We start from the raw sequence: 56,978 nt of genomic DNA, 5'->3' as shown, positions 1-56,978 counted from the left end.
GAAGACTCGGCTGAGCCGGGAGTTGCCGACCCAACGATTCCAAACTGGAGGGGACCAGAGGCCCGCGGGCCATCATTATGACTGAAGCAGCGAACGGAAGGTCCCGGACCAGCGCCGGCGAACAAACCCCCAGCGAATTTCCCCACACCCTTCCGGGCATCCGGACAGAGGTCATTGTTTTTGACAACTCAGAACAGATGGTTCAGTCACTCGGCAGCCACGACGAAGCCCTGCGTTTCATCGAGGACCAGTTTCCCGGCGTTGACTTCCACGTCCGCGGCAATGAGTTGTCCTTCAGCGGACCTTCGGATGACGTTCCGCGGATCCTCCGTTTGCTGAACGAAGTCAACGGTCTGGTGGCCAGGGGAACGGTGATCACGCCGGCAGTCCTCCAGCAGCTCGTTTCCCTGCTCCGGAGCCAGTCGCTGCAGAACCCTGTTGAGGTGTTGACCCATAACATCCTCTCAAGCAGGGGGAGGACCATCAGGCCCAAAACGCTGAACCAGAAAAACTACGTGGATGCCATCGATGCCAACACAGTGATTTTCGGGATCGGGCCGGCAGGGACAGGCAAGACGTACCTGGCCATGGCTAAGGCGGTTCAGGCGCTTCAGCAGAAGGAAGTCACCCGGATCATTCTGACCAGACCTGCCGTGGAGGCAGGCGAGCGGCTGGGTTTCCTTCCCGGGACTCTCAGCGACAAGATCGATCCGTACCTGCGCCCCCTTTACGACGCCCTGCACGACATGATCGACCCCGAGTCCATTCCCCGGCTCATGGCTGCGGGCACCATCGAAGTTGCACCCCTGGCCTACATGCGCGGGCGCACACTCAATGACGCCTTCATCATTCTTGACGAGGCGCAGAACACCACCCCTGAGCAAATGAAGATGTTCCTTACGCGCCTCGGCTTCGGCTCCAAAATGGTGGTGACCGGAGATGTCACCCAGGTGGACCTTCCGTTCGGCACCCGGTCAGGGCTGCGGATCGTCGAAGAGATCCTGCACGGCATCGATGACGTCAACTTTTCGGTGCTGGACGCCTCCGACGTCGTACGGCACCGGCTTGTCGGTGACATCGTGAACGCATACAGCATTTGGGACGAAGTCCAGCGGAACCGCGTCAAGCACACGGTGCCCCGCGAGAAGCGGGCGGAGCATTCATGAGCATAGAAATCAACAATGAGTCCGGAGTGAAGGTGGACGAGGAGCAGCTCGTGGCCCTTTCGCGCTACATATTTGAGCGTCTCTTCATTCATCCCCAAGCGGAGCTGTCGGTTCTGCTTGTGGACGAGGAAGCCATGGAAAAGCTGCACATCGAGCTCATGGACGAACCCGGCGCCACTGACGTCCTGTCGGTGCCCATGGATGAGCTGACTCCAGGAACGCCGGATAAGCCCACACCGCAGGGCATGCTCGGAGATATCGCCATCTGTCCGCAGGTGGCTGAAGTCCAGGCGCGCCATGCAGGTCATTCGACGCAGGATGAGATGTTGCTCCTCGCCACTCACGGGATCCTCCACCTGTTGGGGTATGACCACGAGGACCCTGAGGAGAAGGCTGAGATGTTTGGCCTGCAGCGAGAGCTTCTGACCGGGTTCACCGGCAAAGAGGCCCCGGTCGAGACGACTCAGTGACGCCCCTGATTCTTGTGGGCATGGCCGTGGTCTTTCTGGGCATGGCTGCCCTGCTCACGGCAGCAGAAGCCGCATTCAATTTCCTTCCCCGGCACGACGCCGAGCAGGCTCTGCTCAGGAGCCGTAATCCGGCACTGCAACGCATCCTCGCACAGCCCGTTTCGCATATCCGGGCATTGCGCTTCTGGCGCGTCTGGTTCGAGATGGCGGCCGCTGTGGCGGTTGCCGTCCTGCTCCACAGCGTCCTCGACAGCATCTGGCTGGCCGGGCTGGCCGCGACGGGCATCATGGCGGTTGTGGGTTTTGTCATCGTGGGCGTCTCCCCCCGCCAGCTCGGTCGGGTCCATTCCGGTGGAGTGGTGAGGTTCACTGCGCCGCTGATCCGTTCCCTCTGCTGGGTGCTTGGTCCCATTCCCGGCTGGCTGGTGAAGCTCGGAAGCGCCGTGGCACCAGGATCATCGAACGGTGACGAAGCCTTCTTCAGTGAAGAGGAATTCCGCGAGCTGGTGGACCGTGCGACCGAGTCGGATGTGATTGAGGACAACGAGGCGGAACTCATCCAGTCGGTATTCGATTTTGGCGACACCCTGGTCCGCGCCGTCATGGTTCCCCGGACCGACATCGTCAGCATCGACGCCGGCTCCAGCCTTCGGCGGGCAATGTCGCTGTTCCTGCGCTCGGGGTATTCCAGGATGCCGGTGATCCGGGACAACACGGATCAGATCCTGGGAATCATCTATTTGAAGGACGTCGCCGCTGCCCTGCACGAACTGGGACCAGACGATGAACCGCCTACCGTGGATGACCTCGCCCGGGAAGTCCGGTACGTTCCGGAGTCCAAACAGGTCAGCGATCTTCTCCGCGAGCTGCAGAAGGAATCCACCCATGTTGCCATTGTTATTGATGAGTACGGCGGCACCGCCGGTCTGGTGACCTTGGAGGACCTCATCGAAGAAATTGTGGGCGAAATCGTTGACGAATACGACACCGAGTCGGCCGAGGCCGTTGAGCTCGGGGACGGCAGCTACCGTGTCAGTGCCCGGATGAGCATTGATGATCTCGGTGAGCTGTTTGACATAGAACTCGACGACGACGAAGTGGACACCGTCGGTGGACTGCTGGGTAAGGCCCTGGGGAGGGTTCCGATCGTCGGAAGCGCCGTGACGGTGGATGGTGTCTCGCTCCGGGCTGACCGCCTTGAGGGCCGCCGCAACCGGGTAAGCCACATCATTGCGGCTCCGGTGCCAAAGGAAGAAACTGACCATAACGAGCTTCTCGACGAGGCCGAATCAACGCAACAGGGAGTGCCACGTGAGCAAGCAGAATAAGGCCGATGCCGGGGATGCCTACGGCGGCTTCCGGGCCGGTTTCTCGGTTCTGGTCGGAAGGCCCAACGCAGGCAAATCAACACTGACCAACGCCCTGGTGGGTAAAAAGGTTGCCATCACCTCGGCCAAGCCGCAGACAACACGGCACACCATCCGGGGCATTGTCCATCGTGAGGACGCGCAGCTGATCCTTGTGGACACACCTGGTCTTCACCGCCCCCGCACCCTGCTGGGCAAACGACTCAACGACCTTGTGGCCGATACCCTGGCCGAGGTAGACGCCATTGGTTTCTGCCTTCCGGCCAATGAAAAAATCGGTCCCGGCGACAAGTTCATCGCCGCCCAGCTTGCCGCCGTCGGAAAGAAGCCGATCATTGCGATCGTCACCAAGGCGGACCTGGTGGACCGGCAGGCCCTGACAGAGCAATTGTTGGCCGTCGCCGCGCTTGGGCGGACTGTCCTGGGGGAAGAGGGCTGGAAAGACATCGTGCCCGTATCGGCAACAGACGGCTTCCAGGTGGGTACGGTCGCTGACGTCCTCATCAGCCACATGCCGCCGTCGCCTCCCCTCTACCCTGATGGTGAACTGACGGATGAACCGGAAGCCGTCATGGTGGCCGAGCTGATTCGTGAGGCGGCCCTTGAAGGCGTGCGGGATGAACTTCCCCACTCGCTTGCTGTTGTGGTGGACGAAATCGTTCCACGGGAAGGCCGACCTGAAGACAGCCCTTTCCTTGACGTCCGCGTAAACCTGTACGTCGAGCGTCCGTCGCAGAAGGCCATCATCATCGGCAAGGGAGGTGCTCGGTTGCGGGAAGTCGGCACCAACGCCCGAAAGGGAATCGAAGCGTTGCTGGGCACCCGGATCTACTTGGATCTCCATGTCAAAGTCGCTAAGGACTGGCAACGGGATCCCAAGCAATTGGTCAAGCTCGGTTTCTGACTCGTCTCAGGAACGGACCGCTTAGCCGCGCGGCGCTTCGTGCACGCCCGGCTTTTTCCCAGTCTCAGCCCCTAAGATGGGGCGGATCATGTTTTTACAGGAAGGTACATTCAGTGGTGCAAGGCCGCGATGACAGCGCAGACAGGCCCAACGGGTCACGCTCCGACGCCGCCGCCAGGCACTCGGAACATGCCGGCCTCGGTGCCGCCCGCCACCTTGGTTCCACCCGCCACATGCCCGCATGGCTCAAGGTCACAACGGGTATCGTATCGGTTTTCCTTGTGGGCGGACTCGCGTTTGCCGCCTTCTGGGTGATCCGGCTCCAGGGCAACATTGAAAAGGCGCCGCTGAGTGCGGGTAACCAAAAAACCGAGGAACCGGTCAACGACGCGACCGACAGGATGCAGATCCTCATCCTTGGTTCAGACACCCGGGACGGAAAGAACGCCGAATACGGAACCGCAGAAGATTCGTCTGGCTACGGACAGTCCGACGTCATGATGATGATGGACATCTCCGCAGACAACAAACGCGTCAGCGTCATCAGCTTTCCCAGGGACCTGCTCGTTGACATTCCTGAGTGCACGGATCAGAAAACCGGAAACGTCTTCCCGGAGCGACAGAGCGCGATGATCAATGAGGCGATGGCCCAGGCCGGGATCGGGTGCGCCGTTGATACCGTGAACAAGCTGACCGGCCTGGAGATCGATCACTTCATGATGGCCGACTTCAACGCTGTGAAGGAACTTTCCAACGTGGTGGGCGGCGTGGACGTCTGCGTCAGCGACCCCGTCTTCGATCCCGACTCGCGCCTCCGCCTGCCGAAGGGGACTTCCCAAGTCCAAGGTGAGCAGGCCCTGGCGTTCCTCCGGACGCGCCACGCCTTCGAAACGGGCGGTGACCTTGGCCGGATCAAGGCCCAACAGGGCTTCCTGTCCTCTCTGACCCGCAAGATCAAGGACGACGGCACCCTCTCCGATCCCGGAAAGCTGCTGAAGATCGCGGACACCGTCACGCAGAACCTCACCGTGGACGACGGCCTGGCCTCAGTTCCTGCCCTCCTCACCATCGCCAACCGGCTCAAGACCATCGATGTCAGTAAGGTTGCGTTTGTGGCCACCCCAACTGAGCAAGCGGCTAGCGACATTAATCGACTGCAACTCGCTCAGCCGAACGCGTCCCAGCTTTTCGCAGGCCTGCGAAATGACATTGACCTCACTGATCCGACAGCGAGTCCGTCACCCACGCCAACCCCCACCGGTTCAGGGACGACGCCGCCTGTGGCAACCACTCCGCCCGCACCTGCCCCGCCGGCTTATGACAAGACCGCTCAGCCGGTATCCGTAGCAAACGGTACGGGCGTGCCCGCACGGGCACAGGAGATTGTCCAGGCGATTGTTGGTGGAGGGTTTACCCAGACAACCCAGTTTGTTGCCGAACCGACCGACACCACCATGGTTTACTACGGGGCCGAGTATGCGGACGTTGCCGCCGACATTGCAGCCCTGCTTGGTATCCCGTCCGCCCAGGTTGCTCCTTCACTAGGGGTTCCAGGCGTGCAGGTGTACTTGGGCGCAGACTTCACCACAGGTACCAAATTTGGCTCGGTCACGATTCCGCCTGACATCGTCAATCAGACCGCTGGGGACACCGTCTGCCAGCAGGTCAATCCTCCGTACATCGACGGCTAGCCTCAGACCACCTACCGCTGGGAACTCCGACGGCGGCGCGCCCCCGAGTGGCCCGCCGCCGTCGTTTTCAGCCGCCGTCGCAATCAGCGTGGTGGCTTACTACCAGATACTGACGCGCTCCGCGGGAGAAAGCCACATCCCGTCCTGCTCGGTGACCTCGAACGCGGTGTGGAAGGCATCGAGGTTCTTTGCGATGGCATTCGTGCGGAACTCATTGGGGGAGTGGGGGTCGGTCGCTAGTCGGCGGATTGCCTCTTCTGACCTGATGACCTGCCGCCAGCCTGCCGCCCAGGAAGCAAAAAAGCGCTGCTCTCCGGTGAAACCATCCAGGACTGGCGCTTCCTCGCCGTTCAAGCTGAGGAGGTAGGCCTTGTATGCGATGGTCAGCCCGCCAAGATCACCGATGTTCTCGCCAAGAGTCAGCTTGCCGTTGACTTTGTGCTCCGGCGCAGCCAGGGGGGACAAAGCATCGAACTGCGCGACGAGCTTGGCTGTCAGAATCTCGAACGCCTTTCGGTCATCCTCGCTCCACCAGTTGCGGAGGGCCCCACCGCCATCGAACTGCGACCCCTGGTCATCGAATCCGTGGCCGATCTCGTGGCCGATCACCGCGCCGATCCCACCATAGTTGACGGCGTCATCGGCGTCGGCAGTGAAGAACGGCGGCTGCAGGATGGCCGCAGGGAAGACGATTTCGTTCAGCATCGGGTGGTAGTAGGCGTTGACCGTCTGGGGCGTCATGAGCCACTTGTTCCGGTCCACCGGCTTTCCCACCTCGTCCAGATGCCGTTCGACGTCTGCGTTGTGCGCGCGTTCGACGTTTCCAAGGAGATCCGCGGGATCGATCTCCACTGCCGAGTAATCGATCCACTCGTCCGGGTATCCGATCTTCGGCCGGAACGCGTCCAGCTTCTTGAGCGCCTCCAGTTTGGTTTCCTCGCCCATCCACTGCAAGTCCGTAATGCTCTGCCGGTAGGCCTCGATCAGGTTGGAGACCAGTGTCTGCATCCTGGCTTTATGGGACTCAGGGAAGTGCCGGGATACGTAGATCTGGCCCACTGCTTCACCAAGTGAGGCCTCGACGACGGCGACTCCGCGCTTCCAGCGGTCCTTGTTCCGTGGAGTGCCGCTGATGGTTGTGCCATAGAAAGCGAAGTTGGCATCCACGAACTGCGCTGAGAGGTAAGGGGCGGCTGAACCAACCACGCGCATCGCGAGCCATTCCTGCCAGGCTTCCAGGGACTCAGAGTCAAGGAGGGAAGCCGCACCCACGAAGAAATCAGGAGTGCTCACCACAATCTCCGTGCGTTTCTCAGGTGCGATCGCAGCCGCATCGAACCACGTGCCGATCAGCGGAAAAAGCTGGTTGGCCTCTACTGCACTCTTAAGGTTGTACGTTTTCTGCGGATCACGGAGGGTGACGTTGTCCCAGTGGTGGGAGGCCAGGGCTGTTTCCAAAGCAACCACCCGTGAAGAGGCTCCCTCCGGGTCCGCGATCCCTGCCATGCCAAGCATGGTCTGGACGTGCTCCCGGTAGGCGTTGACTATCGGGGCGAATTTCTCCTCCCGGTAGTACGACTCGTCGGGAAGGCCAAGACCGCCCTGCCCCGTGTAGAGAAGGATCCGATCCGGGTTGCCGGCATCGGGGGCGGGGTAGATGTAGAACAGGCCACTGACGTCTGACCGGAAGAGCCGTCCTGCCAGTGCAATAAGCTCCGCGGGAGACGTTGTCGAGAAAATGGCTGCCAGGCGTTCCCTGATGGGATCCAGGCCCTTGGCCTCCACTGTTTCTTCATCCATGAAGCTCTTGTAGAGGTCTCCGACTTTCTGTTCTATCCCGGTCGCCTCCGCTCCCCGGTTGGCGGCTTCCTCAATGATTGCCCTGACGGCCAGTTCCGAACCGTCGCGAAGTGCGGTGAAGGTACCTTCAAGGGGTCTGTCGTCCGGAATCGTCGTGCTCTTAAGCCAGGCGCCGTTAATGTGCTGGTACAGGTCATCCTGTGGGCGGACGCTATGGTCGATGTTGGACAGGGCAATCCCCGAGTTTGGCACAGGTGCTCCTTCTAGAGAGGGCTGCAGCGGTGCGGTCACCGGTACAGCGTCTGCATGGTGGACGTTGCGGAGGGTGTTGCACCTTCATCTTACGCACCCGTGTTACTGTGAAATGGTGCGCGCAGAACTGCTCCTTCTTAGCTGCCGTGGCGAGGCCTCAGACGCAATCTAGCTCAAGGCCACCCTCGCTGCGGAGTTTGTGTTGCCCGGCCACCCTTTCATCAAGAACCAGAAAAGGCCACGATACTGATGCGAAACGCACAAAAGCCCTCAGGTATGCCCGTCCACCGCTACCTGCCGTTCCATGAGCAGATCACCGTCGATCTGCCGGACCGCACCTGGCCGGACAAGAGAATTAACAAGGCGCCGCGCTGGTGTGCCGTTGATCTCCGTGATGGCAACCAGGCACTGATCGACCCCATGAGCCCGGCCCGGAAAATGAAGATGTTCGACCTGCTGGTCCGCATGGGCTACAAGGAGATCGAAGTTGGTTTTCCTTCCGCTTCCCAGACGGACTTCGACTTTGTCCGCCAGCTCATCGAAGGCAACCACATCCCGGACGACGTCACCATCCAGGTACTCACACAGGCGCGCGAACACCTGATCGAGCGGACCTACGAATCACTGGTCGGCGCCAAGCAGGCCATCGTCCACCTGTACAACTCAACGTCGGTCCTGCAACGGCGCGTTGTCTTCAACCAGGACGAAGACGGGATTCTGGACATCGCCCTTCAAGGCGCCCGCCTGTGCAAGAAGTACGAGGAAACCCTCCTTGATACCGCTGTGACCTACGAATATTCCCCCGAATCCTTCACAGGCACGGAGCTGGAGTACGCGGTGCGCGTCTGTAATGCTGTCGCTGACGTCTTTGAAGCTTCGGCCGACCGTCAGGTGATCATCAACCTGCCTGCGACCGTGGAGATGGCCACCCCTAACGTGTACGCGGACTCGATTGAATGGATGAGCCGGCACCTGCACCCCCGGGAGGGAATCATCCTCTCGCTGCACCCGCACAACGACCGCGGCACTGGTGTTGCCGCTGCTGAGCTGGGCTATCTGGCCGGCGCGGACCGCATCGAAGGATGCCTGTTCGGCAACGGCGAGCGGACCGGCAACGTGGACCTCGTGACACTGGGCCTGAACATGTTCGTACAGGGCATCGACCCCATGATTGATTTCTCCGACATCGACGAGATCCGCAGGACCGTCGAGTACTGCAACCAGCTTCCCGTCGCCGAGCGTTCCCCGTACGGCGGCGACCTGGTCTTCACCGCATTCTCGGGCTCCCACCAGGACGCCATCAAAAAGGGATTCGAGGCATTGGAGAAGGAAGCTGCGGCAGCAGGCAAGGACGTCACCGACTTCACCTGGCAGGTCCCGTACCTGCCCGTGGATCCCAAGGATCTGGGCCGCAGCTACGAAGCCGTTATCCGGGTGAACTCCCAGTCCGGCAAGGGCGGCGTGGCGTACCTGCTGAAGAACGAGCACAGCCTGGATCTTCCGCGACGTGCCCAGATCGAATTCTCCGGAGTCATTCAGCGCCAGACGGATACCGTTGGCGGCGAAGTGAGCGGCGCGCAGCTCTGGAAGCTCTTCCAGGACGAGTACCTGCCCTCCACCGAATCCGGCAACCAGTGGGGACGCTATTCCCTCGGCTCCTTCAGCACCGAAGTTGACGAGTCCGGTGACATGACACTGCACGCCACCCTGAACATCGACGGTGTTCAGGTCCGCCGTACCGGCAGCGGCAATGGCCCCATCGCAGCCCTACTGAACATCCTGAGCGAAGACGGTGTGGATGTGCGTGTTCTGGACTACAGCGAGCACGCCTTGTCTGAAGGCGGAAACGCGATGGCAGCCGCCTATGTGGAGGCTGCAGTGGGGGAGCGGGTCCTGTGGGGCATTGGTATCGACTCGAACACCAGCATGTCTTCGCTGAAGGCTGTGATCTCTGCCGTAAACCGGGCCGTCCGCGACGCCCAAGCCTGAGAATCCGAGCCCAAGCTTGAGAACCCCGGGTGTGCCGCAGCAGTTATACTGCGGCACACCCTGACTCCCGGCCTGTTTAGGCCAGGACGGTGCGAAGATTAACTGTGGCCTACCAATCGTTTGCGGCGCGCTCCTACCGGGATGACGCTGTAGTTCTGCGCACCCATAAGCTCGGTGAAGCTGACCGCATCATCACGCTGCTCACCAAGCACCACGGGCAGGTCCGTGCAGTGGCCAAAGGCGTACGGCGCACCAGCAGCCGCTTTGGCGCGCGGCTGGAACCGTTTATGGTTGCGGATCTGCAGCTTATATCCGGACGTTCGCTCGATATCGTCACCCAGGCAGTCGCTAAGGGTGCCTACGGCGGCAACATTGCCGCAGACTACGGCCGTTACACCGTGGCGGCTGCCATGACCGAAACCGCGGAAAAGCTGACGGACGTCGACGGCGAAGCGGGAACCGCGCAGTACAACCTGCTGGTCGGTGCGCTGGCCTCCTTGAGCCGCGGTGACCATTCTCCCGAACTGATCCTGGACTCCTACCTGCTCCGGGCCCTGGCCACCGGCGGATGGGCGCCAAGCTTTACCCAATGTGCCCGCTGCGGCGCAGCAGGTCCGCATACAGCTTTCTCCGCTCCTTTGGGCGGGATGGTCTGCGGAAACTGCCGCCCCCCGGGTTCGCCTGCGCCTGCGGCCGAAACAGTGTTGCTGCTTGGTGCTTTGCTGACAGGTGACTGGGCGACGGCCGATGCATCGCTGAGCGTCCACCGCAGGGAATCAGCGGGTTTGGTGGCAAGCTACCTGCAATGGCATCTTGAACGTGTACTGAAATCCCTCAAACATGTGGAGCGAACGTAACTTGGCTTTGGGAAATAAAAGAAAAACGGTCCGCCAGCGAACCGCTCCGGTCATCAGCCCCTATCCCCATCCTTCCGGAGCGCTCCCACCGGCCATTCCTTCCGAGTTCATCCCACGCCACGTGGCAATTGTCATGGACGGTAACGGTCGTTGGGCCAACCAGCGGGGGTTGCCAAGAATCGAAGGGCACAAGGCCGGCGAACCCGCCTTGCTTGACGTGATGGCCGGCGCCATCGAGCTGGGTATAGAGCACGTGAGCGTGTATGCGTTTTCGACGGAAAACTGGCGGCGGTCTCCCGAGGAAATCCGGTTCCTGATGGGTTTTAACAAGGATGTGCTGCGTCGCCAGCGAAACCAGCTGGATGACTGGGGAGTGCGGGTACGCTGGTCCGGCCGCCGCCCGAAGCTTTGGGGTTCCGTGATCCGCGAACTTGAGGAAGCCGAGGAGTACACCCGTGGCAACAGCACCTGCACGTTGAACATGTGTGTTAATTACGGCGGGCGGGCGGAAATCGCAGACGCTGTCGCGGCTATTGCCGAGGATGTGGCGGCCGGTCACCTCAAGCCGTCGGCCATCAACGAGAAGACCATCCAGAAGTACCTGGACGAACCTGACCTGCCTGACGTCGATCTGTTCCTCCGAAGCTCGGGGGAGCAGCGGCTGTCCAACTTCATGCTCTGGCAGTCCGCCTACGCGGAGTTCGTCTTTATGGATACGCTCTGGCCTGACGTTGACCGCCGGACCCTGTGGGACGCCGTCGAAATTTACGCAAAGCGGGACCGCCGCTACGGTGGCGCAGTGGACGCCGCCGCGACGTAGGGCCGCAACTTGAGGCAGCCGCCGAACCACGCCCGCTCCTGTGGGTGCTATTGATCTTGATCCTGGACGTACCCGCGGATCCAACGGGAAAGACGGACATAGGCATCCTCACGAATCTTGGGCGGGGAGAGGAACACGTCATGGAGGCCACCCTCGATGCGTTCAAGGGTGACCGACCTTCCCAATGCCAACGCGCGGATGGCGATCGCGTTGACATCGAGCACGGCGTCCGTCCTGCGCATCTCCTCGGTCCAGAAGAGGCCGTTGGCGCTGGCCCCGGAGAGCAGGACCAGTATGGGTATTTCGATACCAAGGCCGCGGGCCACCTGCGCGTGTCCGGCCAGAACTGCACTCAACCAGCCTGCCCTGACAGGGAATGCCATGGGTGGCCTGTACTTGTCATCGAGGGCCCACTCGCCCTCAGCGGTGTTGCTGATGCTGCGCCAGTAGAAGCCACGTTCCGGCAGGCGGAGAACGGCTTCGGGCTTGAAACGGGCGATTGGTTCCACCATGGTCCAGGCGACGCGCCTGACGAGGGTGCTCCCGTGCATCTCGAGCCAGGGGCTGTTGAGGACCAGTTGCCTTGCCGCTCCCGGATGCCTGCTCACCCACAGTGCGGCGACCAGCCCGCCGGCTGAATGCCCCATCAGGGTCAACGACGGCGGAGGGGAATTCCGCGATCCCAGCGCGTTGATAATGCCGATGGCCTGGGCGATTTCGGGGTCGTAATCGGCAAGGTCAGCGACATATCCGCCGGGAATCCCCTCCTGCAGGCTTCGGCCGTGGTTGTGCATATCGAGGGCGAAGAATTCGAATCCCTTGCCATACCAGAAGGCAGCAAGTTCAACGTTGAAGAAGTAGTCGCTCCACCCATGCAGGAAGAGGACAGCCCGCCGTTGAAGGCGTAATTCAGCTTCAACACCCGCAGGGGAATAGCGGATGAGGGTGGCAGTCCGCTCTGTCCCGTCGTCACCCCGTGCCTGGAAGCTGTATGACTGGAAGTCCGCGCCGAGGATGTCTGGTCTCCATTCCATGGCACCAGCCTAGGCATCGAGCGGGAAGTCAGGGAGTGGAGAAGCCCGTCCAGTTTGGTCTGGACCCCTCGAAGCGGAAAACTAGAGGCATGCGCGTATACCCAACTTTCTTCCGGCTGGCCTTTTCTTGGATGGACGCCGAACGCGCCCACAAAATCGGCTTCCGTGCCATCAGGCTCGTCCATGCAACCGGTGCCGGCAAGGCACTGTACAAGTTCACGGCGCCGGCGCCCTCTTTGGAAACCAAGGCATTCGGCCTGACCTTTCCGTCGCCCTTTGGCCTGGCAGCCGGTTTCGACAAGGAAGGACTGGGCATTGAAGCGCTCAGCGAACTTGGGTTTGGGCATGTGGAGGTTGGCACCATCACCGGCCAGGCCCAGCCGGGTAATGAGAAACCCCGCCTCTTCCGTCTGGTCGAGGACCGCGCGGTGATAAACCGCATGGGGTTCAACAACGACGGCGCGTCCGCCGTAGCTCCACGGTTGCGGTCAGCGCGGGCGGCTTTACAGAGGAGGCATCCCGGTGTACGCCCCTTGATCGGTGTCAACATCGGCAAGAGCAAGGTGGTGGAACTCGAGGACGCCACCGAGGATTACCTCCTCAGCGCCCGCAACCTTGCGCCGGCAGCTGACTACCTCGTGGTGAACGTCAGCTCTCCGAACACTCCGGGCCTGCGGCTGCTCCAGAATGTGGAAACACTGCGGCCGCTGCTGAAGGCAGTGGGTGAGACGGCAGACCAGGCCGCAGGGCGGCACATCCCGCTGCTGGTGAAGATCGCCCCGGATCTCAGCGACGAGGATATCGACGACGTCGCCCGCCTCGCCCTTGACCTGAAACTGGATGGCATCATCGCCACCAACACCACCATCGGCCGTGAGGGGCTTGCAACCGCTCCTGAGCAGGTAGCTGAGTGCGGAGCCGGCGGTCTCTCAGGAGCCCCCCTTAAGGGCCGGTCATTGGATGTGTTGCGCCGTCTAAGCAGTGCAACGGAAGGAAAGCTCACGCTCATCGCCGTCGGGGGAGTGGAGACAGCCCAGGACGTCCGGGAGCGGCTGGACGCCGGGGCAACATTGGTCCAGGGCTACACGGCCTTCCTGTATGAAGGACCGTTCTGGGCAGCACACATCAACAGGCAGCTCGCTAAATTATGAACGGGTCCGCGAAAAGGGTGTATTGCCCCTGGTAGCGGCAACCTCCAGGACAAAGAAGGAAGCCCCGGTGGATTTTCCGCCGGGGCTTCGCTTTCCCTGTTCCAACCCTCAAACCGAGGGGATGGCCGTCAGGAGGGGTACTCGCCGCGGCTGACCAGCGGCTTTGGGAGGCGCAGCTTACGGAACTGCAGGGAGCGCATGGACCCGTACCAGACGGTTCCGCGCTCCGGTTCACCGAACTTTTCAGTGAGGCGCTTCCGCAGCTTCCTGGACAGGATGAAGACGTCGACGAAAACTGCAAGGAACATGACCCAGAACCCTACGAGGACGTAGACCATCAGTTCGCTGCTTGCAGGGATGAGCAATGACACGATGACGAACACGAGAGCTCCGAACATCAGGTACTCGCCAAGGCTGAAGCGTGCGTCCACGTAGTCCCGGGCGTAGCGCTTCTGCGGGCCCTTGTCGCGCAGCGGCAGGAACCTCTCATCGCCGGTATCCAGGGCGCGGCGCATTTTCAGTCGCTGTTCCTGTACGGCAGCGCGCTCGGCGGCCTTTGAGGCTTTGCGGTCTTCAGGCACCAACGGCCGCTTGCGTGCGGCTTCCTGTGCCTTGCGCTTGGGCGTCGGCGTGCCCTTGCCAACGGCTGCGTTCTGCCGGGCCTCAGCCTCGGCTGCCTGCTGATCAACTACGTCTTGCGCCAATGGCGCTTCTTTTCTACGTCCAAACACCACTACAGAATACCCTGAGGGCGATGTCACTGATGTTCTCCATCTGAACCGTCACTGCCGCCCGGCGGGTCACTGTCAGGGCCTGAATTTCCGCACCAGAGGAAGGGGCTGGCCGGTTTGTCGTCGTCTAGTACAGCGGTAGTGTGTGGCCATGACATCAACTCCCGCCCAGCTCTCACAGACCTCGAGTAAGCCCCTGGACGAAACCCGGATTGAAGACCTCAAACGTGCAGTGGACGATGCTTTTGAGGCAACTGTGGAGAAACTCAAGAACCTTGTCAGCATCCCTGGGATTGCCTGGCCGAGCTTCGATCCCGCAGAACTGGACCGCAGCGCCAAGCATGTTGCGGAACTGGTGAGCCAGGCGGGCCTCAGCGACGTCCAGATCCTCCGCTGCGACAAGGAGGACGGAACGCCTGGCGGACCGGCCGTCGTCGCACGCCGGAAAGCCGGTCAGGGCAGGCCAACGGTCCTCCTTTACGCACATCACGACGTCCAGCCCCCCGGGGATGCCGGCCTGTGGAAATCAGAGCCCTTCACCGCCGTCGAACGTGACGGCCGTCTCTTTGGACGCGGTGCCGCCGATGACAAAGCAGGAATCATGGCGCACATAGCGGCTTATTCCGCCGTCTCAGAAGTTCTGGCGGATCAGTTCGGACTGGGAGTCACGTTCTTCTTTGAAGGTGAGGAGGAAGCCGGTTCCCCCACTTTCAGGGCCTTCCTCGAAAAGCATCGTGAGTTGCTCCGCGCCGATGTCATAGTGGTTGCCGATTCCAGCAACTGGAAAGTCGGAATTCCGGCCCTGACGACGAGCCTGCGGGGGCTGGTGGACGGCACGGTGGAAGTCCAGGTCCTCGAACATGCCGTCCACTCAGGTATGTTCGGTGGCCCGGTCCTTGACGCACCAACTCTGCTGTCCCGCATCATCGCCACGTTTCATGATGAGGACGGGAATGTCGCCATTGAAGGGCTGGTGGGTGGGGACGAGGTTGCGGTGGACCTCACGGAGGCGGAGTACCGCGCCGACGCTTCGGTGCTCGACGGCGTGAGGCTCGCAGGTACGGGGAGTATCGCATCCCGGTTGTGGACCAAGCCTTCGCTCTCCATCATCGGTTTTGATGCACCGGGAGTGGACGTGGCTTCCAATACCCTCCTGCCGAGGGCGAAAGTAAAGTTCAGCCTTCGCCTGGCTCCCGGCCAGGACCCCGATCAGGCCATGGAGGCCGTCCGGAAACATGTAGAGACCAACCCTCCTTTCGGCGCGCGCGTTGTGTTCACCCCCGGGGAACAGGGGAACTCCTTCCTCACGGACACCGGTTCCGCAGCTGCCCGCAAGGCAATGTGGGCCTTGGGTGAGGCATGGGGTGTTCCTGCTGTTGAGATGGGGATCGGCGGCTCTATCCCGTTCATCGCAGACCTCACCGAGCTTTACCCGAACGTCCAGATCCTGGTGACGGGCGTTGAGGATCCGGATTCCCGGGCCCACAGCGCCAACGAGTCCCTTCATCTTGGTGATTTCCGCAATGCGGTTGTCGCAGAGGCGCTCCTGCTGGCAACTCTTAATCACGAAGGCCTGGCGTAAAGGGAGTGATCAGGGCCCGTAAATCAGTCTCCGGGAACATTCAGGTCCTAAGAACGGTTACGTCTGAAGTTAGAGCTAGAGCACTGCGCGACGTAGCATTAGCTATAGCCCATACCGTTTCCCCGGGGCGGACAAGGCGACAGCCTGGTCGCCACCATGTTGCAAGAAGGTAGGCCAATGAGTACTACGACCAATGAAAACAGCATCGAATCCACGGAGATCACCGGCGAGGAGCTGGCCAGCCACGAGGTCAAGCTGACCGACGTCGCTGCCGGCAAGGTCCGCAGCCTCTTGGAGCAGGAAGGCCGCACCGACCTTCGACTGCGCGTGGCCGTCCAGCCCGGCGGCTGCTCAGGGCTTATCTACCAGCTGTACTTTGACGAGCGGATCCTGGACGGCGATGCCGTACGCGATTACGACGGTGTCGAGGTAGTGGTTGACAAGATGAGTGTCCCCTACCTCAGCGGTGCCAGCATCGACTTCGAGGACACCATCGCGAAGCAGGGTTTCACCATCGACAACCCTAATGCCGGAGGCTCCTGCGCCTGCGGCGATTCGTTCCACTGACCGGAAATACGGTCCACTTCACCGTGCCCCGGCGACCGGTTTAAACCGGCGCCGACGCACGGTGCAGTCATGTGGGCGAAAACCCCCGGGGAGCGGTAAGCTCTACACCGAGTAGTAAAACTTTTCGTGTGCCCGGGGGCTTAGACAGCCCGGGCGACAGCAACAAGTAGGAAGGGCCGTCTGTGAGTTCGCAGAACCGAACCGGCAGCCGACGCAAAAAGATCTCTTCGATCACAGGCTTGGCATTAGCCGGCGCGTTGGCTTTGACTGGATGTTCACCAGAGGTACAGAAGGGGTGGCTGCCCACCGAGCGTGGCACCACCAATCACACTGACCGAATCATGGACCTCTGGGTCAACTCATGGATAGCCGCATTGATCGTCGGCGCCATCACGTGGGGTCTGATGATCTGGTGCATCGTCGCTTACCGTCGCCGGAAGGGCACGGTTGGATTTCCCCGGCAGACGAGCTTCAACCTTCCACTGGAAGTCTTCTACCTCACCATTCCGTTGTTCATGGTGCTGGTGTTCTTTTACTTCACCGACCGCGATCAGCAGGCGATCGATGACAGGTCCCAGCCGGCCGACGTCGTGGTGGATGTCCGCGGAAAGCAGTGGGCGTGGGATTTCAACTACAAGGCTGGCGAGGTCATCAATGAAGACCTCCACGAAGCCGGCGTCCAGGCCCACCTGACCGGTGAGGAAGTGGACAAGGAGAAGCTCCCTACTCTCTACCTGCCGGTCAACAAGTCTGTAGACCTCGAGCTCAACGCCCGCGACGTTATCCACTCCTTCTGGGTGCCGGCCTTCCTTCAGAAGCGCGACATGATTCCGGGCAGGACCAACTACATCCGGTTCACGCCTACCAAAGAAGGAACGTACGACGGCAAGTGCGCCGAGCTTTGCGGGGAATACCACTCCGAAATGCTGTTCCGCGTGAAGGTTGTCTCTGAATCCGAATTCCAGGCCCATATGGACCAGCTGCGCCAGGATGGCAACACAGGGCTCCTCGGCGAAGAGTACGACCGCAATCCCAACCTGAACGAAATTAAGTAAGGGGAGCGACCGTGGCTACGTACACTCAATCGCCCGCCGGGATCCTCGAAGCTCCCGTAGTTCCTAAGTCCAAGGGACGCATCGTCGTCAACTGGATCACCTCGACTGACCACAAGACCATCGGGTACATGTACCTGATCGCGTCCTTCGTGTTCTTCTGCTTTGGTGGCGTCATGGCGCTGCTTATCCGCGCAGAACTGTTTGAACCGGGTATGCAGATCCTGCAGACCAAGGAACAGTACAACCAGCTCTTCACCATGCATGGAACCGTGATGTTGCTGATGTTCGCAACGCCATTGTTCGCCGGCTTCACCAATGTCATCATGCCCCTGCAGATCGGCGCCCCTGACGTTGCCTTCCCCCGCCTGAATGCCCTGGCCTTCTGGTTCTTCCTGTTCGGCTCCACCATTGCGGTGTCCGGCTTTATCACCCCGCAGGGCGCCGCGTCCTTTGGCTGGTTTGCGTACGCCCCGCTGTCCAACACCACCTTCAGCCCCGGCATCGGCGGCGACCTGTGGGTGTTCGGCCTGGCGCTCTCGGGTTTCGGCACCATCCTCGGAGCCGTTAACTTCATCACCACCATCATCTGCATGCGTGCTCCCGGCATGACCATGTGGCGTATGCCCATCTTTACCTGGAACGCCCTTGTCACGTCCATCCTCGTGCTGATGGCGTTCCCGCCGCTGGCGGCAGCGCTGTTCGCCTTGGGTGCGGACCGTAAGTTCGGTGCACACATCTTTGACCCGGAGAACGGCGGAGCTGTGCTTTGGCAGCACCTGTTCTGGTTCTTCGGCCACCCTGAGGTGTACATCATCGCCCTGCCGTTCTTCGGCATCGTCTCGGAGATCTTCCCGGTCTTCAGCCGCAAGCCGATCTTCGGCTACAAGGGCCTGGTCTACGCTACGATCGCAATTGCCGCTCTCTCTGTGACCGTGTGGGCCCACCACATGTACGTGACGGGCTCGGTTCTGCTGCCGTTCTTCGCCTTCATGACCATGCTGATCGCCGTCCCCACCGGGGTGAAGTTCTTCAACTGGATCGGCACCATGTGGCGCGGATCCATCACGTTCGAAACCCCCATGCTGTGGAGCATCGGGTTCCTGGCAACGTTCCTCTTCGGCGGTCTGACGGGCATTATCCTGGCTTCACCGCCGCTGGACTTCCACGTTTCCGACTCGTACTTTGTGGTGGCGCACTTCCACTACGTGGTCTTCGGCACCGTTGTGTTCGCTATGTTCGCCGGCTTCTACTTCTGGTGGCCCAAGTGGACCGGCAAGATGCTGAACGAACGCTTGGGCAAGATCCACTTCTGGCTCCTGTTCCTGGGCTTCCACGGCACGTTCCTCATCCAGCACTGGCTGGGCGTTGAAGGTATGCCGCGCCGCTACGCGGACTACATGCCCCAGGACAACTTCACCTGGATGAATCAGTTCTCCACGATTGCCTCATTCGTTCTCGGTGCGTCACTGATCCCGTTCTTCTGGAACGTTTACATCACCTGGCGCAGCACCGAGAAGGTCGAAGTGGATGACCCTTGGGGCTTCGGGGCCTCACTGGAGTGGGCTACCTCGTGCCCGCCGCCGCGGCACAACTTCACCTCACTGCCGCGGATCCGTTCGGAGCGTCCGGCCCTGGATCTGCACCACCCGGAGCTATCCCAATCCCATACCGTTGAGTCTCCGGCACCCGCTGCGGCGACGCTCGGTAACGCCGACCAGAAGGACGCCTCAAAGTGAAGATCGAATCATGGATATTTGGAGCCGGAGTGTTTTTCTTCGTCCCGGTCTCGCTGATTTACGGTTTCCTCACTCAGTGGTCTGAGTGGGTGGGTATCCTCGGCATTCTTCTCGTGGGCGGTCTTGCCGGCATGATCGGTGCCTATCTTGGCTTCACTGGTAAGCGGGTCGGTTTGCGGCCGGAAGACCGGGCTGACGCTGAGATCCACGAGGGTGCTGGCGAACAGGGCCACTTCAGTCCCTGGAGCTGGTGGCCGCTCGTACTGGGCCTGGCCTGCGCGGCTGGCTTCCTGGGCCTTGCTGTCGGCTTCTGGATTGTATTCATAGCAGCGGGACTTGCCACAGTAGCCCTCGTTGGCTGGGTGTTTGAGTACAGCCGAGGCGACCACGCCCACTAGCCTTGAGGCGCAAGTGTTATAGATGTACGACGGCGGGCCCCACCTTTTGGTGGGGCCCGCCGTGTTTAAGACCTTCGCCTCCAGGATGATGCCGGGTCAAACAGAGGTGAAGTTGCTCAGGAAACAGCCGCCTGGTCCGGAGCAAGAGAGGGCACGCGTGATACCCGCTGGTCCGTTCCCATCCCCTCCAGCAGCGCACCCAGTGCCGTCAACGCGCCCTCGGCGTCTTCCTCTGTGAAGCCGGCGGGGAGGGCTTCCGGGGAAACGGACAGCTCAATCTCGCACCCGCATCCGAAGTCCGCCGTCATGACTTCCAGGAGGGAGCGGGCATCCACCGGGGATATGCCTTCTTTGCTGATGGTCACCGGAAGCCCGGTCTCCGTGACAGCCCGTACAAACCGCGCTGCCGGCCGGGCATGGAGCCCTATTTCTGATTCCACGATCGCCTTACGAACTGGCATCGCAACTCCTTCTCTGCAGCGGCATGCGGCCACTGTTTGATCAACCAATCCAAGGGTAGCCGTGGTCCCTTCAGAGCGTGCAATCCGAGACGAAGGGGTGGTCTAGACCTCTGCCTGACGTGGCCTAGGCTTGTCTCATGAAAAACTATCGGAAGGGCGCCACTGATGCCTTCTGACGCGGCCCGCATTGCCGGGGACATCGACCGCAAGAGCGGTACTCCCATCTACATTCAGCTTCGAGAGCTACTCAGGGCCTATATCGGTTCTTCGTGCCCGCCTGGCTCAGCGCTCCCCTCGGAAAGAGATCTGGCCGAACGTTTTGGGCTGGCAAGAATGACTGTGAGGCAGGCAATTGATGCTCTCGTGGGGGAGGAGGTCATTGAGCGTGTGGTGGGGCTCGGTACTTTCGTCCGCAGACCCAAACTCGACCTCCAGGTTAAGCTCACGTCCTACACGGAAGAGATGCAACGCCGCGGCATGGTTCCTGCAGCCAAAGTTCTGAGCTTCGAACAGATCGCAGCCAGCGCCTTCCTGGCCCGTGAGCTGCAACTCGAGGAAGGGACGGCCCTTGTCCGGTTCAGGAGGCTCCTGTTGGCCGATAACGAGCCGATGAGTGTGGACGAGAACTTTATCCCCGCCCACCGTGTCCCAGGCCTGCTGGACGCTGAACCACCCACGTCCCTGTACAACGTTCTGAGTGAACGCTACGGACTCGTCATGGAATGGGGCGAGGACATGATTGAGGCGACGGCTGCCACTCCTTCAACGGCGCGTCTTCTTAATGTCGAAGTCGGCTCGCCGCTGCTGAAGATCCAGCGTCATGCCTTCGTCGCAAGGGCGATGGTGGACTATTCCGTCTCTTATTACCGTGCTGACCGCTATAAGCTCTGGGTGCCCTTGCAGCGTCCTGGCGTGCGGCCCACGCGGAACTACTCGTCGGGCTATCGCCAGCAATAGCAACTCGTTCCAGGCAACACGTAAGGCCCGGTCCAAATGGACCGGGCCTTACGTGGCTCAGAAGCAGTTGCAGCGTATTGTGGCCGCTGCTAGTGGGTGAGGCTCCGTTGTTCGTCTGCAGCCTCTACAGCTTCGTGCGGCCCGTGGTGGCCATGGGCTGCTTCAAGCTCTGCAGGTGTGGCCGGAGCTACCCGGTCCTCGAAGAACAGCTTGGAAAGAGCGGCGCGTCGCTTCTCTTTCCTGGTCACGATTCCATGCTCGTTCGGAACGGCCGGAAGCGGTGCGGGCGATTCGAAACCGACCAACTTGTAACGCTTGTACTCGTCCAGTGGAGCGTGGACCTCGATGAACTCACCGTGGGGCAGGCGTACGATACGTCCTGTCTCGCGGCCGTGGAGGGCGATCTCACGGTCCTTGCGCTGCAGGGCCAAGGCAACACGCTTGGTGACGATGAACGCCAGCACGGGGCCAATGAAGAACAGCGCGCGCAGCCAGTAGGTGACATCGTTCAGGGACACATTGAAGTGTGTCGCAATGAGGTCAGAACCAGCGGCCGCCCACATGACGCAGTACCAGGTGAAGCCGGCCATTCCGATTGCGGTACGGGTGGGTGCGTTCCTCGGACGGTCCAGAACGTGGTGTTCGCGGTTGTCCTTGGTGATCCAACGCTCGATCCACGGGTACATGAACATGACCGTGAAGAGGATGCCCGCAGGAACCAGTGCCGGCAGGAGCACATTGAGTGTCAGGACATAGCCGAAGATCACGTACTCGAAGTGGAAGTCACCGATGACGCCGGGCATCAGGCGGAGCGCTCCATCAACGAAGCCGATGTACCAGTCAGGCTGGGTGCCTGCAGACACAGGAGAGGGGTCGTACGGGCCGTAGTTCCAGATTGGGTTGATCGTGAAGAACGCTGCCATCAGTGCGATAACACCGAAGACAATGAAGAAGAACCCGCCGGCCTTCGCTGCATAGACAGGGCCCAGGGGGTAGCCGACGACATTGCCGTCATTGCGGCCGGGACCGGGGTACTGCGTGTGCTTGTGGACAACCACCATAAAGAGGTGCAACACAATCATGAGCAGGATCAGGGCCGGGACCAACAGGATGTGCAGCATGTAGAGCCTGCCAATGATGACCGTGCCCGGGAACTCCCCGCCGAAGAGGAAGAACGAGATGTACGTTCCGATGACCGGAATGGACTTGATAACACCGTCGATGATGCGCAGTCCGTTGCCGGAAAGGAGGTCATCGGGGAGTGAGTAACCGGTGAAGCCGGCTGCCATGGCGAGGATCAGCAGGACTCCGCCGACAACCCAGTTGAGTTCACGTGGCTTGCGGAAGGCGCCTGTGAAGAACACACGCAGCATGTGAACAGCAATCGAGGCTACGAACAGCAGGGCCGCCCAGTGGTGTACCTGGCGCATGAACAAACCGCCACGGACATCAAAGGAGATGTCCAGCGACGAGCTGTACGCAACTGACATTTCAACATTCTGCAGCCCGGTGAAGGAGCCATCGTAATGGGTCTCCGCCATGGACGGGTCGAAGAAGAACGTGAGGAACGTACCCGACAAAAGAAGGATGACGAAGGAGTACAAGGCGACTTCGCCGAACATAAAGGACCAGTGGTCCGGAAATACCTTGCGGCCAAACTCCCGGAGGATGCCCGAGCCGCCAACGCGCTCGTCTACAAAGTCCGTGATTCGGCCGGCTTTTGTTTTAGCGACGTAGGCGGGGGCTTCAGCTGTTGATGCTGCGCTCATGCTCATCACGCTCCCAGTAACTCGGTCCTACAGGTTCGTTGAAGTCGCTCGTAGCGACGAGGTAGCCCTCGTCGTCAACTGCAATGGGCAGCTGGGGGAGAGGACGGCTGGCCGGGCCAAAGATCACCTTGCATTCCTTTGTCAAGTCAAAGGTTGACTGGTGGCACGGGCACAGCAGATGGTGCGTCTGCTGCTCGTAAAGTGCAACAGGGCACCCGACGTGGGTGCAGATCTTGGAGTAGGCAACGATTCCGTTGTAGCCCCAGTCTTCGCGTCCCGGTGAGGGATTCAGGGATTCAGGATCCAGGCGCATCAACAGAACGACGGCTTTGGCCTTTTCGTTCAGCTTGCCTTCGTGGAGTTCGTTGAGGCCTTCCGGAATGACGTGGAAGGCGGAGCCGATGGTGACGTCCGATGCCTTGATCGGGGTTCCGTCGGGGTCGCGGGTGAGGCGCTTGAGCTTGCCGTCCTCGGGTGCCCACATGGTGTGGGCCAAGGCCTTGTCGGGCCGGGGGCCGAGGTCACCAAAGATAGCGATCGCGGGCAGGGGGGCCAGTGCGACAGCGCCAAGGAGGGTGTTGCGGATCAGCGGCCGGCGCTTGATGCCTGTTTCCTCGACGATGTCGTCCACGATGCGTACAGCGGCCTGGCGGTCCTCCTCATAGCGGACAGCATGGCGCTCTTCGGATACTTCGTGGTCCGGCATAAGGGCCTTGGCCCAGTGGACAATGCCGGTGCCGATGCCAAGCATGGCAAAAGCAGTACCCAGGCCCAGCAGGGCGTTCTGCAGCCGGATGTCCGCGATGGTGGCGCCGGAGCCTTCCCCCAAGTCAATGACAAAATACGCCACCAGGAAGATAAAGGTGCCAACGACCGAAAGGCCAAACAGAAGGGCTACCTGCCGTTCTGCTCGTTTTGCGGCCCGCGGGTCCGTGTCAGCCAGGCGCAAACGATGCGGAGGAAGTCCAGGATCCTGGAACTTCTCCACCTCATTCTGACCAGCCGTAGCTACGGTGCCCGAGTGGTTCGGACTGCCGTCACTATGGTTGCCCATGATTCGCCTCATCCTTCTCTCGTCTCGGTCTGTGCCGAGTTAGTTTTCAATTCCTATCCGCCTGATCGGCGGAAATTCTTACGTGGTCCGGAGCGGCAGCTATGACGTCCGGGAGGTTAGCCAGATGGTGAAGGCGATGATGACGCCGAGACCGGCGATCCAGACAAACAGACCTTCAGCAACCGGGCCCAATGCCCCGAGATCTGCTCCACCCGGCGAACCGTTGTTTTCGATTTGCTTCAGGTAGGTGATGATGTCGCGCTTGCCCTCAGGGGAGATGTTCGCGTCGTTGAACACAGGCATGTTCTGCGGACCCGTGGCCATGGCCTCGTAGATGTGCTGGCCGGAAACTCCTGCAAGGGGCGGTGCATACTTGCCCCTGGTCAAAGCACCACCAGCAGCAGCAGCGTTGTGGCACATGGCGCAGTTGACGCGGAACAGCTCGCCGCCTTCAGCTGCATTGCCCTTCTCGTCCAGAAGCCCGGCCTCGGGGATGGACGGGCCGGGGCCGAGGCTGGCAACGTAGGCTGCGAGCTGGCGGGTCTGCTCTTCGTTGAACTGAACCGGCTTTTCCTGCGCCTGCGGACCGTTCATCTGCATGGGCATGCGGCCGGTGCCTACCTGGAAGTCGACAGAAGCAGCACCGACGCCAACCAGGGAGGGGCCATCCTGCGTTCCGCCTGCACCCATGCCGTGGCAGGTTGCACAGTTAGCGGCGAACAGCTTTCCGCCTTCTTCTGTGTCCTGCTCGGTGAAGTTTGTGGTGGAGGCCTTGGCCTGGTTCATGGTGGTGGCAACGGCGTACAGCCCACCCGTGACCAGGAGGCCCATCAACAGCAATGCTATTGCGGCCAGTGGGTGACGTCGCTTTTGCGAGAGTGCCTTCACGTGGTGGTTCCTTTATTCGATGGTGCGCCGGCTCCGGGAGCCGCTTCTTGAAATTCTGCCTCTTGTAGAAAAAGAGTCAAGTCGGGCTACTTCAGTACGTAGATGACCATGAACAGGCCAATCCACACGACATCGACGAAGTGCCAGTAGTAAGAGGTGACAATTGCCGACGTGGCCTCGAAGTGCCCGAACTTCTTCGCGGCAAAGGAACGTCCCATGATGAAGAGGAAGGCAATGAGTCCGCCAATGACGTGCAGGCCGTGGAAGCCGGTAGTCATGTAGAAGGCTGAACCGTAGGCGTTGGAGGAGAGCGATACGTGCTCGGAGACCAACATCGCGTATTCAGTGGCCTGCCCGGCAACGAAGAACGCACCCATAAGGAACGTCAGGGTAAACCACTCGTTCATTCCCCAGCGGGTGAACTGCAAAGCTCCACCGCTTCGGCGCGGTTGCAGACGCTCAGCGGCGAAAACACCCATCTGGCAGGTAAACGAGCTCGCCACAAGGACGATGGTGTTCACCAGGGCAAACGGGAAGTTGAGCTTGGCAGTCTCCTCGGCCCACATCCCTCCGGATGTCGAACGCAAGGTGAAGTACATGGCAAAGAGGCCGGCGAAGAACATCAGCTCACTGGAAAGCCAGACCACGGTTCCTACGGAAACCATATTCGGGCGGTTGAGCGTCGGGTGCGCCGGGGTACTGGGGGCATGGGTCGCAGCAGTCACATAGACATTATGTCTGCAAAAGTTCGTCCTGCCCAACGCAAACCGGGTTTTCAGGGGACTTTTTCTACAAAGACGCGAATTCGCGCGAAAAAGTTCCCGACTCCGTTCACATTGGTCTGGCAGCATCCGCCTCGATAGCATCAGGAGGTGACTTCACAGGTATCTGCGCAGCCGTCCATAAACACGTGGCCCCGGCTCATCTCGGCATTGATTCATCGCACGGACCTCACGGCAGAAGATACCGAGTGGGCCATGGGCAACATCATGTCCGGGGAGGCGAGCCCTGCACAGATAGCCGGATTCCTCGTGGCGCTCCGGGCCAAGGGCGAAACCGTCGATGAACTCACCGGTCTGGTGAAAGCCATGGTGGCTCACGCGAACCCCATCAGTATCTCCGGCGAGAAGCTGGACATCGTGGGCACAGGCGGAGACCAGTTGAACACCATCAACATCTCCACCATGGCTGCCCTTGTGGCAGCTGGAGCCGGTGCCCGCGTGGTTAAGCACGGCAACCGGGCTGCTTCGTCTTCCTCCGGGTCAGCTGATGTACTCGAAGCACTCGGAGTCCGTCTGGATCTGGCCATTGACCGTGTGGCCAGGAACGCTGAAGAGGCGGGAATCACCTTCTGCTTCGCCCAGGTGTTCCATCCATCATTCCGCCACACCGCTGTTCCCCGCCGGGAACTTGCCATACCCACGGCCTTTAATTTCCTGGGTCCGCTGACCAACCCCGCCAAAGTACAGGCTTCTGCAGTGGGCGTCGCCCACGCGCGGATGGCACCGCTGGTAGCTGGCGTGCTGGCCCGCAGGGGAAGCCGCGGCCTGGTATTTCGCGGCGACGACGGCCTGGATGAGTTGAGCACCACAGGGCCGTCCACGGTCTGGGAAATCCGGAACGGGCAGGTGGAGCAGGAAACCTTTGATCCCCGCGAACTCGGTATCCGTCCGGCGACGATGGAGGAACTCCGTGGCGGAGACGCCCAGGCCAATGCCGCCGTCGTGCGTCAGGTTCTTTCAGGCAGTAAGGGACCGGCGCGGGACGCCGTGCTGCTGAACGCCGCGGCTGGATTGGTGGCTTTTGATATGACTGCGGAGGGGCCGTTGCTGCAGCGGATGGGCGCAGCCCTGGTCAAGGCGGAGGCTGCTGTTGATTCCGGTGCGGCTGCCGCAGTGTTGGATCGCTGGGTTGCCCTCAGCCAGGGCTAGGTAGTTCTACTGCTCGAAACCCAGCGCAAAGGCGGCGTCGAGATCGTGCTGTGAGTAGGCGCGGAAAGCCATATGGGTTGTCGTATGTACAACTGCCGGAACCTTGGAAAGCTTGTCTGCAATGACATCCGCAAGTTCCTCGTGGCGGGAAACACGGGCTACGGCGATGAGGTCCCACTCCCCGGTAACCGAATAAACCTCGCTGATGCCCTGGATCGCGGAGATTTCCTCCGCCGTTTCCGGGATGCGTGAGGCGTCTGTTTTGATCAGGACAAAAGCGGTGATCACTGCGAACCCTTCCGGATCGGTTGCGCCATTGCCGTTCCGGCAGGCCCTTGAATCTGTGTTGCCCAGCCTAGTGCATCTGCCTCTGGCGGGCGCGAAGGTGCATGAAGGCCGTGACAGCAAAACGATGGCCCAGGAGGAAAACCCCGAGGGTCACCAACGCGACAATGATGAATGTCACCACCACCGTCTGGTTGGTCAGCGCCCGCAGCAGCATCCCGATGGCTACCGTGCCGAGCCATATGCCCACTCCGGCCGGCCATGGCGAAAAGGGCGCCTTCCAGGCGAGCATCATCAGCCACATTGCTGCTGCACCGGCAAGGAAGGGCCAGGCGGTGAGCAGGACACCGCTGATGATGTCGCCCCGCTGGTGAGCCTCCCGGCCGAGGGCGGCGAAGACGAGAATCAGCAAGGCATCCGCGGCGGCAGCCCAGATGACAGTTGAGGCAGAGGTCTTGGCAGCTGTAGTTGGCACAGGGGTCCGGTGAGGGGAAGTCATAAGATCAACACTAGGCATGAATCCGGCACAACCACGCCTTGGAGGAAGAAGTGATCCTGCTGCAAGTCGCACAAAGGGCCATTGACCTGAATCGCGCCGCCTCATTCTATTCGGAACTGCTTGGTGCCCGGCCCACCGGGCTTTTTGACCCTCCGGGTCTTCTATTCTTCGACTTGCAAGGCGTCCGCCTCCTGCTGGACCGGGGCGCGCCGTCGTCGCTCATCTATCTCGCCGTGCAGGATGTCCGGACTGACATTGAACGGCTTCGGGACAGGGGAGTGGAAGTGGTGAGCGAACCGCGTGTGATTTTCAATCACGCCGACGGACAGTTGGGACCGGCAGGAACCCAGGAATGGATGGCCTTCATTAAGGACAGCGAAGGCAACACGGTAGGGCTGGTCAGCCAACTGCCGCAGGACTAGGCTCTGGTCACATGCACGGGGGATGCCGGTTCTTCCGTATGCCCACTAAGGACATCTGCCTCAAGGGATCGGCTGAGGCCTACAGCAATGGGAGAGCGTCATCGTGAAAAAGATCACAACCTGCCTTTGGTTTGACGGCCGGGCCGAGGAAGCGGCTGAGTTCTACACGTCCATATTCGAAGATTCCAGGATCATGGAACTCGCCCGATACGGAGATGATGGCCCCGGGACACCAGGGAAGGCTATGACCGTCCAGTTCGAGTTGGGTGATCGTGAGTTCACGGCGCTGAACGGAGGCCCCGGCTTCACTTTCAATGAAGCCATCTCCTTTATGGTGCCTTGTGCCAACCAGTCAGAAGTCGACAGATACTGGGACAGCCTTTCCGACGGCGGCGAAGAAAGCCAGTGCGGTTGGCTGAAAGACCGGTTCGGAGTGTCCTGGCAGATCATTCCGGACCGGCTGGGCGAGTTGCTGGGCGGATCGGATTCTGAGGGAGCCCAACGCGCAATGCAGGCCATGCTTGGGATGCAGAAGCTGGACATCGCGGCATTGGAGAAAGCCTACGATGGAACCTGAGCTGACCCGCCCAGCCGGGAACAAACCTGCCTGAGCTAACCTGCCAGCCCCGCCAGAACAAAGATGGCGGAGGCGATCGCGAACCCCATCACGCCAATCAGGGTTTCCATCACCGTCCACGTAGCCAGCGTCGTCTTCACATCCATACCAAAGAACCGTCCTACGAGCCAGAACCCTGAATCATTCACGTGGGAGACCACCACCGACCCGGCAGCAACAGCGATGACGAGTGCTGCGACCTGCATCCCGTTCAACCCTGCGGCAGCAACGGCCGGGGCGATCAGGCCTGCGGTTGTAGTCAACGCCACCGTCGCGGATCCTTGGGCGATGCGGAGGATGGCAGAAATAAGGAAACCTGCCAGGATGAGCGGGATTCCAATGTTCCCGAGGACGCCGGCGAGAGCCGAGCCAATCCCTGATGCCCGGAGCACACCCCCGAACATGCCGCCGGCACCGGTGATGAGGATGACTGAGCAGACCGGGCCCAGAGAGGATTCAAGCAGCTTTTCCAGGTCGCCGCCGTGGTTGCCGCGCCTGGCGCCGAGGACGAACAGTGCTACCAGCACGGCAATAAGCAACGCCACCGGCGTTTCTCCCAAGGTGCGCAGAAGCTGGAACCAGTACTCACCCTTGACCGACTCATCGAAAACCCCGGAGGAAGCCAGGGTGCTGAGTCCTGTGTTGACGAAAATCAGCAGGAGCGGCAGCAGCAGCAAGCCAATGATGGTTCTGAACCGCGGCGGATTCGCTTCGGCTTCCGCCGAAGCGTGTCCCAGCAGTTCCGGTACGGGGAGTACCAGGCGTTTGCCGGTCCAGAGACCGTAAAGGTACGCCGTCACATACCAGGTGGGGATTGCCGCGATGAGGCCGGCAATCATCACCAGGCCAACATTTGCCTCGAAGAAAGCGGCAGCGGAGACCGGGCCGGGGTGTGGCGGCAGGAAGATGTGCATCACGGAGAACGCTCCGGCGGCAGGCAGGCCGTAGCGCAGGACACCCCCGCCAAGGCGGTGCGCGACAGCGAAGACCACCGGCAACATCACCACCAGCCCGGCATCGAAGAAGATGGGGAAGCCGAAGATCAGTGATGCCAGCCCCAAGGCGAAGGGCGCCCGCTTTTCGCCAAAGACCCCGATCAGATAATCGGCAAGGACCTTGGCACCACCACTGGTCTCAACAATGCGTCCGAGCATTGCGCCCAGCCCGACGAGCAGCGCCACCGTTCCCAGCGTGGTGCCGAAGCCGTTGACCAGCACTGGAACCACTTGGTTCGTGGGTATGCCTGTGGCAAAGGCTGTCGCAAGGCTCACCACGATGAGCGCAATGAGTGCGTGCATCCGCAGCCTGATGATGAGGAACAGCAGGACGGCGATTGCCGCAGCCGCTATCAGCAGCAGCGGAACCGCGCCGAGCGTTTGGGTCCATCCTTCGATGGTCATGATTCTCCTTTGAAACAGGTCTGGGAACGAGAGATATATGCAGGGGTGGGGGTACTTGCATCGGCGTCCAGGCGGAGGGCAGCTATCACCGTTTGAACGAGCTGTATGGGGGGGTGCGCTATGTCCAACCGCACGCTGCCGGCTGACAGCTCGGAAGTGTCCAGCGGTTCCAGCGCTGCCAGCTGGCTGGGCAGCAGGGTTGCAGGCATGAAGTGGCCTTCCCGTCCGCGCATACGCTCCGCCAGAAGGGATGCATCGCCGTCGAGGTGGATGAAGGCAACACGGCCGTTCGCTTCGGACAAAAGGCGACGGTAGCTTCGCTTCAGTGCGGAGCAGGTCAGCACCGTGCTGTTGCCGCCTTCGGCTTTGGCCGTCATCCAGTCCCGGATGCCAACCAGCCACGGCCAGCGGTCAGCGTCCTCCAAAGGGACGCCCTGACTCATTTTGCTGATGTTCGACGGCGGGTGGAATTCGTCCGCTTCTGCCCGGGCCCAACCAAGGGCTTCAGCAAGAGCTTCGGCGATCGTGGACTTGCCGGCACCGGCAACACCCATGACCACAAGGTGGGTAGGAGGACACTTCATTGTTTTGATCTCCGTAGAAGACGACGCTGGCTTAGTAAGGCTCCGCAGTCGGAAGCTGCTTGGGAATAAGATAGCACCATTGGATCAGATAGGTAGCATCTTTTGTAACACAGGTCATACCTTATGACGTTTGGTCAGGTATTCTAGGGAGTGCTGTTTCTGTCTGGCAGATCCAGTACAAAAGAGAGGACTGCCATGTCGACGGCGACACAGGGGAGCGGGGCCATGGCGAATGCGGCTGGTCCGGCGCTGCACCAAAAAGTCCTGGATTCGCTGGGCGAGGCGATAGCGTCTGGAGAGCTCGCCCCAGGGCGCCGCCTGACCCTGGATGAGATCCAGCAGAAGTACGGAATTTCGCGGACCCTGGCGCGTGACATCATGCAGGTCCTCGAGTCAATGAACGTTGTCTACTCCCGCCGACGGGTAGGCATTGTCGTTCAGGAGCCGGCGCACTGGAACGTCTTTGATCCGAAACTGGTGCGGTGGCGGCTGGCCTCCGAGCGCAGGGCGGAGCAATACAGCAGCCTGACTGAGTTGCGTATCGCCGTCGAACCTATCGCAGCGGCCGGCGCCGCCCGGCGCGCCAGTTCAGCGGAGCGAAGCCGCCTGGCAGGGTTGGCGGCGGAGCTGCGTCAGTACGGGGAAGCAGGAGATCTGGAGCTATTCCTGGCCGCAGACATAGCCTTTCACCGTCTCCTTCTGAACAGCTGTGGCAATGAGATGTTCTCAGCCCTGGACAGCATGGTGGAAGAAGTGCTGACCAGCCGCACACGTCAAGGCCTGATGCCGTTTCATCCCAGCCCGGAGGCTCTGCGCGCGCACGAAGAGGTCGCTGCCGCTGTTGCCTCTGGTGACGCCAGGACAGCGGAGACAAGCATGCACCGGATTCTTAATGAAGTCCGGAACGCCATGGGCCTGGAGTAGCAGCGCCCGGGTTCAGCTCGACCTACTCGTCGGGATTTGGGCTGCGTACGTCCTTCTCCCCGATATCAGCAGCGCCCAGGACATCCGCTGCCGGAGAATGCGTGGGCTCATGTTCGCGCACGCGGAGTTCCGGGTGGTGCAGATCCAGTGCAGGGCGCTCTGAACGGATCCGCGGCAGTGAGGTGAAGTTGTGCCGCGGGGGCGGGCACGAGGTAGCCCACTCCAGCGAGGCCCCGAAGCCCCAAGGATCGTCCACTTCCACTTTTTCCCCGGCCCGCCAGGTGATGTAGACGTTCCAGAAGAACGGGATCACCGAGGCCCCGAGGAGGAATGAACCGATGGTGGAGAACTGGTTCATCAGGGTGAAATTGTCCTGGGGCATGTAGTCCGCGTAGCGGCGCGGCATACCTTCCACACCCAGCCAGTGCTGGATGAGGAACGTGCCGTGGAAGCCCAGGAACAGCATCCAGAAGTGGATCTTGCCCAGGCGTTCGTTGAGCATGGTGCCCGTCCACTTGGGCCACCAGAAGTAGAAGCCGGCGAACATAGCGAACACAACAGTGCCAAAGACGACGTAGTGGAAGTGCGCCACCACAAAGTACGAGTCGGAGAGGTGGAAGTCCAGGGGCGGTGAAGCCAGGATAATGCCTGTGAGGCCACCGAAAAGGAACGTTGCCAGGAACCCGATGCTCCACAGCATGGGGGTTTCGAACGTGAGGGACCCGCCCCACATGGTGCCGATCCAGTTGAAGAACTTCACCCCGGTGGGGACGGCGATCAGCATCGTCATGAAGGCGAAGAACGGCAGGAGCACGGCGCCGGTCACATACATGTGATGGGCCCACACAGTGACGGAGAGCGCGGCAATGGCGATCGTTGCATACACGAGGCCTTTGTAACCGAAGATCGGCTTGCGGCTGAAGACCGGGAAGATCTCCGAGACTATACCGAAGAACGGCAGGGCGATGATGTACACCTCGGGGTGGCCGAAGAACCAGAACAGGTGCTGCCAGAGAATTGCACCCCCGTTTTCCGGATCGTAGACGTGCGCCCCGAATTTCCGGTCGGCTCCCAGCCCGAAGAGTGCTGCGGCCAGCGGCGGGAAGGCCATGATTACCAGGATTGCCGTCACCAGCGTATTCCAGGTGAAGATGGGCATACGCCACATGGTCATGCCGGGAGCACGCATGCAGATGATGGTGGTGATGAAGTTAACGGCTCCGAGGATGGTGCCGAAACCCGAGAGCGCCAGGCCGAACACCCACAGGTCGCCACCCACACCAGGCGTGAAAGTGGTGTTGTTCAGCGGGGCGTACGCAAACCAGCCAAAGGACGCGGCCCCCTGCGGGGTGATAAAGCCCGCCATGGCAATGGTGGAGCCGAACAGGAAGAACCAGAAGGCCAGGGCATTCAGTCGCGGGAAGGCAACGTCCGGGGCGCCGATCTGCAGGGGCATGATGACATTGGCGAAGCCGGCGAACAGTGGCGTTGCAAACATGAGCAGCATTGCCGTGCCGTGCATGGTGAAGAGCTGGTTGTACTGTTCCTTGGTCTGCAGGATCTGCATACCCGGTTCAAACAGTTCGGCACGGATGACCAGAGCCATCACCCCTGCGAGTAAGAAGAACACGAAGGACGAGATCAGGTACATAAAGCCGATCGTCTTGTGATCTGTGGACGTGATCCAATTGACGATGACGCTGCCCTTGCGTTTGGGCACCACCTGTGGGGAAGCGATCGGAGCGGCGGTACCACCGGTTGCATACTTGTTGCTGGCCAAGGTCACTGCCCCCCGGACTGCTGACTACGCGTGCACGCCATCATCGGCTCTTTTCGGGTGTGCATACTGTGCCACCGCTCGGCTACAGTGGCAGCCAATTCCCGGCCGCGCACCTGAGTCGGGAACGAGGACCCGTCATGCCTGTCGTGAAGGATCCTTCTTCGAATTTACTGACGCTGCCCGGTCCTGTCCATAGCTCTTAGGCACGCCGGCATTTACTAGCTGCTGGTCTCGTAGGCGAGGTCATCAATCGCCCAGGCAAGGGCGCGCATGTCAAACCACGAAACGGGCAGCAAATCGTGGATAAAGGCGTCGAATTCAAAAGGATCACAATCTCCGCCATGGGTCCAGTACTGGATCCATAGGTCGACCAACGCCAAATCTTCCCGCTGTAGCAGTGTCCTCGCCCTCAACCGCAAATCCATAACCAATCCTTGCTTCTGCTCCTGCAGCAGCACAAGATCAGCGGGACTCTAACCGGGCAACCCAGGCTGTCGCCCGTTTACAGGGTCGCTAATCCACGGGAGAAAGGCCCGGTGAGGACATTGATACAAACACGAAACGTTGCGTCGAGGCCAGGAAACATTGCGGGGCTACGCTGATGCCTAGTTGGACAACGAGGTCCAGAAAAAAATGAAAGGAAATACTAATGTTGTTTGCGAGCAGCCTTACTCTCTTTCTCGATTACCGTGGCAAAGACGACGACGCCCACACCGGGGGTCCGGAGAATGCCACAGCCTTTCCAAGCGGCCAGCTGACTTCGAGCGCTTGGGAAGGTTGGTGGCACGACTAGGGTGCCCGCCAGCAGACAGACGCCGTCGGAGACTGGTTTCTTCCGGAGCTAGATCAGCATCGTCTCCCGCACCCGTCCCGCTGAGCCTGCCCCTCCCTCGCCGCTGGAACTGACCCTTCCGGACGCGAGCACGTAGTAGCTGTCAGCCGCCTCCAATGCGAAACCCAGGTGCTGCTCTACAAGCAGGATTTGCATGCCGCTGCGGCGGCCGAGATTGATGATTGTCTGCTCGATTTCAGCCACAATATTTGGCTGGATACCTTCTGTCGGTTCGTCGAGGATGAGCAATCTTGGTTCTGTGATCAGGGCCCGCGCAATTGCCAGCTGTTGCCTCTGGCCACCCGAGAGCAAGCCTGCCCGCCGCTCGAGCAGGGGCCCAAGAACGGGGAACATGTCCAGGGCCTCGTCCACCAGCCGCTTTCCATGCTTGCGGCCGTCAGCCACGAGCTGCAGGTTCTCCAGAGTCGTCAGCTGCCCGAACGATTGTTGGCCCTGGGGAACATAAGCCATGCCACGGGAAACCCGCTGATGCGGCCGCAGACCGGCTAGGTCCTCCCCATCCAAGGTGATGGTGCCCTTCATCGGTCGAAGGAGGCCGACGACGGAACGGAGCAAGGTGGTCTTGCCGGCACCGTTGTGCCCCAGAATGGAAACCACCGCATCTGTCGGAACCCTTATGTCCACATCGGTGATGATCTGAGTGCGGCCGTAGCCCGTCTGCAGACCCGTGATTTCAAGCATTATTCGCCTCCCTCTTTGGCACTGCCCAGATAGACTTCCTGCACTCTCCGGTCTGCCTGGACCTCGGCGACACTGCCCTCACTGAGGACCTTCCCGGCCGCGAGGACAGTTACTGACGTGGCAAATTCCCGGACGAAGTCCATATCGTGCTCAATGACCAAAGTGATACGGCTGGCCCCTATTTTCCGGAGCAACTGTCCGGTCTCGATGCGTTCATCCTGGCTCATCCCTGCGATGGGCTCATCAAGCAACAAAAGGTCTGAATTTTGGACCAGGAGCATTCCAATTTCCAGCCATTGTTTTTGTCCGTGCGAGAGCACGCCAGCCTGCTTTTCAGCCAGATGGCCCAGCCCTACAAGCTCCATCGCCTCTTCGACGGCAGGCTCTGTCTTTCTGCGACGCCGCAGAAGCTCCAGGGCTCTGCGGCCTGACCCGGCAGCGATATCCAGGTTCTGCAAGACGGAGAGATTCTCAAAGACGCTTGCTGTCTGGAACGTACGCCCCACACCGAGGCGGGCGATCTGATGAACCTTCCGGCCCAGAATTTCCGTGCCTGTATGGTTGACCGATCCGGAGGCGGGAACGAGGCCGGTGATGGCATCAATGACCGTTGTCTTTCCCGCCCCGTTGGGCCCGATGAGGAAGCGAAGGTCACCTTGTGAGACGTCGAGGTTGACCTTATCCACTGCAACAAAACCATCAAAGACCACGGAAAGGTTCCGGATTTTCAGGTAGTGGTGTTGTCCGGCCGGGAGTCCTCCTGCCTTCGGTTCGTCCGGAGACAGCAAGAAAGGAGACCTCATCGGCTGGCCTCTTCCCGGATAGGTCCTGTGCTCACGTCTAACCCGTCAGGTGCCCGTTGAGGGACGCCGCTCTTGGCGGAAAATGCGCCGGTGCTACGGTCAGCTTCCGTCCGTGCCCCTTGTTTAAGCAGGTTGGCCAGCGCCCGGGGAACGGACGCCACTCCGCCCGGCAGGAAGCCGATCACCAGCACAAAAAGCAGGCCCTGGAAGTAGACCCAAAACGATGGGAAGGACGAGGCCAGGCTGGTCTGGGCGACGGCAACGCCCAAAGCTCCCAACACGGGTCCCAGAAGGGTAGCCCTGCCCCCGATGGCCACGCCGATCAGGAAGGCGATGGAGGGGACGACGCCCACATCGGCAGGCGAGACGATGCCAACTATGGGAACGAACAACGCACCGGCGATTCCGGCCATTGCGGCGGCCAATACATACACAACCGTTTTCACGGTCGCCGGGTCATACCCGAGGAACCTGACGCGTTCCTCCTGGTCCCTGACGGCTACCAGCAACTCACCGAACCGGCTGTGCATCAGTTGCCGGGCGGCTGCCATCATCATCAGCAGCACAATCACTGCGATGGAATAGAGCATCACCTTGTTGGCTGGATCCTGGAGGTCAAAACCGAAAAATGACCTGAATCCGCTCAAACCGTTGGAGCCGCCTGTTGTTGCTTGTTGACCAATCAGGAGGACGGCGAAGGCCGCGGCCAAAGCTTGGCTGAGAATTGCAAAGTAGGCGCCTTTGACACGGCGTTTGAACACAGCGAGACCCAGAAGAAGGGCCACCAGTCCTGGCACCAGTGCCACGGCGAGCAGTGTGACTGCCGGGCTGCGGAAGGGCTCCCACCAACCCGGTACGTCACCGCTCCCATAGAGGGACATGAAGTCCGGTACCCCTGTCCCACCAAACAGGGAAGCGTCCGCCAGCTTCATATGCATAGCCATGATGTAAGCGCCCAGGCCGAAAAAGACGCCTTGGCCCAGGGTCAACATGCCACCCCGCCCCCAGGCGAGACCGATTCCGACAGCCACAATGGCGAAGCAGATGAACTTGCCCAGCAAACCGAGGCTGAAGACCGACAGCATCGAGGGTGCCACAACGAGCAGGAGGACGACAGCGAGTACGGATCCGGCCCGCACGCCCCAACGACTGGCAACAAATTCCCTCATGCAAGGCTCCTTGTCTTGAGACTGAAGATTCCCTGAGGCCGCAGCTGCAGAAACACCACGATCAGCACCAGGATCAGCACCTTGCCGATACTGGCGGTTGTGCTGAATTCGAGGGCAGATTGCAGAACGCCGAGCGAAAAAGCGGCAATCACGGCGCCCTTGATCTGACCTACCCCTCCCGCGACCACCACGAGGAATGCGTCCACGATGTAGTTGGTGCCAAGGTAGGGGCTGGTTGAGCCGATAAGGGTAACGGCTACCCCGGCTATCCCTGCCAGCCCCGATCCAATGAAGAACGTGAGCTGATCTGTGCGCCGGGTGGAGATCCCGCTGCTCTCGGCCAGATCGCGGTTCAGGACAACGGCCCGGATGCGACGTCCCAGGGAGGTTCCCCTGAGGAGGAACGCCAAGGCAGCCAGGCAAAGCAAGGACAGAATCAGGATGAAAAGCCTGGTAAGGGGAATGGGGGAGCCGAGCAGTTCGACGTTTCCTTGGAGCCAGGCAGGGGCCCGGACGTCCACACTCGGAGCGCCGAACACATCCCTGGCCACTTGTTGCAGGATCAGGGCCACACCAAAAGTCACCAGCAGGGTGTCCATGGGGCGGTGATACATGCGCCGCAAATGCACGGCCTCCAGCACCAATCCCATGAGCCCGCCCACGAGGAAACCCACTGGAATGGACACCAGGAGCGAAATGCCGGCGTCGGAAACGCTCCGCTGCACCACGAAGGCTGTGTATGCACCCGCCATCATGAATTCGCCATGGGCCATGTTAATGACCCCCATTTGTCCGAAGGTCAGTGACAGTCCGAGTGCTGCCAGCAGCAGCACGGAGCCGAGACTCAGCCCCGCAAACATCTGTCCGATCAGGAGTTCCATTCCAGTGGGCTCTCTTCTCTTGACTGTGCGGTCCGGAAAGGGCTACTTGGCCAGATCCTTTGCCCAGTCGTAGCTGGTCAGGAAAGGATCAGGCTCCACAGCCTTCGGCGCGGACCACACGGTGTCAATCAGCCCGTTGGAATCGATCTTGCCGATGCGGGGTGTCTTGGTGATGTGGTTGTTTTCTCCGTTGACCGTGACCAGGCCTTCCGGTGCTTCGAAAGTGACGCCGTCGGCCGCCGCCTGAATCTTGTCCACCTCAAACGAGCCGGCTTTCTCTGCCATTGCTTTCCAGAGGTATAGAGACGTGTAGGCAGCTTCCATCGGATCGCTGGTCACGCGGGCCTCGCCGAACTTTGCCTTGAAGGCGGCGACGAACTTTTGGTTGGCTGGCGTATCAAGGGTCTGGTAGTAGTCCCACGCGGTGAGCTGACCCTCGACGTTGTCCAGTCCCACCCCCGGAACCTCCTCCTCGGCGATGGACACAGAGACCACAGGCATGTTCTCCGCATTCAGGCCCACGCTTTTGTACTGGCGGAAGAAGGCCACGTTGCTGTCACCATTCAGGGTGTTGAAGACGGCGTCAGCCTTTGAGTCCCGGACCTTGTTGACGATGGTGGAAAACTCGGTGGATCCCAGCGGTGTGTACTCCTCCCCGACAACCCTCATGCCATGGGCTGCCGCATAGGCCTGGATAATCTTGTTGGCGGTTCTGGGGAAGACATAGTCGCTGCCCACCAGGAAGATGGACTTCGTGCCCTGTTCCGCGAGGTAGTCCAGTGCCGGGATGATCTGCTGATTGGTGGTGGCGCCGGTGTAGAAGATGTTCTTGGACGCTTCAAGTCCTTCGTATTGGACGGGGTAAAAGAGCAGGGCGTCGTTGGCCTCGAAGACGGGAAGCATCGCCTTGCGGCTTGATGAGGTCCATCCGCCGAAAACAGCTGCTGTGCAGTCCTGCTGTATGAGTTTTCCTGCCCGTTCAGCAAACTTGGTGGGTTCGCTGGCTCCGTCTTCACTGATTACCTGGAGCTGTTTTCCCAGAACACCGCCTGATGCGTTTATTTCCTCGGCGGCGAGTGTGAGTGAGTCAAAGACGGTGCTTTCGCTGATCGCCATAGTCCCGGACAGGGAATTGATGAAGCCCACCTTGACGCTGCTGCCTGAGGTATCAAGGCAGGAACTGCCGGTGCCGGTGGTGGATCCGGCGGAGGCCGGACTGCCGATCTGGCTGCCGCAACCAGCCAGTACAGTCACCATGGCTGCCGCAGCCATTGGGAGGAGAGCGCGCTTAGATACCGAAACCTTCACTGTTTACCTGCTTCTTACTCCGCGTTGCCTCGAGGCAACGGTTGGCCTCCCGGTCCTGCTTCGAACCGTTGAGGTCAATCTAGGAGTGGAATGTTTCAGCGCGGGCGGCACTTCATTTCCGATCCGTTTCGACTTTTCCTCCTGTCCTTGGTTGGGAGCGTCCAAGGGAGAAATGCCTGCGGGCGCGGTGAATTTGGGCATCGGGATGCTGAGCGGCTGGTCAGCATGAAAGGTTTAATTTACCTGCGGGTAATCTGACGCCCCGCCATTTCGGGGAATAGTTATGCGAGCTAGGCCCGAGGAAGGGCAGTCGTCTTTCGGATAACGAGATGGGGAGTTCTCACAACATGGGCAGGACCCACGGTTCCCTCTATCCGATCCACTGCCCGGTCGACAGCGGCCGCGGCCAGCAGCGGCGCGTCTTGGCTCACGGACGATAATTGCACATAGCTGAGCCGGGCCAACTGACTGTCGTCATAGCCGAGAACAGACACATCGGAAGGAATCTGCAGGCCGCTTGCGCGGAAGCCCTCGATCAGGCCGAGGGCGGATCTGTCGTTGAAAGCGATGACAGCTGTCGGCAGGTTGTCCCGGAGCGACCGGGCTGCCCGCAATCCGTCCTCCTCACCTGGCCCGCCGGGGATGGCTGTTGCCTCGAGCCCTCTGCCCTGCATTTCGCTGCGAAAGGCTTCGCTGCGCTGTTGGGCTGACACTGCTATACCGCCGTCGACATGGACTATATTGCGGTGGCCCAGATCTGCGAGGTGTTCCACGCCAAGGCGGATGCCTGCGATATCGTCGCTGCTGACCGCGTCCACAAGCTCACCGACGTCGTTACGCAGGAGGCTTACGACTGGCACCTGACCTGAGTATCGGTCGAGCTCCTCCGCGGTGAGGGTCGGCGAAATCATAACCAGTGCCTCCGAGCCGAAATCCAGGAGGGATTCGACGGCGCGGGTTTCTGTCCGTCCGTTGGCCACAGCGCTCAAAGCTATTTCATATCCACGCGAGCTGGCTTGCGCGTAGGCCGCATCCACGATTTCGGCATGGAAGGGCTGGGAACTGGAAAAGCTGAGACCGATCAATTTGGTGCGGCTGCTTCGGAGTAGCCGCGCGCGGCTGTCCGGCCTGTAGCCGAGTTCCCGGGCAGCCTCGAAGACTTTTTGCCGGGTGGATTCAGCCGCGCCGGGTACACCCCTCATCACGATGGAGACCAATGCCCGCGAGACACCCGCCGCCTGGGCAACATCCATCAAAGTCGGCCTGCGCTGCTGTTCCTTCATATTCCTCCTCCTCTCATTCAGAGTATAGAACGATCTAGACACGACACGGCTTGCGTGCCAACATGGATGAACTAGAACGATCTAGCCACATGAACACAGGAGTATTTATGAGTTACCTTCAGCATCCGGTAGAGGACGCCAAGCCTGTCCGGATCGGCTTGATCGGCGCTGGCTGGATCGGCAGCTTCCACGCGGAGTCCATTGCCCTCCGGATTCCTGCTGCCCGTCTTGACGCGGTTGCAGACCCGGATCTTCCGGCGGTGGAAGCGTTAGCCGGCAGGCTGGGAGTCAGCAAGATCAGTGCCGATCCGGCCGATGTGATCAACGATCCTGACATAGATGCCGTACTGATTGCCGCACCGGTGCGCTTCCATGCCGGCCTGATCGGGGCCGCTGCCCGCGCGGGCAAGGATGTGTTCTGCGAGAAGCCCGGCGGACGCACCGTTGAGGAACTCGATGAAGCCCTGGATGCGGCCGACACGGCAGGAGTCAATGTTCAGTTCGGGTTCAACCGCCGCTATGCGGCGGATTTCGCGGCTGCACGCAAGCTCATTGACGACGGCGTAGTGGGGACACCACAGCTGATGCGCTCCCTGACCAGGGATCCCGGCACCTCCGCCGGAATCGCCAACCCGGAGCGCATCGCACCCGGGACAATCTTTCTGGAAACCCTGATCCATGATTTCGACACCCTGAACTGGCTCAATCCGGGCGCCTTTCCCGTCCGTGTCCATGCTGTCGCCGACGCCCTCGTGGCCCCGGAAGCCAAAGCGGGAGGGCTGCTGGACACCGCCGTCGTCACCATTACCTACAGCAACGGTGCGATTGCGGTGGCAGAGGCAAACTTCAACGCCCTCTACGGTTATGACGTCCGCGGCGAAGTGTTTGGTTCCGCGGGAATGGTCACGGCGGGCGGACCACAGGAGTCCAGTGCCACTACTTACACCGCTGCGGGCATAGGCGCTGCGACCGTGCGGCTGAACGTTGACCTCTTCCGCGAGGCCTATACCGCGGAGGTGGGTGACTTTGTTGATGCGGTGAAAGCACGACGGGACGGTGCCCTGGCGAAGGGAAGAAACCGTCCGGGAGGGGCTGATGCCCGAAATGCTTTGGCTGTGGCGCTGGCAGCGTTTCGTTCTGCTGAATCCGGGATGCCGGTGGACGTTGCAACGATTGCCGCACTGCTTCCGGCTGAGCCGCAGTTCCACCCGGTGGGGGAGACCGCGTGAGCTTCCGCCTGGCTGTTTGCGCCGAGATGGCTTATGGCCATCTGCCTCTGATCGAACGTGTGACGCGTATTCACGAGCAGGGTTTTGAGGTGGAGCTTTGGGACACCCGGGGACGGGACATCAGCGCGCTTGCAGCCACCGGCGCCCGGTTCTCTTCCATGAGCGGCTACTTCGGCGGGAGCCTGATCGACCGGGACGGCGCCGACGCAGTACTCGCTTCAGCCGAAAAGCTGATTCCCACTGCCTTGGAACTAGGCGTCGAGCGGATGGTCGTGCATCCGGCCGAACTGGGGGAGGGCGGCGTGGCGGTTCGCCCGCTTCACCGCTCTACAGGGCAGATGTGGGTCACCGCCCTGCGTACGCTCGAACGGCTTGCGCTCCTGGGTGAGAAGCACGGCGTGACGTTTGCACTGGAGAACCTGAACACCGTCCTTGACCATCCGGGCATACCCCTGGCGCGGGCGAAGGACACGCTGGCTCTGGTCTCGGGCGTTGACCACCCGAACGTGAAAATGATGCTGGATCTCTACCACGCCCAGATAGGGGAGGGGAACCTGATCGAACTCGTCCGGGCGGCGTTACCGTGGACGGGCGAAATCCAGGTGGCGGATGTTCCGGGGCGGTTTGAACCCGGCACCGGAGAAATCAACTACCGCGCAGTCGCAGCAGCACTCCAGGATGCAGGCTACTCGGGCGTCATCGGTTTGGAAGCCAGCGCTTCCGGCGGTGATGGTCTGCAGGCAGGCGATGACGCCTTGGCTGCTTTCGGGGCAGCATTCAGTATTAGCATTCCATCTTTCGACCCTTCTCAGGAGCCCTAGTGTCCAACAACGCTGCGATGATTTCCGTCGAGTTGCTGCCAGGGGAGCACTGGTGGGGTGGTGCCGTCGCCGATGGGCTGGCCATGCCCTTCGGGCTTCTCCCACACCGACGGGACCTCGCCGTGAACGCCGGTTTCGCGGATGATCCGAGCGCCGGGGCAAACCAGTCCGCGCCCTTGCTTGTATCCAGCAGGGGCAGGCTCCTATGGTCGGAGGGCCCTTTCGCCTTCGCGTTCGCGGACGGTCAGCTGACTGCCGACGGCGGAGCGAAGCTCTTCGAGGCTGCCGGAGGGACGCTGCGGGACGCCTTCCTTCTGGCCTCGAGGAACTTCTTCCCGCCGTCGGGCCGGATGCCGGCACACGAACTCTTCGACGGTCCGCAATACAACAGCTGGATTGAAATGCCCTATTCGCCTACCCAGGAGGGCGTGCTCGCCTATGTAGACGGACTGCTCGACGCCGGATTCCCACCCGGTGTACTCATGATCGACGACCGCTGGTCTGCCGATTACGGGGACTGGCGCTTCGATGCCTCTCGTTTTCCGGACCCGGCTGCCATGGTGGAGCAGCTGCATGCCAAAGGCTTTCTTGTAATGCTCTGGCTCGTACCGTTTATCAGCCCGGACAGCGATCAGTTTCGTGAATTGCGGTCACGCGGCCTGCTGCTCGCTGGTGCGGACGGGGAGGTGATCGTGCGGGAGTGGTGGAACGGCTTCAGCGCCCTTCTTGATGTAACCAATTCCGAGGCAGGAAAATGGCTTTTGTCCCAGCTGGATGCCCTGTGTGACGAAGTCGGCGTTGACGGTTTCAAATTCGATGCCGGGGACTTGCGGGACTACCGCGACGGCGACAGACCCGCGCACGGCAACGGCCCGGTTGACCTGTGCGAGGCTTACGCGAGGCTTGGGCTCAACTACGCGTTCAACGAGTACAGGGCCTGCTGGAAGATGGGCGGACAGCCAATCGCCCAGCGTTTGCACGACAAACCTCCAACGTGGGGCACTGACGGATTGCTCTCACTCATTCCCGAAGGCCTCGCCCAGGGCCTCATCGGCCACGCATTCACTTGTGCCGACATGGTGGGCGGGGGTGAACTCACTGCCTTCGCGCCGGGCACCGCCGTCGACCAGGAGCAGTTCGTCCGCTACGCCCAGTGCGCAGCCCTGTTCCCGATGATGCAGTTCTCCATATCACCGAGCCGTGTGCTGGACGCCGAGCACCTCGCCGCGGTGAGCTCCGCCGTCGCACTCCGGCAGGAATTGCTCCCGGAAATCCGGGCGCTGGCCGAGCATGCCGCAGAGACCGGCGAGCCGATCATCCGTCCGCTTGCCTACCACTTCCCTGGCTTCGAACATGTGAACGATCAGTTCCTCCTGGGCGAGCGGATACTGGTGGCACCGGTCCTCGCCCGGGGCGCGGTTCGCCGCACAGTGGTGCTGCCGGGCGGAACATGGGTGGGCCCGGATGGGACCGAACACGGCGAGGGGCTGGTTGAGCTGGAGGTGGGACTCAGCAGCCTTCCCGTTTTCAGGCGCACGTGACGTCCCGATCCGCTGGGCGCAGGTCAGCCGACTTTGAAGCCGCCGTTGCTGTACAGAATCTGACCGTTCATCCACGAGCCAGACTCCGAGAACAGGAAACGAACCAGATCTGCCGTGTCGCCGGCCGTGCCGAGGCGGCCGGCCGGCGTCGCTGCGATCCCTGATTCACGAATTGCGTCGTCCATCCACCCCGTATCAATCGGACCCGGGTTGATGACGTTCGCCCGGATCCCTCGATCGGCCAACTCAACAGCTGCTGCGGTAACGATGCGATCGAGAGCTCCTTTGCTCGCACCATAGGGCAGATTGTTCACGGTGTGGTCGCTCGTCAGGGCGACGATCCTGCCGCCGACCTCACCAGCGATGACAGACTCGGGTAATTGCTGGGCGAATGCGTTGATGAGAAGCCATGTCGCGCGCGCGTTCACTGCGAAATGGCGCTCCCAGCTCTCAAGGGTGGTTGTCAGGATCGAGCTATCCACGGACTCGCAGTGTGACATGACAAGACCCGTCACCGGCCCCAGACTCTGAGCCTCCCGGATCAATTCCGCCGGCACCGTCGGGTCGCTCAGGTCCCCCGGAACCAGCTTGACGGCCACTCCAAGTGCACGGCACTCGGCGGCGATTGTCTCGGGGTCGTCGATGCCGCTCTCCAGCCCAACGCGCATGTCGTAGGGCTTCCAATAGTTCACGACGAGATCCCAGCCATCATGCGCCAGTCCGACGGCAAGAGCCGCCCCGATCGATCGACGCCTCCCGACTCCCGTCACAACCGCGATCTTCGAATGCTTCCGAATGGTCATGGCCCGACTCTATTAGAGACCCGACTCTATGAGAGACAGGGATCGGAGATGAGTCCGACGGCGTGGAGTTCGCAATCCCGTTGCTCACTGCATTCGCAGGCATACTGGAGAAATGGTTGGAACCAATTCCCCGATCGTTCCCACGCGCGCGGTCTTTGGGGCATTCGGAGCATCGGAAACACGTGAGCGGCTGGTCGGCGGGCGAGGGCTCACGTGGCGATCAGGGCACGTGGTGGTTCGCCCCGTGGGTGACCCCGAAGAGGCGGCCTGGAAGTCCCAGGTGCTGACAGAGATCGACAGTCCCGAAGATTTTACGTTCCCAAGGCCGATTCCCGACGTTGGGGGCAATTGGGTCCACAAAGGGTGGCAAGCCTTCGAGTGGATTCCTGGCGTGGCTGACGAGACCCGGGTCGGCGACATTGTGCGTGCGGGGGAGGCGTTTCATCGCGCTATCGCGGGGCTCGCGCGTCCGGTCTTCATCGCAGAGTCGAACGATCCTTGGAGCATGGCTGACCGGATTGCATGGGGTGACGCCACGTTGCCTGCTGATGAGGATCTTGAATTGCTCGTGGCGGAGTACCGGGCGATTAATACTCCCTCGCAGGTTATCCACGGCGACCTTCTTGGGAATGTCCTGTTCGCGGACGGTCGTCCGCCAGCGATCATCGACTGGGCGCCATACTGGCGGCCGCCAGGTTTCGGTGCGGCGATCGCCGTCGTCGATGCTGCCTGTTGGCACGGGTACTCACTTGACGGTCTCGCTAACCATCACGGTATTCCTCAATGGCGTCAGCTGCTTCTTAGGGCGTTGGTGTTCCGGATGACGACTCTGCACTTGCTCGGGAACTGGGACAGCGGGAAGGCTGACAGACATTCACCCGTAGCTGCCGGGATCGTCGCTCTGACGCAGTAACCTTGTGCCGGTTCTGGAGATGGCGGTTGCCCTTGGGAAGGCAGCGGGCAGTTCGAATACGTTGAGCCGTTGTGAAAGGCTGCACCCATGGAACCTTTGGAGTCAGAACGTCGGGTGATCGAGGCGGCCGAAAGCTTGGCCAGAACTCTCGGTGGCGATACAAACCACAGTGTCGCGGCCGCCGCAATGGACACGGTTGGACGAATTCATCTGGGCGTAAATGTGCACCACTTCACGGGTGGTCCTTGCGCCGAGCTCGTCACGTTGGGTGTAGCCGCCACCGCTCAGGCAGGCCCCTTGGTAACGATGGCAGCGGCCGGCGATGGAGGGCGCGGCTTGATTCCGCCATGTGGGCGTTGCCGCCAGGTGATGCTCGTACGCCGGAATCGCCAGCGGGCAGAAGACTTCCACAGTCCGCTGGGACGAGCAGATATCTGTCGGTCCGGTGCTCTTCTACTTTGAGGACGATGAAGCGCACTCGCCGCTGCACGGGCAGATTCTTGAGGTCCAGCGGTATCACCTTGATGACCTGACTGCCGAACGACTCCGGCTCTCCGAAGGTGAACGTGTCGACAGCTACATCGAAAGCCTTCGAAAGCACTACCCGCTTATGCCGGGAGACGCCCTTGTTGACGTCGTGGACTTCAAAGTGGCTCCGTCAGACCTGGGGTCCTGAGAGTAGCTGCCCCAGGGGAGACTCCCTCGGGGTCAGCGAGCCCTGATTGCTCGAAATGAAGGCACCCTGATGAAGCTGACAGGCGAGGTTCCGGCCGGTTCCGCCGCCCGGATCTTCGCGGTGCGGTGATGGGGTACCACGACGAGAGCCGTTCCGACGGCGCCGCAAGCAGTGAGTGGTGCAGTACTTCTGTTAGTCCAGGCGTTGACATGTTCCGCCTGCAGATTGGGGCGGCCTAGGATGCTCCTTCAGCCGTCACAATCCTGGCGGAAGGTGTTGGACGGCCACTGATGCCGACGTCGGCCGACAGTATCAGCCCGTCGTAGGTTCCCGGAGAGCCCAGATCGATGGCTGCCGTTGTAACCACCAGGGTTGTCATGGCTTGGCCGGCAAAGCAGATGCTGGTCGGCTGTTGGGCCGGTACGTGGAGGATACGCTCAATGCTGCCATCGGGGCGGTAGCGGTGGATCCGGCCCGCACCCCAGATGGCAACCCACAGGTGGTCTTCAGTGTCGGTGATCATGCCATCCGGGCTCCCGTCGGAGACGGTGGCGAAAGCCTGCCCGTCCCCGAGTGCCCCGGTGTCGGTGTCCACCTGGTAACCGGTGATGGTGCCTGCCGCGCTGTCGGCCAGATACATGAGGGACCCATCGCCAGTGAACGCGGGGCCATTGGGAATCGTCAGGCCTGTAAGGACGGTGCTGATGCTGCCATGAGTGTCGACCATGTGCAGGGCGCCCGCCCCCGGAGCGGCATCCAAGGCCATGGTTCCGGCCCAGAAGCGGCCTCCGGGGTCGCAGACAGCATCGTTCATCCGCACTGCCGTCCCAGCCGTGAACGGGTGTGCCGCAGAGAACGCGCTGTTACATTGCCGTGCGGCAAGCCAGGTGACCAGTCCGCCGTCGAGCACTGCGATACCGTCACCGGCAGCCGCCAGCAGGGCTGACTCAGATCCCGAAATAGGTGCGATAGCACCGAGCGGAACAGGAAGTTCCTGCAGAAGTACGGTCTGTCCCGGGGATTCCAGATCCACGTGCCAGAGCTGCCCGCAAAGGATGTCGACTGCAAGGACGCGGCCGTCGGGCAGCAGCCGGGGTCCCTCGCCGAGTTCCAGTGGCGTCTCGTTGCATACCTTCCAGTCGGGATGGTAGTTCGCAGGTTCGTGGGTTGAAGCTTGAGTTTTTGCCAGAGTCATAGGTTTCTGCTTTTCATCGGATTGCTGTGCCGTTTCCGGCATCCAGCAGTGCCAGTTCGGATAATGTGGGCAGGCCTTCCCAATCGCCCTTGCTGGCGACAGCGAACGCGCCGAGGGTGTTTGCCAGGAACAGCCGCTCCTCTGCCGTACGCGAGGTCAGCATGCCGGAAATGTAGCCGGCGGTGAAGGCATCACCGGCCCCGACGCTGTCGACGGCGTTGATTTCGCGGGCAGGGGAGTAGACGGCGCCACTTTCGTCATACAGCCGGGCACCGTCCGCGCCTAGTTTCACCACGACTTCACGCACTCCACTGCTGATGAGCGCCTTGGCTGCATCTGAAGAATCATCGCCAGCGGAGCTGGAATCCGAAACCAGGGTCAGCTCGTCAGGGGAGCCAATAACAACGTCAACGAACGGGAGAAGCCTGCGCAGCGTGTCGCCCGCCAGCTCCCTGTTCCACAGCTTGGCGCGGTAGTTTACATCGAAAACGACCGTTGCCCCTGCCACATCGGCGGCGGATACAGCCTGAAGGACTGCCTCCTCCGCGGTCCGGCTCAATGCGGAAGTAATTCCTGTTATGTGCAGGATGCGTGGACCCATGGACAGCGCGGCTGAAAGGTCATCGATGCCGATCATTGAAGCGGCCGAGTTTTGACGGAAGTACCCCACCCTGTTGAGATCCGGCAGTCGTTGCTCAAAGATCAGAATCCCGGTCTGACGATGAACGTCCGTGATGACGTGATCCTGTCCCACTGACTCTGCCCGCAGGGTCCGGCGGATCAGCTCCCCGCCAGCATCATCCCCGATCCGCCCGGCCCACTGGACGTTGTGCCCCAGGCGGGCCAGTGCAATGGCCACATTGGATTCCGCGCCGGCTATCGTGGCGGTGATGTTCGGATTCAGGGACAGCTGGCGGTCTGCCCTGAGCGCGATCATGGTCTCGCCGAAAGTCAGGACGTCCATTGGCGCAGGCCTTCCGCATGGTGGCTTCGGGCGGAGGCGGCCTGCGTGAGGCCGATGAATTTCCGGGCGCGGTCACCGAGTTCAGAAAGGCTCCCGCCTCGGGGTGCATCGTGTGTCAACGGGCTGCCTGCTCCGACGGCGAGGGCACCGGCCTGAAGGTATTCAGTCACAGATTCGGCGTCAACGCCTCCTACCGGGATGAATTCGATGTGTGGGAAGGGCTCGCGCAGTGCTTTCAGGTAGGAGGGGCCTCCAACGCTTGCCGGGAATAATTTCACTGCCGTTGCCCCTGCACGTGCCGCCGCGTAAACCTCGGCAGGCGAGAGCGCGCCAACGAGACTGGGAAGTCCAAGTTTGAAAGCGGCGTCTGTGCTGGGCGCGAGGCAGGGGGTGACGATGAACTGCGCGCCGGCGTCCCGGGCTTCATGCACCTGCCCGGGTGTGAGGACTGTACCGGCCCCCAGGAGGACCCGCCCGGCAGCGGTTTCATGGATCCGGCTGATGAGCTTGAAGGCATCCGTCGTGGTGAGGGATACCTCCAGGATTGTTATCCCTGCATTGATCAGCGTCATGGCGGTGTTGAAGCAGGCTTCCGCGTTGTTCCCGCGAATGATGGCGAGCAGCTTCTTATTCCGCAGGCTCGTCAGCAGTTTGGAGCTTGTGTCGTCCATGGCTTAATCCTCTGCATGGTCAGGTGAAGGCGGGAGGGTTGGCGGGCGGAACATCAGGCAATGTTGAGGAACCTGGTTTTCCCCGGTTTTTGAGGCTACGGGGGCGGGTGTGGGGTCGCCGGGGTGGAATCCGAGGTCCCTGATTGTTTCGGTCAGGTCCCATTTCCGGGTGGCACCTGCGGAAACTCCCAGGTACGTTCCGTACCTCATCGGAACCGTCAATGATGCGTGAAGCAGCTGAGCGTAGTCTCCAGGACCCAGCCACTGGGAGGCGTAGCCGGTGGTCACCGGAGCGTAGCCAGTCAGGCCAAGCCGCAGGCAAACCACGGAGACGGGCGTTCGTTCGGTCAGGATTTCCAGCAGGTTCTCGGAGAATACTTTGGCGGCGCCGTATTCACAGCAGGGGCGCGATGGCCAGTGTTGGCGGATGGGGTACTGCGCCTCCCGGTGATACAGACCCATGGTGTGGATGGAACTGGCGAACACGATCCTCTTCAGGTGGGCGGAGCCCGACGCCGCGGCTGCCAGTCCTGCAGCGAGCATAGCTCCGCCCTCGACGGCGGTCCGCGCCTCTATTTCAGGATGAGCGTTTCCCGCCAGATGGACCACGGCTTGGGCCGACTCGATCGCCGCGTCCCAAGCGCCACGTTCTGTGAGGTCCAGGGCCAGCCGTTCGATGCCGTTCACATCGTCCCGCGAGTCGCCCACAGGCCAGTCCAGATCAATGAGCCTGAGCCGGTAGTGCCCGGCGAGGGCTTGGGATGTCAGTTGCCCGACATGCCCGGCCGCGCCTGTAACCACAACGAGGGGAGGAGTGGTTCCCTCTTCTGCCCCTGAGACCATAAATTGCCCTTTCACCAGTTGGTGAATGATCCGTCGAGTCTACGGAGTTGCGGCATGGGAGGTGGCTGGATCTGATGAGCCCGGGCAGCATCAAGGTCCACTTCCAAGCCGAGACCGGGGGCCTCGGGACGGCGCATCCATTCCCCGTCCATGGTTGCCTGAACCGGGAACACGTCGTTGGCCTCGGTGCCCGGAAGCTGATACTGCTCCTGGATGCCGAAGGTGGGCAGGGTCATGTTCAGGTGCAATGATGCTGCAGTGGCGATGGGCCCCAACGGGTTGTGGGTGGCTGTACGGATGTGGTGGGACTCGCACCAGCCGGCGATCTTCTTCGCCTCGGTGAAACCTCCCACAATGCAGATATCGAAGCGGGCGTAGTCAATGAGGTCCTGCTCAATAAGAGGCCGGATTTCCCATTTGGACGCCGCCTGCTCGCCTGCGGCCAGCGGAACGGAGGTGCGCTGCCGTAGCGTCCGGTAGATGTCAGGATTCTCCCAGCGCAGCGGATCCTCGATGAAGTACATGTTAGCCCCCTCCAGTTCCCGGCACAGTGCCGTGGCTTCCGGAAGTTCCAGGCGGGTGTGCACGTCCAGGATCAGCTCGAACCCGCTTCCGAGTTCGTCCCGTACAGCTGCCACTTCGGCAAGGGCGTGGCGGGTAGCTGCGCGGGGTTCCAGCAGATCCCCTTCAGACGGTACAGAGAGCCGCCCGACGGTCCAACCTTGCTCGAAGGCCTTCCGGGCATTGTCGATAAGTTCAGCATGGTCCACGCCCCAGATATGCCGGTAGCACTTCACCCGGTCCCGGACTGCTCCCCCCAACAACTCATAAACCGGAATCTCCAGCGCCTTGCCCTTTAGATCCCACAGGGCAATGTCCACCGCCGAGATGGCCGAGGCGAGAACGCGGTCCGCGGGGTAGAAGCCGGACCGCGACATGACCTGCCACAGATGTTCCGTGCGGAAGGGGTCGTTGCCGATGAGAAGCGGCTTGAAGTGCTCCAAGGCTCCCCGAACCGCCAACTGGCGTGAGCGAAGCCCAACCTCTCCGACGCCGAAGATTCCTTCGTCGGTGTGGACAACGACCATCATCAGGGCGCCGCCGTCGTCGATGGTGAGGACTTCCAGGTCCGTAATTTTCACTGGGTCAGGCCTTTCCTATTTCATGCCTGAGGTCGCGAACCCGTTGACATAGGACCGCTGGACGAAAAAGAACATGATGAGAACGGGGAGGACATAGAGCACGGCGCCGGCAGCGAGCAGGTTGTTGATCGGGAACCCTTGGGAGTTGACATAGCCGGTTGTGATGGCCACCGCCAACGTGGTGTTGTCCTGGTTGAGCAGGAGCTGCGGAGCGATGAAGTCGCCCCACACGCCGTTGAAGGAAAGAACAAAAGCGGTGATGACGACGGGTTTGGAGAGCGGCAGGAAGATTTGCACAAAGATTCGCAGCCGTCCGCATCCGTCAAGGATGGCGGCCTCCTCAAGTTCCCGGGGAAGCTGGGCGAAGAACTGGCGGTAGAGGAAGATGAGGTAAGGAGCGCCAGCCATACCCCACAAGACCCACGGCCAGTAGGTGCCGACCAACCCGACCTTCGCGAACAGCAGGTAGGTGGGTATGAGGGTGATGATGGGGGGTGTCATCATCATGGCTATCAGGATCCCGAAGAGGACCTTCTTTCCCTTGCCGTTGAGGCGGGCGAACCCGTAGCCGACCAGCGCTGAGCTGACGGTGGTCAGGACGCCGGTCACCGTGGACAGGAAGAGCGAATTGGCGGCATAGGCCCAGAAAGGCAGGACTATTGTGGCATCGATAAAGTTCTGCACTTGCGGCTGCGTTGGAATCCAGGTGATGGGATCGGAGGCCAACTGCTGGGGCGTTTTCAAGGCCGTAAGGAGAAGCCAAAGGACCGGAAGGAAGAGCATGGCGCAAACCACTACCAATATCACGAAGGCGACCCCGTTCTTGCGTTCCCGGCTTTGCCGGATCGGGAGTTCCGGCGGGGCGGTCGGGGACTCCGTTTGGGGACGGTGACCGATAAGCGTCATCCCTCTTTCCCTTCTTTGGAGGGATCGACGGCGTAGAACACGGTGCGTCCGCCGATCTTGAACGTAATGATGGTGACCACCAGGATGACCAGGAAGAAGAGCCAAAGCATCGCAGACGCATACCCATACTTGGAGTACGCGAAGTACTGGGCATAGACGTCCACCATGAAAATCCGGTTCGCCTCAGGTACGGCCGTGATAGCTGCCGGACCGTTGGCCGGTGACAGCAGGAGCGCCGGGACGAACGTCTGCAGGACGCCGATGGTGGTAGTGATCACTTGGAAAAGAAGTACCGGCGAGATGCTCGGTAGCGTGACGTGCCAGAATGAGTTGAAGGCGTTTGCCCCATCCAGCCGCGCGGCCTCATGAAGCTCTGCGGGAACGTCCTGCAGGGCGGCCAGGTTGATCAGCACGCCGGCGCCAATGCCCCACAGCATGACCACCAACAGGACCACGAACACCGTGTTGCCGGTCATCCAGCTCACCGCATCCGCCCCGAAGATCGCAAGAACGCCGTTGATGGCGCCGCTGTCACGGTCGAACAGCAACTTCCAGGTCAGCGTCGCCGCGACGGGCGGCACGATGGCCGGCAGATAAACGAGCATCCGCAGGCCTGATCGCCAGTGGACCTTTTCGTTCAGCAGCAGCGCCAGTCCCAGTCCTCCGCAGATTGTGATGGGCACAATGGCAAGGGCGAGCAGGCCGGTGCGCTGCAGACTGGCCCACATGCGGGGATCACTCAACGCATCTGTGTAGTTTTTCAGTCCAATCCAATTCTGGTTCGGTGCTATTCCGTCCCAGTTTGTGAAGCTGATCCACAGTGCATAGCCGAGCGGAAACAGCGTCAGGAGCACTGTCCCGATCAGCCAGGGGGAGATAAAGGCGTAGAAAGTGCCCGAGCCTCTGAAGCCGGTGCTTCCCCGCCGGCTCTTTTGGCGAACATCTCTAGCCGGAGAGAGAGTACTCACCTGCGTTAACCCTTCTTGCCGGCAAGTTCCATGCCCTGCTTGAGGAGATCGTTCACAGCAGTGGTCGCCTGGTCCGCGAACTGGCCGGCAGACAACTCGCCCTTCACCGCGCGGGGGAAGAGTTCAGCGATGGCAGCGCTAACAGCTACCGCCTGGGCGTAAGGGCTGAAGGGGAGAACCTCCAGGTACTGCTCTTCATTGCGCTGCACTTTCAGTGCATCGGTCTGGTACGGCTGGGACTGCGGCAGTTCAGAAGCCAGGGCCTTGACGGCCGGCAGCCCCACGCCGGTCTGTGCCCTCACCTTGGCGTTGGGGCCGGTGCAGCAATACCACTCAAGGAACGCGTAGGCCTCGTCCTTCATGGCAGTTTTTGAGGAAATCCAGTAGCCCGTAGCCGACGTGGTGGGGCTGACGCGCTTTGCGCCCATCATCGGGGCAGGCGCGAGACGGGCGAACTCGGCGGTTTTGGGATTCGTTGCCACCATACCGCCAAACCAGTAGCCGGCCAACGCCATTGCAGTCCTCTTGGCATCAAACGGCGGCCAGTCCCAGCCGTCCGGATTCGGATCCAACAGCGTGTAGCCGACCTGCTTTTTGGCGACATCGATGTGCCACTGCAGCGCCTGCATGGCCTCAGGGCTTGTGAAGTCCGCCTTGGTCAGATCGTCATTGAAGACACGTCCGTTGGTGGTGGCCACCATGGAAGAGATTGCCTCGATGGTTGGAGCGGTGGCGAACAGCCCATACTGTTCCACCTTGCCTCCGCCACGCTTTGTCATGGGCTCGGCGTATTCGAGCAGCTGGTCATAGGTGAGCGGCTTGTCCATGGTGGGAAGCGGGATGCCGGCCGCACTAAAGGCCTCGGTGTTGTACCAGAACATGGAATCCTGGGACCAATCCTTGACGAAGCCGTAACGCGGTCCGCTGCCCTGCTTGCTTCCGTCCCAACGCCAGACGTCGTTGATCTTGGCCAGATCGGACTCCTTGAGTGTGCTCGACTTTGCCAGATACGGATCCAGGTCCAACGCAAGGCCGCGGCTTGCCAGGTTGGCAGTGCTGATGGCCCCAAGGCTCCTGGCCAGGTCCGGCGGGGTTCCCGCGGCCATCATGGCATTGAGCCTGGTCGGATCGTCCTTGATCAGGGTGATGGGCACATCGGGGTGGTCCTTAACCCAGGCGTCGATGACCTCCTGCGTGATCTCACCGGGATTGCCCATAATCGTCAGGCCACCCGGCTTTTTGGCGGCCCCTCCACCCGCCGCACTCGCCGAGCATCCTGTCAGCACGCCGCCTGTGGCTGCAAAGCCGGCAAACAGGGCAGCGCCGCCCAATAGACTGCGGCGTGATACATGCTTTTGTACATTCATTTGACGTACCTTCATCGCTACGGGCCTCAAAGGCCGAGGTGTGTAATGGGTTGGACCGATCCCCGACTCAGTGTGAGGGCCCTCACGTGTATGTGTCAAGACTCTTTACACACAGTCTTTCTTTTTTACGGACGGTCGTACATAATGAGGGAGTGAATTCAGCCCGAAGCGGAGGCTCCCTCCGCAACCTCCGACTATCCAACTCCCTGCACGTCCTGGACCTGGTGGTCAGTCAAGGTCCCATGCACCGTGCCGAGATGGCAAGGCGTTTGGGTATTTCGCGCACCACCATCACCACCATTACGCGCGAGCTGATGGAGCGCGGCGTGCTTGTGGAGCTCTCAGAGCGGGTTGAGGGTGGGGACGAAGTGGACGGCAGGGCTGGCGATCAGCTGGCGTTCAGCCCGGATGCGGGATGGATCGCAGGCATGAGTCAGGTGCTCGACAGGATCTGTGTCCGGATCACGGACCTGATGGGCAATGAAGTGGCATCGGCTGAGGCGGCCATCGGTGCCAAGGATGATTGGCAGCTCCGCGCTGAGGCGGCCGTCTACCTCCTTGACCGCGCACTGAAGGAGGGCGGTGGAGACCGTGATGACCTTCTCGGCGTCGGGATCGGGCTGCCCGGGCAGATTAACCCGGTGGATGGCATCGTGCACGGGGCGCTGGCTGACCAGCCATGGCACGGCATCAACGCGCGGCAGGAAATGAACCGTCGCCTCGGCGTTCCTGTCTTCATCGACAACAACGTCCGCCTCGAAGCGATAGCGGAGGCAAAGTGGGGAGCCGGGCAGGGAATCCGGGATCTTATGTACGTGAGCATGTCCAGTGGAATAGCAGCGGGATTCCTCTTCGGCGGGGAGCTCTACCGGGGATCCGGCGGAGGTGCCGGAGAGCTGGGCCATACCTCCATAGACGTTAACGGGCCGGCGTGCAGGTGTGGAAACCACGGATGTCTCGTTCTCTTCGCAGGAACTCCGGCCATACTGAACCGCCTGGCGGCTACTTTAGGTCCGGATGCAACTATGGATGACGTGCTTGCCGCGAACGCCGCAGGAGACCGGTCCGTCCAGAATGTTCTGTCCGAAGCCGGATCCGTGGTGGGGCGCCTCCTGGCGAGCATGTGCAACTTGCTCAACCCGCAGCGGATCGTGGTGGGCGGCCAAACGTCGCTGGCCGGAGCAGTTGTGCTGGACCCGCTGCGGGAGAGCATTAATCGTTACGCTCTCACCCCATCGGCCGCCCTGGAAGTCGTGGTCTCAGACCTTGGTGGGGGTCCGGAAGCCGGCGCAGCAGGAGGCGCAGCTATGGCTCTGTCCATGCTGACCACTTCGCCTGAAATGTTCAGCCGGCTCGTTGACCGCCCGGCAGCTGGCTCCTTGGGTGTGTGATGAGGTGGGCAACCAGCGTCTGCAGATTTCTTGGCGAGACGGACCCGAACGTACCTGTTTGGCTCACCTAAGGCTGGAAAGCTGCGTTTTGCTGCCCTAGGATAACGATATCTCAGTGGTGCTTCCCGGGGCGATCATCCCGCCCCGCTTCCTCCTGACGACAGAAAAAGTGATCCAATCCAAGTTCCAGCGTAGGTATGCGGGGTACCTGTACCTCCATTTCAAACGCGAAGACGGTGAGCACATCCATTTCGCCCTGAGCGATGGGAACAACCCGCTGCACTTCGAAGACCTCAACGGCGGCAAAACCGGTCCTGTACCCGGCTTTGGGGGAGTGCGGCGTGGGTGACCCGCACATTGTTCGTTGCTGGGAGTCGACGGATCTGGTGAACTGCGGAGAGGGCCGCCTCGTTGAGGTCGCACCACAGGAAGCAGGTAACACCTGGGCACCGGAATCGGTCCGGGATCCTGAGCAGGACGCCTTCCTCGTACATTGGTCCTCGACCCTCTATGAGAACGCCGAACATGAAGGTCAGAGCTACAACCGGATCATGTACGCCACCACACGTGACTTCCGTGAGTTCTCGGAGCCTCGCGTATGGATCGATAGGGGATGGTCCACGATCGACACTACAGTGATCAAGGACGGGGGCCTCTGCTGCCGCTTCCTCAAGGACGAACGCAGCCGCATCAGCGGGCTGCCCCTGGGGAAGTCGATCTTCTCCGCAACATCACCGTCCCTCCGCTGCCGACTGGAAGCCGCTGGGGGAGGGTATCGGCCTTGGCCCGATCAGCCAGGGTGAGGGCCCCTTGGGGTACAAGTCGAACACTGAGGACAAGTGCTACCTCTGGAGCGATGAGTTCACGCTGGATCGCCGTTACGTTCCCTTCGAAACGACCAATCTGGCCGGCGGGCAATGGACTGCCTCCCAGGACTTTCGGCTGCCGCCGAACCCATGCCACGGCGTCGTGCCTCCGGTGACGTCCGAAGAATATAAACGGCTGAGCGCCGCCTGGGGGAGTGTATACAGTGTGGTCGGCAGTACTGTGGTGGCTGAACGCGAGCGGCTGTTGTGACTGTGGGGAGAGGCGTCGCAACCAAGCCCGGCCATGACCAGCACGACTAAACTCGTGAACCTTCGATCTGTACACAGCACAACAGATGGCAGGATCCGAGTATGGAGACCGTGACCTTGTGGCGTCCGACCGGCCCGGAGGAGCTTGCCTTGGAATACGCGACGATGATTGCTCGGGATTGGAACGTCAAGGCGAGCGGTGCTGGCTTCGTTACGCGTTTCCAGCTCCGCAAGAACTTTATTGACCGCTATGAGGTTCAGCAGGCTGGTGGGAAAACCGTACTTGAGTACTGGATTCCGGCTGAGGACCTGCCGGGGCTCAATGCAAACATCGTCGGGACTATTCACGTCGCC

The 56,978-nt window shown here is 61.1% G+C and carries 56 protein-coding genes and 2 pseudogenes; 29 read left to right on the top strand and 29 right to left on the bottom strand.

Features of this window, described 5'->3' with window-relative positions:
• Window positions 1–77: 77 nt before the first annotated feature.
• From RIN13_RS11035 to RIN13_RS11015, 5 genes are all read left to right on the top strand, one after another.
• The gene (locus tag RIN13_RS11035) at window positions 78–1,166 is read left to right on the top strand and encodes a PhoH family protein (RefSeq protein WP_309107379.1); all 1,089 of its coding nucleotides are present in this window, start codon (window positions 78–80) and stop codon (window positions 1,164–1,166) included.
• Window positions 1,163–1,636 (top strand): rRNA maturation RNase YbeY, encoded by a 474-nt coding sequence (gene ybeY, locus RIN13_RS11030; protein WP_309107378.1) that lies wholly within the window; start codon window positions 1,163–1,165, stop codon window positions 1,634–1,636. Before RIN13_RS11035 ends, ybeY begins: the two co-directional genes overlap by 4 nt.
• Window positions 1,633–2,964, top strand: coding sequence for a hemolysin family protein (locus RIN13_RS11025; RefSeq protein ID WP_309107377.1), 1,332 nt, complete (start codon window positions 1,633–1,635; stop codon window positions 2,962–2,964). The genes ybeY and RIN13_RS11025 overlap by 4 nt, the downstream gene beginning before the upstream one ends.
• Window positions 2,948–3,907, top strand: coding sequence for a GTPase Era (gene era, locus RIN13_RS11020; RefSeq protein WP_309107376.1), 960 nt, complete (start codon window positions 2,948–2,950; stop codon window positions 3,905–3,907). Before RIN13_RS11025 ends, era begins: the two co-directional genes overlap by 17 nt.
• A 113-nt stretch (window positions 3,908–4,020) precedes the next feature.
• Window positions 4,021–5,598 (top strand): LCP family protein, encoded by a 1,578-nt coding sequence (locus RIN13_RS11015; RefSeq protein WP_375164762.1) that lies wholly within the window; start codon window positions 4,021–4,023, stop codon window positions 5,596–5,598.
• 99 nt (window positions 5,599–5,697) lie between these two features.
• On the opposite strand, the gene RIN13_RS11010 is transcribed toward RIN13_RS11015, so the two are convergent.
• Window positions 5,698–7,650, bottom strand: coding sequence for a M13-type metalloendopeptidase (locus RIN13_RS11010; protein ID WP_309107375.1), 1,953 nt, complete (start codon window positions 7,648–7,650; stop codon window positions 5,698–5,700).
• Window positions 7,651–7,899: 249 nt separating this feature from the next.
• Between RIN13_RS11010 and leuA the strand changes: the two genes are divergently transcribed.
• The 3 genes from leuA to RIN13_RS10995 all read left to right on the top strand — a co-directional run bounded on the left by leuA (window position 7,900) and on the right by RIN13_RS10995 (window position 11,316).
• A complete protein-coding gene (gene leuA, locus RIN13_RS11005; RefSeq protein ID WP_309107374.1) occupies window positions 7,900–9,639 on the top strand; it encodes a 2-isopropylmalate synthase in 1,740 nt (579 codons plus the stop codon).
• A gap of 104 nt (window positions 9,640–9,743) precedes the next feature.
• Entirely contained in the window at window positions 9,744–10,496 is a 753-nt protein-coding gene (recO, locus tag RIN13_RS11000) for a DNA repair protein RecO (protein ID WP_309107391.1), read from the top strand.
• Between the two features lies 1 nt (window position 10,497).
• On the top strand, window positions 10,498–11,316 hold the full coding sequence (locus tag RIN13_RS10995) for an isoprenyl transferase (RefSeq protein ID WP_309107373.1): 819 nt from the start codon (window positions 10,498–10,500) through the stop codon (window positions 11,314–11,316).
• Between the two features lie 47 nt (window positions 11,317–11,363).
• Here RIN13_RS10995 and RIN13_RS10990 read toward each other — a convergent pair whose 3' ends face one another.
• A complete protein-coding gene (locus RIN13_RS10990; protein WP_309107372.1) occupies window positions 11,364–12,350 on the bottom strand; it encodes an alpha/beta hydrolase in 987 nt (328 codons plus the stop codon).
• A gap of 89 nt (window positions 12,351–12,439) precedes the next feature.
• On the opposite strand from RIN13_RS10990, the gene RIN13_RS10985 reads away from it, so the two are divergent.
• The gene (locus RIN13_RS10985) at window positions 12,440–13,501 is read left to right on the top strand and encodes a quinone-dependent dihydroorotate dehydrogenase (RefSeq protein ID WP_309107371.1); all 1,062 of its coding nucleotides are present in this window, start codon (window positions 12,440–12,442) and stop codon (window positions 13,499–13,501) included.
• A gap of 128 nt (window positions 13,502–13,629) precedes the next feature.
• Here the strand turns inward: RIN13_RS10985 and RIN13_RS10980 are convergent, their stop codons facing one another.
• Window positions 13,630–14,232, bottom strand: a complete 603-nt coding sequence (locus RIN13_RS10980) for a DUF3043 domain-containing protein (RefSeq protein WP_309107370.1) — start codon at window positions 14,230–14,232, stop codon at window positions 13,630–13,632.
• A gap of 151 nt (window positions 14,233–14,383) precedes the next feature.
• Here RIN13_RS10980 and RIN13_RS10975 point away from each other — a divergent pair, with 151 nt between their 5' ends.
• The 5 genes from RIN13_RS10975 to RIN13_RS10955 all read left to right on the top strand — a co-directional run bounded on the left by RIN13_RS10975 (window position 14,384) and on the right by RIN13_RS10955 (window position 19,570).
• The gene (locus RIN13_RS10975) at window positions 14,384–15,814 is read left to right on the top strand and encodes a dipeptidase (protein ID WP_309107369.1); all 1,431 of its coding nucleotides are present in this window, start codon (window positions 14,384–14,386) and stop codon (window positions 15,812–15,814) included.
• Window positions 15,815–15,991: 177 nt separating this feature from the next.
• Window positions 15,992–16,381 (top strand): iron-sulfur cluster assembly accessory protein, encoded by a 390-nt coding sequence (locus RIN13_RS10970; protein ID WP_247040460.1) that lies wholly within the window; start codon window positions 15,992–15,994, stop codon window positions 16,379–16,381.
• A 182-nt stretch (window positions 16,382–16,563) separates the two neighbouring features.
• Complete coding sequence (gene coxB, locus RIN13_RS10965; protein WP_309107368.1) at window positions 16,564–17,436, top strand: cytochrome c oxidase subunit II; 873 nt, start codon at window positions 16,564–16,566, stop codon at window positions 17,434–17,436.
• 11 nt (window positions 17,437–17,447) lie between these two features.
• Window positions 17,448–19,172 carry a cytochrome c oxidase subunit I gene (gene ctaD, locus RIN13_RS10960; protein ID WP_309107367.1) on the top strand — a complete coding sequence of 575 codons (1,725 nt, stop codon included), beginning with the start codon at window positions 17,448–17,450 and terminating at the stop codon, window positions 19,170–19,172.
• Entirely contained in the window at window positions 19,169–19,570 is a 402-nt protein-coding gene (locus RIN13_RS10955; RefSeq protein WP_309107366.1) for a cytochrome c oxidase subunit 4, read from the top strand. Before ctaD (RIN13_RS10960) ends, RIN13_RS10955 begins: the two co-directional genes overlap by 4 nt.
• Window positions 19,571–19,686: 116 nt before the next feature.
• Here the strand turns inward: RIN13_RS10955 and RIN13_RS10950 are convergent, their stop codons facing one another.
• Window positions 19,687–20,031 (bottom strand): HPr family phosphocarrier protein, encoded by a 345-nt coding sequence (locus tag RIN13_RS10950; RefSeq protein WP_309107365.1) that lies wholly within the window; start codon window positions 20,029–20,031, stop codon window positions 19,687–19,689.
• 165 nt (window positions 20,032–20,196) lie between these two features.
• On the opposite strand from RIN13_RS10950, the gene RIN13_RS10945 reads away from it, so the two are divergent.
• The gene (locus RIN13_RS10945) at window positions 20,197–20,988 is read left to right on the top strand and encodes a GntR family transcriptional regulator (RefSeq protein WP_309107364.1); all 792 of its coding nucleotides are present in this window, start codon (window positions 20,197–20,199) and stop codon (window positions 20,986–20,988) included.
• An 89-nt stretch (window positions 20,989–21,077) separates the two neighbouring features.
• Here the strand turns inward: RIN13_RS10945 and RIN13_RS10940 are convergent, their stop codons facing one another.
• The 4 genes from RIN13_RS10940 to RIN13_RS10925 all read right to left on the bottom strand — a co-directional run bounded on the left by RIN13_RS10940 (window position 21,078) and on the right by RIN13_RS10925 (window position 25,364).
• Window positions 21,078–22,757 carry a ubiquinol-cytochrome c reductase cytochrome b subunit gene (locus RIN13_RS10940; protein ID WP_309107363.1) on the bottom strand — a complete coding sequence of 560 codons (1,680 nt, stop codon included), beginning with the start codon at window positions 22,755–22,757 and terminating at the stop codon, window positions 21,078–21,080.
• Entirely contained in the window at window positions 22,735–23,811 is a 1,077-nt protein-coding gene (locus RIN13_RS10935; RefSeq protein ID WP_309107362.1) for a Rieske 2Fe-2S domain-containing protein, read from the bottom strand. Before RIN13_RS10935 ends, RIN13_RS10940 begins: the two co-directional genes overlap by 23 nt.
• 99 nt (window positions 23,812–23,910) lie before the next feature.
• Window positions 23,911–24,699, bottom strand: a complete 789-nt coding sequence (locus RIN13_RS10930; protein WP_309107361.1) for a c-type cytochrome — start codon at window positions 24,697–24,699, stop codon at window positions 23,911–23,913.
• Window positions 24,700–24,785: 86 nt separating this feature from the next.
• Entirely contained in the window at window positions 24,786–25,364 is a 579-nt protein-coding gene (locus RIN13_RS10925) for a heme-copper oxidase subunit III (protein WP_372489776.1), read from the bottom strand.
• A 207-nt stretch (window positions 25,365–25,571) separates the two neighbouring features.
• Between RIN13_RS10925 and trpD the strand changes: the two genes are divergently transcribed.
• Window positions 25,572–26,630 (top strand): anthranilate phosphoribosyltransferase, encoded by a 1,059-nt coding sequence (trpD, locus tag RIN13_RS10920; protein ID WP_309107360.1) that lies wholly within the window; start codon window positions 25,572–25,574, stop codon window positions 26,628–26,630.
• 6 nt (window positions 26,631–26,636) lie between these two features.
• On the opposite strand, the gene RIN13_RS10915 is transcribed toward trpD, so the two are convergent.
• Window positions 26,637–26,918 (bottom strand): Lrp/AsnC ligand binding domain-containing protein, encoded by a 282-nt coding sequence (locus RIN13_RS10915; protein WP_309107359.1) that lies wholly within the window; start codon window positions 26,916–26,918, stop codon window positions 26,637–26,639.
• A gap of 67 nt (window positions 26,919–26,985) precedes the next feature.
• Entirely contained in the window at window positions 26,986–27,414 is a 429-nt protein-coding gene (locus RIN13_RS10910; protein WP_309107358.1) for a DUF3054 domain-containing protein, read from the bottom strand.
• Between the two features lie 50 nt (window positions 27,415–27,464).
• Here RIN13_RS10910 and RIN13_RS10905 point away from each other — a divergent pair, with 50 nt between their 5' ends.
• The gene (locus RIN13_RS10905) at window positions 27,465–27,836 is read left to right on the top strand and encodes a VOC family protein (RefSeq protein ID WP_309107357.1); all 372 of its coding nucleotides are present in this window, start codon (window positions 27,465–27,467) and stop codon (window positions 27,834–27,836) included.
• 103 nt (window positions 27,837–27,939) lie between these two features.
• Window positions 27,940–28,413: a VOC family protein gene (locus RIN13_RS10900; protein ID WP_309107356.1), complete on the top strand. Its 474-nt coding sequence runs from the start codon at window positions 27,940–27,942 to the stop codon at window positions 28,411–28,413.
• Between the two features lie 35 nt (window positions 28,414–28,448).
• Here RIN13_RS10900 and RIN13_RS10895 read toward each other — a convergent pair.
• Window positions 28,449–29,795 (bottom strand): annotated as a pseudogene (locus RIN13_RS10895) (GntP family permease); the annotation flags it as partial.
• On the opposite strand from RIN13_RS10895, the pseudogene RIN13_RS20510 reads away from it, so the two are divergent.
• Window positions 29,734–29,865, top strand: a pseudogene (locus tag RIN13_RS20510) (hypothetical protein); the annotation flags it as partial. The pseudogenes RIN13_RS10895 and RIN13_RS20510 sit on opposite strands and share 62 nt — an antisense overlap.
• On the opposite strand, the gene RIN13_RS10890 reads toward RIN13_RS20510, so the two are convergent.
• A complete protein-coding gene (locus RIN13_RS10890) occupies window positions 29,849–30,436 on the bottom strand; it encodes a gluconokinase (protein ID WP_309107354.1) in 588 nt (195 codons plus the stop codon). The pseudogene RIN13_RS20510 and the gene RIN13_RS10890 sit on opposite strands and share 17 nt — an antisense overlap.
• A gap of 195 nt (window positions 30,437–30,631) precedes the next feature.
• Here RIN13_RS10890 and RIN13_RS10885 point away from each other — a divergent pair, with 195 nt between their 5' ends.
• Window positions 30,632–31,360, top strand: a complete 729-nt coding sequence (locus RIN13_RS10885) for an FCD domain-containing protein (RefSeq protein WP_309107353.1) — start codon at window positions 30,632–30,634, stop codon at window positions 31,358–31,360.
• Between the two features lie 22 nt (window positions 31,361–31,382).
• Here the strand turns inward: RIN13_RS10885 and ctaD (RIN13_RS10880) are convergent, their stop codons facing one another.
• The 8 genes from ctaD (RIN13_RS10880) to RIN13_RS10845 form a co-directional block, all read right to left on the bottom strand.
• Window positions 31,383–33,140 carry a cytochrome c oxidase subunit I gene (gene ctaD / locus RIN13_RS10880; RefSeq protein ID WP_309107390.1) on the bottom strand — a complete coding sequence of 586 codons (1,758 nt, stop codon included), beginning with the start codon at window positions 33,138–33,140 and terminating at the stop codon, window positions 31,383–31,385.
• A 218-nt stretch (window positions 33,141–33,358) separates the two neighbouring features.
• Window positions 33,359–33,565, bottom strand: a complete 207-nt coding sequence (locus RIN13_RS10875) for a hypothetical protein (RefSeq protein WP_309107352.1) — start codon at window positions 33,563–33,565, stop codon at window positions 33,359–33,361.
• Between the two features lie 416 nt (window positions 33,566–33,981).
• A complete protein-coding gene (urtE, locus tag RIN13_RS10870; protein ID WP_309107351.1) occupies window positions 33,982–34,674 on the bottom strand; it encodes an urea ABC transporter ATP-binding subunit UrtE in 693 nt (230 codons plus the stop codon).
• Window positions 34,674–35,477, bottom strand: coding sequence for an urea ABC transporter ATP-binding protein UrtD (gene urtD, locus RIN13_RS10865; RefSeq protein ID WP_309107350.1), 804 nt, complete (start codon window positions 35,475–35,477; stop codon window positions 34,674–34,676). The genes urtE and urtD overlap by 1 nt, the downstream gene beginning before the upstream one ends.
• On the bottom strand, window positions 35,474–36,646 hold the full coding sequence (urtC, locus tag RIN13_RS10860) for an urea ABC transporter permease subunit UrtC (RefSeq protein ID WP_309107349.1): 1,173 nt from the start codon (window positions 36,644–36,646) through the stop codon (window positions 35,474–35,476). Before urtC ends, urtD begins: the two co-directional genes overlap by 4 nt.
• Complete coding sequence (urtB, locus tag RIN13_RS10855) at window positions 36,643–37,527, bottom strand: urea ABC transporter permease subunit UrtB (protein ID WP_309107348.1); 885 nt, start codon at window positions 37,525–37,527, stop codon at window positions 36,643–36,645. Before urtB ends, urtC begins: the two co-directional genes overlap by 4 nt.
• A gap of 42 nt (window positions 37,528–37,569) precedes the next feature.
• Complete coding sequence (gene urtA / locus RIN13_RS10850) at window positions 37,570–38,835, bottom strand: urea ABC transporter substrate-binding protein (RefSeq protein ID WP_309107347.1); 1,266 nt, start codon at window positions 38,833–38,835, stop codon at window positions 37,570–37,572.
• Window positions 38,836–39,125: 290 nt separating this feature from the next.
• On the bottom strand, window positions 39,126–40,118 hold the full coding sequence (locus RIN13_RS10845; protein ID WP_309107346.1) for a LacI family DNA-binding transcriptional regulator: 993 nt from the start codon (window positions 40,116–40,118) through the stop codon (window positions 39,126–39,128).
• A gap of 107 nt (window positions 40,119–40,225) precedes the next feature.
• On the opposite strand from RIN13_RS10845, the gene RIN13_RS10840 reads away from it, so the two are divergent.
• The 3 genes from RIN13_RS10840 to RIN13_RS10830 are packed head-to-tail and all read left to right on the top strand — an operon-like array spanning window position 40,226 to window position 43,709.
• Window positions 40,226–41,347 (top strand): Gfo/Idh/MocA family oxidoreductase, encoded by a 1,122-nt coding sequence (locus tag RIN13_RS10840; RefSeq protein WP_309107345.1) that lies wholly within the window; start codon window positions 40,226–40,228, stop codon window positions 41,345–41,347.
• Window positions 41,344–42,168, top strand: a complete 825-nt coding sequence (locus RIN13_RS10835) for a TIM barrel protein (protein WP_309107344.1) — start codon at window positions 41,344–41,346, stop codon at window positions 42,166–42,168. The genes RIN13_RS10840 and RIN13_RS10835 overlap by 4 nt, the downstream gene beginning before the upstream one ends.
• Window positions 42,168–43,709: a glycoside hydrolase family 31 protein gene (locus RIN13_RS10830; RefSeq protein WP_309107343.1), complete on the top strand. Its 1,542-nt coding sequence runs from the start codon at window positions 42,168–42,170 to the stop codon at window positions 43,707–43,709. The genes RIN13_RS10835 and RIN13_RS10830 overlap by 1 nt, the downstream gene beginning before the upstream one ends.
• A 23-nt stretch (window positions 43,710–43,732) precedes the next feature.
• On the opposite strand, the gene RIN13_RS10825 is transcribed toward RIN13_RS10830, so the two are convergent.
• A complete protein-coding gene (locus RIN13_RS10825) occupies window positions 43,733–44,512 on the bottom strand; it encodes an SDR family oxidoreductase (RefSeq protein WP_309107342.1) in 780 nt (259 codons plus the stop codon).
• A gap of 112 nt (window positions 44,513–44,624) precedes the next feature.
• Between RIN13_RS10825 and RIN13_RS10820 the strand changes: the two genes are divergently transcribed.
• Window positions 44,625–45,425 (top strand): phosphotransferase, encoded by an 801-nt coding sequence (locus tag RIN13_RS10820; RefSeq protein WP_309107341.1) that lies wholly within the window; start codon window positions 44,625–44,627, stop codon window positions 45,423–45,425.
• A gap of 385 nt (window positions 45,426–45,810) precedes the next feature.
• Window positions 45,811–46,101 carry an ASCH domain-containing protein gene (locus RIN13_RS10815; protein ID WP_309107389.1) on the top strand — a complete coding sequence of 97 codons (291 nt, stop codon included), beginning with the start codon at window positions 45,811–45,813 and terminating at the stop codon, window positions 46,099–46,101.
• A gap of 235 nt (window positions 46,102–46,336) precedes the next feature.
• Here RIN13_RS10815 and RIN13_RS10810 read toward each other — a convergent pair whose 3' ends face one another.
• Genes RIN13_RS10810 through RIN13_RS10775 form a run of 8 tightly spaced genes read right to left on the bottom strand, consistent with a single transcriptional unit; the run spans window position 46,337 to window position 54,157 of the window.
• Complete coding sequence (locus tag RIN13_RS10810) at window positions 46,337–47,296, bottom strand: SMP-30/gluconolactonase/LRE family protein (protein WP_309107340.1); 960 nt, start codon at window positions 47,294–47,296, stop codon at window positions 46,337–46,339.
• Between the two features lie 13 nt (window positions 47,297–47,309).
• Entirely contained in the window at window positions 47,310–48,260 is a 951-nt protein-coding gene (locus RIN13_RS10805) for a sugar kinase (protein WP_309107339.1), read from the bottom strand.
• Complete coding sequence (locus RIN13_RS10800; protein WP_309107338.1) at window positions 48,248–48,931, bottom strand: bifunctional 4-hydroxy-2-oxoglutarate aldolase/2-dehydro-3-deoxy-phosphogluconate aldolase; 684 nt, start codon at window positions 48,929–48,931, stop codon at window positions 48,248–48,250. Before RIN13_RS10800 ends, RIN13_RS10805 begins: the two co-directional genes overlap by 13 nt.
• Window positions 48,932–48,934: 3 nt before the next feature.
• Window positions 48,935–49,789 carry an NAD(P)-dependent oxidoreductase gene (locus tag RIN13_RS10795; protein ID WP_309107337.1) on the bottom strand — a complete coding sequence of 285 codons (855 nt, stop codon included), beginning with the start codon at window positions 49,787–49,789 and terminating at the stop codon, window positions 48,935–48,937.
• Window positions 49,786–50,916: a mandelate racemase/muconate lactonizing enzyme family protein gene (locus RIN13_RS10790; protein WP_309107336.1), complete on the bottom strand. Its 1,131-nt coding sequence runs from the start codon at window positions 50,914–50,916 to the stop codon at window positions 49,786–49,788. Before RIN13_RS10790 ends, RIN13_RS10795 begins: the two co-directional genes overlap by 4 nt.
• Before the next feature lie 15 nt (window positions 50,917–50,931).
• Window positions 50,932–51,822: a carbohydrate ABC transporter permease gene (locus RIN13_RS10785; RefSeq protein WP_309107335.1), complete on the bottom strand. Its 891-nt coding sequence runs from the start codon at window positions 51,820–51,822 to the stop codon at window positions 50,932–50,934.
• Window positions 51,819–52,790 (bottom strand): sugar ABC transporter permease, encoded by a 972-nt coding sequence (locus RIN13_RS10780; protein WP_309107334.1) that lies wholly within the window; start codon window positions 52,788–52,790, stop codon window positions 51,819–51,821. The genes RIN13_RS10785 and RIN13_RS10780 overlap by 4 nt, the downstream gene beginning before the upstream one ends.
• Window positions 52,791–52,795: 5 nt before the next feature.
• Window positions 52,796–54,157 carry an extracellular solute-binding protein gene (locus RIN13_RS10775; protein ID WP_309107333.1) on the bottom strand — a complete coding sequence of 454 codons (1,362 nt, stop codon included), beginning with the start codon at window positions 54,155–54,157 and terminating at the stop codon, window positions 52,796–52,798.
• A 152-nt stretch (window positions 54,158–54,309) separates the two neighbouring features.
• Between RIN13_RS10775 and RIN13_RS10770 the strand changes: the two genes are divergently transcribed.
• The 4 genes from RIN13_RS10770 to RIN13_RS10755 form a co-directional block, all read left to right on the top strand.
• Complete coding sequence (locus RIN13_RS10770) at window positions 54,310–55,548, top strand: ROK family protein (RefSeq protein ID WP_309107332.1); 1,239 nt, start codon at window positions 54,310–54,312, stop codon at window positions 55,546–55,548.
• Between the two features lie 115 nt (window positions 55,549–55,663).
• The gene (locus RIN13_RS10765; protein WP_309107331.1) at window positions 55,664–55,897 is read left to right on the top strand and encodes a hypothetical protein; all 234 of its coding nucleotides are present in this window, start codon (window positions 55,664–55,666) and stop codon (window positions 55,895–55,897) included.
• Window positions 55,890–56,351, top strand: coding sequence for a hypothetical protein (locus RIN13_RS10760; RefSeq protein ID WP_309107330.1), 462 nt, complete (start codon window positions 55,890–55,892; stop codon window positions 56,349–56,351). The genes RIN13_RS10765 and RIN13_RS10760 overlap by 8 nt, the downstream gene beginning before the upstream one ends.
• 375 nt (window positions 56,352–56,726) lie before the next feature.
• On the top strand, window positions 56,727–56,978 hold a 252-nt coding region (locus tag RIN13_RS10755; RefSeq protein WP_309107329.1), incomplete at its 3' end, for a hypothetical protein.

This window comes from Arthrobacter sp. (genome assembly GCF_031179985.1).
Taxonomy (GTDB): Bacteria; Actinomycetota; Actinomycetes; order Actinomycetales; family Micrococcaceae; genus Arthrobacter.
This window is presented reverse-complemented; position numbering and strand designations above follow the sequence as displayed.

Excerpts from the sequence above, each read along its gene's own strand:
- RIN13_RS10945 (WP_309107364.1), top strand. The coding sequence starts at position 20,197 with ATGCCTTCTGACGCGGCCCGCATTGCCGGGGACATCGACCGCAAGAGC.
- RIN13_RS11035 (WP_309107379.1), top strand. The coding sequence starts at position 78 with ATGACTGAAGCAGCGAACGGAAGGTCCCGGACCAGCGCCGGCGAACAA.
- RIN13_RS10820 (WP_309107341.1), top strand. The coding sequence starts at position 44,625 with ATGGTTGGAACCAATTCCCCGATCGTTCCCACGCGCGCGGTCTTTGGG.
- RIN13_RS10985 (WP_309107371.1), top strand. The coding sequence starts at position 12,440 with ATGCGCGTATACCCAACTTTCTTCCGGCTGGCCTTTTCTTGGATGGAC.
- urtE (WP_309107351.1), bottom strand. The coding sequence starts at position 34,674 with ATGCTTGAAATCACGGGTCTGCAGACGGGCTACGGCCGCACTCAGATC.
- RIN13_RS10970 (WP_247040460.1), top strand. The coding sequence starts at position 15,992 with ATGAGTACTACGACCAATGAAAACAGCATCGAATCCACGGAGATCACC.
- RIN13_RS10990 (WP_309107372.1), bottom strand. The coding sequence starts at position 12,350 with ATGGAATGGAGACCAGACATCCTCGGCGCGGACTTCCAGTCATACAGC.
- RIN13_RS10940 (WP_309107363.1), bottom strand. The coding sequence starts at position 22,757 with ATGAGCGCAGCATCAACAGCTGAAGCCCCCGCCTACGTCGCTAAAACA.
- RIN13_RS10840 (WP_309107345.1), top strand. The coding sequence starts at position 40,226 with ATGAGTTACCTTCAGCATCCGGTAGAGGACGCCAAGCCTGTCCGGATC.
- RIN13_RS10800 (WP_309107338.1), bottom strand. The coding sequence starts at position 48,931 with ATGGACGACACAAGCTCCAAACTGCTGACGAGCCTGCGGAATAAGAAG.
- urtD (WP_309107350.1), bottom strand. The coding sequence starts at position 35,477 with ATGAGGTCTCCTTTCTTGCTGTCTCCGGACGAACCGAAGGCAGGAGGA.
- RIN13_RS10910 (WP_309107358.1), bottom strand. The coding sequence starts at position 27,414 with ATGACTTCCCCTCACCGGACCCCTGTGCCAACTACAGCTGCCAAGACC.
- urtB (WP_309107348.1), bottom strand. The coding sequence starts at position 37,527 with ATGGAACTCCTGATCGGACAGATGTTTGCGGGGCTGAGTCTCGGCTCC.
- RIN13_RS10975 (WP_309107369.1), top strand. The coding sequence starts at position 14,384 with ATGACATCAACTCCCGCCCAGCTCTCACAGACCTCGAGTAAGCCCCTG.
- RIN13_RS10935 (WP_309107362.1), bottom strand. The coding sequence starts at position 23,811 with ATGGGCAACCATAGTGACGGCAGTCCGAACCACTCGGGCACCGTAGCT.
- RIN13_RS10805 (WP_309107339.1), bottom strand. The coding sequence starts at position 48,260 with ATGGACGTCCTGACTTTCGGCGAGACCATGATCGCGCTCAGGGCAGAC.
- RIN13_RS10845 (WP_309107346.1), bottom strand. The coding sequence starts at position 40,118 with ATGAAGGAACAGCAGCGCAGGCCGACTTTGATGGATGTTGCCCAGGCG.
- RIN13_RS10950 (WP_309107365.1), bottom strand. The coding sequence starts at position 20,031 with ATGCCAGTTCGTAAGGCGATCGTGGAATCAGAAATAGGGCTCCATGCC.
- RIN13_RS10810 (WP_309107340.1), bottom strand. The coding sequence starts at position 47,296 with ATGACTCTGGCAAAAACTCAAGCTTCAACCCACGAACCTGCGAACTAC.
- RIN13_RS10775 (WP_309107333.1), bottom strand. The coding sequence starts at position 54,157 with ATGAATGTACAAAAGCATGTATCACGCCGCAGTCTATTGGGCGGCGCT.
- urtC (WP_309107349.1), bottom strand. The coding sequence starts at position 36,646 with ATGAGGGAATTTGTTGCCAGTCGTTGGGGCGTGCGGGCCGGATCCGTA.
- RIN13_RS10825 (WP_309107342.1), bottom strand. The coding sequence starts at position 44,512 with ATGACCATTCGGAAGCATTCGAAGATCGCGGTTGTGACGGGAGTCGGG.
- RIN13_RS10885 (WP_309107353.1), top strand. The coding sequence starts at position 30,632 with ATGTCGACGGCGACACAGGGGAGCGGGGCCATGGCGAATGCGGCTGGT.
- leuA (WP_309107374.1), top strand. The coding sequence starts at position 7,900 with ATGCGAAACGCACAAAAGCCCTCAGGTATGCCCGTCCACCGCTACCTG.
- RIN13_RS10875 (WP_309107352.1), bottom strand. The coding sequence starts at position 33,565 with ATGGATTTGCGGTTGAGGGCGAGGACACTGCTACAGCGGGAAGATTTG.
- RIN13_RS10785 (WP_309107335.1), bottom strand. The coding sequence starts at position 51,822 with ATGACGCTTATCGGTCACCGTCCCCAAACGGAGTCCCCGACCGCCCCG.
- ybeY (WP_309107378.1), top strand. The coding sequence starts at position 1,163 with ATGAGCATAGAAATCAACAATGAGTCCGGAGTGAAGGTGGACGAGGAG.
- RIN13_RS10925 (WP_372489776.1), bottom strand. The coding sequence starts at position 25,364 with ATGGTTTCCGTAGGAACCGTGGTCTGGCTTTCCAGTGAGCTGATGTTC.
- RIN13_RS10890 (WP_309107354.1), bottom strand. The coding sequence starts at position 30,436 with ATGAAGTGTCCTCCTACCCACCTTGTGGTCATGGGTGTTGCCGGTGCC.